The 57671-nt window shown below is 56.6% G+C and carries 43 protein-coding genes (2 of these 43 running past the window's edge); 16 read left to right on the plus strand and 27 right to left on the minus strand.

Annotation, left to right across the window (positions count from 1 at the left end):
* The 7 genes from A9179_RS12720 to A9179_RS12750 all read right to left on the minus strand — a co-directional run.
* Positions 1 to 24 carry the start of a hypothetical protein gene (locus A9179_RS12720; protein ID WP_187806348.1) on the minus strand. 249 nt of this gene lie to the left of the window's left edge, so the window shows 24 of its 273 coding nt (coding positions 1-24); its start codon is at positions 22 to 24; the stop codon falls past the left edge of the window.
* Positions 25 to 991: 967 nt separating this feature from the next.
* On the minus strand, positions 992 to 3022 hold the full coding sequence (gene recD, locus A9179_RS12725; protein ID WP_187806351.1) for an exodeoxyribonuclease V subunit alpha: 2031 nt from the start codon (positions 3020 to 3022) through the stop codon (positions 992 to 994).
* Positions 3019 to 6648 (minus strand): exodeoxyribonuclease V subunit beta, encoded by a 3630-nt coding sequence (gene recB / locus A9179_RS12730; RefSeq protein WP_187806353.1) that lies wholly within the window; start codon positions 6646 to 6648, stop codon positions 3019 to 3021. The genes recD and recB overlap by 4 nt, the downstream gene beginning before the upstream one ends.
* Positions 6645 to 10037, minus strand: coding sequence for an exodeoxyribonuclease V subunit gamma (recC, locus tag A9179_RS12735; RefSeq protein WP_187806356.1), 3393 nt, complete (start codon positions 10035 to 10037; stop codon positions 6645 to 6647). The genes recB and recC overlap by 4 nt, the downstream gene beginning before the upstream one ends.
* A gap of 78 nt (positions 10038 to 10115) precedes the next feature.
* Positions 10116 to 10877: an SIR2 family NAD-dependent protein deacylase gene (locus A9179_RS12740; protein ID WP_187808581.1), complete on the minus strand. Its 762-nt coding sequence runs from the start codon at positions 10875 to 10877 to the stop codon at positions 10116 to 10118.
* A 14-nt stretch (positions 10878 to 10891) separates the two neighbouring features.
* A complete protein-coding gene (locus A9179_RS12745; RefSeq protein WP_187806358.1) occupies positions 10892 to 11827 on the minus strand; it encodes a hypothetical protein in 936 nt (311 codons plus the stop codon).
* A gap of 90 nt (positions 11828 to 11917) precedes the next feature.
* Positions 11918 to 12790, minus strand: a complete 873-nt coding sequence (locus A9179_RS12750) for a tetratricopeptide repeat protein (protein WP_187806360.1) — start codon at positions 12788 to 12790, stop codon at positions 11918 to 11920.
* 83 nt (positions 12791 to 12873) lie between these two features.
* Between A9179_RS12750 and A9179_RS12755 the strand changes: the two genes are divergently transcribed.
* The 6 genes from A9179_RS12755 (at position 12874) to A9179_RS12780 (ending at position 17210) form a co-directional block, all read left to right on the plus strand.
* Complete coding sequence (locus A9179_RS12755) at positions 12874 to 13866, plus strand: helix-turn-helix transcriptional regulator (protein WP_262410583.1); 993 nt, start codon at positions 12874 to 12876, stop codon at positions 13864 to 13866.
* A 70-nt stretch (positions 13867 to 13936) separates the two neighbouring features.
* Complete coding sequence (locus A9179_RS12760) at positions 13937 to 14101, plus strand: hypothetical protein (protein WP_187806362.1); 165 nt, start codon at positions 13937 to 13939, stop codon at positions 14099 to 14101.
* 2 nt (positions 14102 to 14103) lie between these two features.
* The gene (locus A9179_RS12765; protein WP_187806364.1) at positions 14104 to 14937 is read left to right on the plus strand and encodes a hypothetical protein; all 834 of its coding nucleotides are present in this window, start codon (positions 14104 to 14106) and stop codon (positions 14935 to 14937) included.
* Between the two features lie 77 nt (positions 14938 to 15014).
* Positions 15015 to 15410, plus strand: a complete 396-nt coding sequence (locus A9179_RS12770; protein WP_187806367.1) for a hypothetical protein — start codon at positions 15015 to 15017, stop codon at positions 15408 to 15410.
* A gap of 2 nt (positions 15411 to 15412) precedes the next feature.
* Positions 15413 to 16075, plus strand: a complete 663-nt coding sequence (locus tag A9179_RS12775; protein WP_187806369.1) for a hypothetical protein — start codon at positions 15413 to 15415, stop codon at positions 16073 to 16075.
* A gap of 124 nt (positions 16076 to 16199) precedes the next feature.
* A complete protein-coding gene (locus A9179_RS12780; RefSeq protein ID WP_187806372.1) occupies positions 16200 to 17210 on the plus strand; it encodes a helix-turn-helix transcriptional regulator in 1011 nt (336 codons plus the stop codon).
* A 78-nt stretch (positions 17211 to 17288) separates the two neighbouring features.
* Here A9179_RS12780 and A9179_RS12785 read toward each other — a convergent pair whose 3' ends face one another.
* From A9179_RS12785 to A9179_RS12795, 3 genes are read right to left on the minus strand one after another with little or no spacing between them, the layout of a single operon-like run.
* Positions 17289 to 21029 carry a DEAD/DEAH box helicase family protein gene (locus A9179_RS12785; RefSeq protein ID WP_187806374.1) on the minus strand — a complete coding sequence of 1247 codons (3741 nt, stop codon included), beginning with the start codon at positions 21027 to 21029 and terminating at the stop codon, positions 17289 to 17291.
* Positions 21016 to 23049, minus strand: a complete 2034-nt coding sequence (locus A9179_RS12790) for a phospholipase D-like domain-containing protein (RefSeq protein WP_187806377.1) — start codon at positions 23047 to 23049, stop codon at positions 21016 to 21018. The genes A9179_RS12785 and A9179_RS12790 overlap by 14 nt, the downstream gene beginning before the upstream one ends.
* Positions 23049 to 24257: a hypothetical protein gene (locus A9179_RS12795; protein ID WP_187806379.1), complete on the minus strand. Its 1209-nt coding sequence runs from the start codon at positions 24255 to 24257 to the stop codon at positions 23049 to 23051. The genes A9179_RS12790 and A9179_RS12795 overlap by 1 nt, the downstream gene beginning before the upstream one ends.
* A 375-nt stretch (positions 24258 to 24632) precedes the next feature.
* Here A9179_RS12795 and A9179_RS12800 point away from each other — a divergent pair, with 375 nt between their 5' ends.
* A complete protein-coding gene (locus A9179_RS12800; protein WP_187806381.1) occupies positions 24633 to 26219 on the plus strand; it encodes a DNA cytosine methyltransferase in 1587 nt (528 codons plus the stop codon).
* On the opposite strand, the gene A9179_RS12805 is transcribed toward A9179_RS12800, so the two are convergent.
* From A9179_RS12805 to A9179_RS12860, 12 genes are all read right to left on the minus strand, one after another.
* Positions 26167 to 26628 carry a very short patch repair endonuclease gene (locus A9179_RS12805; protein WP_187806384.1) on the minus strand — a complete coding sequence of 154 codons (462 nt, stop codon included), beginning with the start codon at positions 26626 to 26628 and terminating at the stop codon, positions 26167 to 26169. The genes A9179_RS12800 and A9179_RS12805 overlap by 53 nt on opposite strands.
* Positions 26625 to 28409 (minus strand): AIPR family protein, encoded by a 1785-nt coding sequence (locus A9179_RS12810; protein WP_187806386.1) that lies wholly within the window; start codon positions 28407 to 28409, stop codon positions 26625 to 26627. Before A9179_RS12810 ends, A9179_RS12805 begins: the two co-directional genes overlap by 4 nt.
* Positions 28406 to 29419, minus strand: coding sequence for a PD-(D/E)XK motif protein (locus tag A9179_RS12815; protein WP_187806389.1), 1014 nt, complete (start codon positions 29417 to 29419; stop codon positions 28406 to 28408). Before A9179_RS12815 ends, A9179_RS12810 begins: the two co-directional genes overlap by 4 nt.
* Entirely contained in the window at positions 29403 to 32312 is a 2910-nt protein-coding gene (locus A9179_RS12820; protein WP_187806391.1) for a Z1 domain-containing protein, read from the minus strand. The genes A9179_RS12815 and A9179_RS12820 overlap by 17 nt, the downstream gene beginning before the upstream one ends.
* Entirely contained in the window at positions 32309 to 33766 is a 1458-nt protein-coding gene (locus A9179_RS12825) for an ATP-binding protein (protein WP_187806393.1), read from the minus strand. The genes A9179_RS12820 and A9179_RS12825 overlap by 4 nt, the downstream gene beginning before the upstream one ends.
* Positions 33767 to 33804: 38 nt before the next feature.
* Positions 33805 to 36429 (minus strand): sigma-70 family RNA polymerase sigma factor, encoded by a 2625-nt coding sequence (locus tag A9179_RS12830; protein ID WP_223123209.1) that lies wholly within the window; start codon positions 36427 to 36429, stop codon positions 33805 to 33807.
* A gap of 349 nt (positions 36430 to 36778) precedes the next feature.
* On the minus strand, positions 36779 to 37108 hold the full coding sequence (locus A9179_RS12835; protein ID WP_187806399.1) for a DUF4258 domain-containing protein: 330 nt from the start codon (positions 37106 to 37108) through the stop codon (positions 36779 to 36781).
* A 279-nt stretch (positions 37109 to 37387) separates the two neighbouring features.
* Positions 37388 to 38062 (minus strand): hypothetical protein, encoded by a 675-nt coding sequence (locus A9179_RS12840; protein ID WP_187806401.1) that lies wholly within the window; start codon positions 38060 to 38062, stop codon positions 37388 to 37390.
* A 931-nt stretch (positions 38063 to 38993) separates the two neighbouring features.
* Positions 38994 to 39443 carry a hypothetical protein gene (locus A9179_RS12845; protein WP_187806404.1) on the minus strand — a complete coding sequence of 150 codons (450 nt, stop codon included), beginning with the start codon at positions 39441 to 39443 and terminating at the stop codon, positions 38994 to 38996.
* 120 nt (positions 39444 to 39563) lie between these two features.
* Complete coding sequence (locus A9179_RS12850) at positions 39564 to 40253, minus strand: hypothetical protein (RefSeq protein WP_187806407.1); 690 nt, start codon at positions 40251 to 40253, stop codon at positions 39564 to 39566.
* Positions 40254 to 40269: 16 nt separating this feature from the next.
* Positions 40270 to 40623: a hypothetical protein gene (locus A9179_RS12855; protein ID WP_187806409.1), complete on the minus strand. Its 354-nt coding sequence runs from the start codon at positions 40621 to 40623 to the stop codon at positions 40270 to 40272.
* A 25-nt stretch (positions 40624 to 40648) separates the two neighbouring features.
* Positions 40649 to 42229, minus strand: coding sequence for a DNA recombination protein RmuC (locus A9179_RS12860; protein ID WP_316851832.1), 1581 nt, complete (start codon positions 42227 to 42229; stop codon positions 40649 to 40651).
* A gap of 126 nt (positions 42230 to 42355) precedes the next feature.
* Here A9179_RS12860 and A9179_RS12865 point away from each other — a divergent pair, with 126 nt between their 5' ends.
* The 4 genes from A9179_RS12865 (at position 42356) to A9179_RS12880 (ending at position 49887) form a co-directional block, all read left to right on the plus strand.
* The gene (locus A9179_RS12865) at positions 42356 to 43231 is read left to right on the plus strand and encodes a helix-turn-helix transcriptional regulator (protein ID WP_187806412.1); all 876 of its coding nucleotides are present in this window, start codon (positions 42356 to 42358) and stop codon (positions 43229 to 43231) included.
* 188 nt (positions 43232 to 43419) lie between these two features.
* Positions 43420 to 44457: a restriction endonuclease-related protein gene (locus tag A9179_RS12870; RefSeq protein ID WP_187806415.1), complete on the plus strand. Its 1038-nt coding sequence runs from the start codon at positions 43420 to 43422 to the stop codon at positions 44455 to 44457.
* Positions 44441 to 47512, plus strand: coding sequence for a DEAD/DEAH box helicase family protein (locus A9179_RS12875; RefSeq protein WP_187806417.1), 3072 nt, complete (start codon positions 44441 to 44443; stop codon positions 47510 to 47512). The genes A9179_RS12870 and A9179_RS12875 overlap by 17 nt, the downstream gene beginning before the upstream one ends.
* The gene (locus tag A9179_RS12880) at positions 47509 to 49887 is read left to right on the plus strand and encodes an RNaseH domain-containing protein (protein ID WP_187806419.1); all 2379 of its coding nucleotides are present in this window, start codon (positions 47509 to 47511) and stop codon (positions 49885 to 49887) included. Before A9179_RS12875 ends, A9179_RS12880 begins: the two co-directional genes overlap by 4 nt.
* Positions 49888 to 50229: 342 nt before the next feature.
* On the opposite strand, the gene A9179_RS23100 is transcribed toward A9179_RS12880, so the two are convergent.
* Positions 50230 to 50535: a hypothetical protein gene (locus A9179_RS23100; protein ID WP_187806422.1), complete on the minus strand. Its 306-nt coding sequence runs from the start codon at positions 50533 to 50535 to the stop codon at positions 50230 to 50232.
* Positions 50536 to 50666: 131 nt separating this feature from the next.
* Between A9179_RS23100 and A9179_RS12890 the strand changes: the two genes are divergently transcribed.
* From A9179_RS12890 to radC, 5 genes are all read left to right on the plus strand, one after another.
* Positions 50667 to 51635 carry a DUF932 domain-containing protein gene (locus tag A9179_RS12890; RefSeq protein WP_187806424.1) on the plus strand — a complete coding sequence of 323 codons (969 nt, stop codon included), beginning with the start codon at positions 50667 to 50669 and terminating at the stop codon, positions 51633 to 51635.
* 104 nt (positions 51636 to 51739) lie between these two features.
* Complete coding sequence (locus A9179_RS12895; protein WP_187806426.1) at positions 51740 to 52360, plus strand: hypothetical protein; 621 nt, start codon at positions 51740 to 51742, stop codon at positions 52358 to 52360.
* 82 nt (positions 52361 to 52442) lie between these two features.
* Positions 52443 to 53441 (plus strand): YqaJ viral recombinase family nuclease, encoded by a 999-nt coding sequence (locus tag A9179_RS12900; RefSeq protein WP_187806429.1) that lies wholly within the window; start codon positions 52443 to 52445, stop codon positions 53439 to 53441.
* 90 nt (positions 53442 to 53531) lie between these two features.
* Entirely contained in the window at positions 53532 to 54476 is a 945-nt protein-coding gene (locus tag A9179_RS12905) for a recombination directionality factor (protein ID WP_187806431.1), read from the plus strand.
* On the plus strand, positions 54448 to 54945 hold the full coding sequence (gene radC / locus A9179_RS12910) for a RadC family protein (protein ID WP_187806433.1): 498 nt from the start codon (positions 54448 to 54450) through the stop codon (positions 54943 to 54945). The genes A9179_RS12905 and radC overlap by 29 nt, the downstream gene beginning before the upstream one ends.
* Positions 54946 to 55268: 323 nt before the next feature.
* On the opposite strand, the gene A9179_RS12915 is transcribed toward radC, so the two are convergent.
* The 4 genes from A9179_RS12915 to A9179_RS12930 all read right to left on the minus strand — a co-directional run.
* Complete coding sequence (locus A9179_RS12915) at positions 55269 to 55616, minus strand: helix-turn-helix domain-containing protein (RefSeq protein ID WP_187806435.1); 348 nt, start codon at positions 55614 to 55616, stop codon at positions 55269 to 55271.
* Between the two features lie 744 nt (positions 55617 to 56360).
* Positions 56361 to 56588, minus strand: a complete 228-nt coding sequence (locus A9179_RS12920; RefSeq protein ID WP_187806437.1) for a helix-turn-helix transcriptional regulator — start codon at positions 56586 to 56588, stop codon at positions 56361 to 56363.
* Positions 56589 to 56623: 35 nt separating this feature from the next.
* The gene (locus A9179_RS12925) at positions 56624 to 57301 is read right to left on the minus strand and encodes an inovirus Gp2 family protein (RefSeq protein WP_187806440.1); all 678 of its coding nucleotides are present in this window, start codon (positions 57299 to 57301) and stop codon (positions 56624 to 56626) included.
* A gap of 109 nt (positions 57302 to 57410) precedes the next feature.
* On the minus strand, positions 57411 to 57671 hold the end of the coding sequence (locus tag A9179_RS12930; RefSeq protein WP_187806443.1) for an IclR family transcriptional regulator. It continues 852 nt past the right edge of the window; 261 of the gene's 1113 nt are visible here — the last part of the coding sequence; its start codon lies beyond the right edge, outside the window — the gene reads right to left on this strand; it ends in the stop codon at positions 57411 to 57413.

A 57671-nucleotide genomic window follows, 5' to 3' on the forward strand; every position in this document is an offset into this window, starting at 1 on the left:
CACCACGCCCACTAGAACGCCCATAAATCACCTCGAGCCATACAACGTCCTCGCTCCATTGGCTTGATACTGAATCTCGTGGGCCCTAGCAGGTGACCGCTTTTTGGCCAGGCCAAGTGCACCTCACAAACGCCTCCTGGATCACTCGTACGCTGGAACACATCTGAGCAGCCGCCCACGATGCCGAGTAGGTAACTGCGATTCCCATTGAATTACGGGCCACGCAATCAGCGGCAGAAATGACTTGGGATGGATGCTGGTCAAAAAAAGCGCGAGAGCCTTGGATGCATCCAAGACCGCACAGTTGAGCCCCTTGCGGACAATGCTCCAGCGGAACGGCTTTTACACTGAAGAGCCATGGAGCACGACGGAGTCTCCAGGCCGCCTTGCGGCGTACGCATACCTCTGAAAGGCCTTCATCGCCCCGTTTTCCATACAAGCTGGCAGAGGCACAGCGCTGCAACTCCCGAGGCATGAGCAGCAGTGCAAGCTGCCCAAAAAGCATGTCCCTCGCTTGGCGCATCAAAACGTCCTTGTTCAAAAGCGGATTACGGCAATCGAATGTCGCCATTAATTTGACGACCATAACTCACCTAGTGGCTCATTGCCATAGCTGACAAGCCCAAAACGGTGCACCAACATCACTTGCCCCATGAGATGCCAGCGTAGCTTGCTACTAATGCGGTAAGTTCAGGCAGGCTTCTATCGCTGGCCCTCACTGAAAAAACTGCTCCAATCGCGCCCTCAGGACCTCGGTCTTTGTAGCCGCTCGCCGCTGTAATTCGCAGTTGCACTGAGGGCACTGCGCAAACCAGTCACGCCCGAGCACCAGCGCATCGCTGAGAGGAATAGTGGTTTTCTGCCAGGAGCAGCGGGAGCAACTGAACGTAAAGGGCTGAGGAGGTATTGGCATGACAAGCACTCATAACAACTTAGGTGCAGCCAAATTGCCTGACAGGTGCGACAGCTTGTGTCGCACCCACCAACATAATTATTTCACGCCCACCAACGACTCTCTCAAGCCACTACGTCGCTCGACGCGACGCTGTACTGCCTGTTCAAATACCCCGGCATGACTCTCCACCAAACTGAACCAGTACCGTGCACGAGTTATGCCGGTGTACACCAGCTCCTTAGTCAGCACCGGGTTCAGGACATCCGGCAGGATCAGCGCGCAGTGAGCGAACTCTGAGCCCTGGGACTTGTGCACAGTCATCGCGAATACCGTCTCGACCGCACTCAGCCGACTCGGCAGGATGTAACGCAACGCACCACTGCCATCATTGCGCGGGAACACCACACGCAAAACTTGGCGTGGGAGCGCACCAGGTGAATCAGGTGGTTCCGGTAGACGAAGAGCAATACCGATATCGCCATTCATCAATCCCAGGCTGTAGTCATTGCGCGTCACCAACACAGGGCGCCCCTCGTACCACCCGTGATCCTGCTCCAGCAGACCGCGGCTCTGCAGTGCATGGGCAATACGCTCGTTCAGCACTTCGACACCCCAAGGGCCTTTGCGTACAGCACAGAGCAACTGGAACTGATCGAAGGCCTTTAATACCTTGCCAGCCCAAACGTCCCATGCTTCAGGAGCAGCGTCTAAGGTTGGCCGCTCTTCCCGCATCAACTCCAGGAAATGTGCATACCCGATCGGTCGTTCATCATCACCAGGCAAGCCATCCAGCAATAGCTGTTCAAGCGCACGATCCTGCTCCCCCGATAGGCGCAGCACATGCAGACTCTCCGAGCCCTCGGTCAATGTGGCACGAGCGACTTTCGCATCACCGTCGTTTACCGCAAGGGCCAGGCGGCCAATGCCGGAAGCACCGGCAAAGCGTCGCGAATAGCGCAGCATGACAATGTGCTGAGCCAACGCCTGATCGCCCGGGGCCAGCATCGGATGCCCCAAGCGCTCGCCGGTATTGTCTTGAAGCCAAGCGCAGGTCGCTGCGCTGTAACCACCAATCTCTGCGTCACGACACAGGTCGCCCAACACTGCACCAGCCTCCACTGAGGCCAGTTGGTCCTTGTCACCCAGCAAGATCAGACGCGCATGAGCCGGCAGAGCATCCAGCAGGTTGGCCATCATCTCCAAGTCGATCATTGAAGCCTCGTCCACCACCAGTACGTCGAGCGGTAGCGGGTTGCCACCATCGTGGCGGAAATGGCGACTGTCTGGCCGACTGCCGAGCAGACGATGCAACGTTGTCACATTGCTAGGGATCTGCTGTCTTACAGCTTCATCCACAGCCAGGGATGCCACCTGCCCACTGATCGATTCGGTAAGTCGGGCCGCAGCCTTGCCGGTTGGTGCAGCAAGGCTTAAACGCAGTGGCGCGCCGGTGGCCATAGCAGCCTCCTGCAACAGTGCCAACAGACGCACAACAGTGGTGGTCTTTCCGGTACCAGGGCCACCGGTGATCATGGTGAAGGCGCTGCGCACGGCCAATGCACAGGCCAGCTTTTGCCAATCCGCTAGACGCTCACCATCCAACACCAATGGTTCAGGAAAGAGCGTGTCCAGGCGCTGCGCCAAATCAGCCGGTATGTCAGACACAGCACGCAGACGCTCGGTGATGTGCGCAGCCACGCGGCGTTCATAGTCCCAATAACGACGCAGATAGAGACAGCTCCCCTCCAGTACCAGCGGTGCAACAGCATGCTCACGATTCTGTAGCAGCTCACTGCCCATGCAGCTCGCCAGCCAATCCTTCAGCGTCAAACCCGCCAGCACCTGGGACGGCAGCAACGTAGCTTGCTCGGCACTTTCACCCTCTGGTGGAAGGGATAAAGCGAAGTCTGGGTCAGCCAAGGTAGCGCCCAGGTCAAGGCACACATGCCCCTTGCCGAGTTGATGGCTGGCCAGTGCGGCGCCAAGAATCAGGAGTGGCGAAGCAGCCGGATCTAGCTCCGCGAAAAACTGCGCCAATGCGAAATCCAGCTCGCGTAACCAGCCACGCTCACTCCACGTTGCAAGCAGTGCAATGAGCTCGCCGCGGTCATTTAGAATCGCGCTCATGCCGCCACCTCCTCAGACTCGCCCAGGAACAAAGCATCCAGCAACTCAATCAGTTCGCGGGAAGGTTTCGCTAGGTAGGCTCCCGTCACAGGTGCACGGAGGAACAGGTAGAGCGCCCCCCCCAAGTGACGGTCGTAGTCGTAGTCAGGCAAACGCAAGCGCAGCTGCCGATGCATAGCCAGTATGTAGAGCACGTACTGCAGGTCATAGCGATGACTGGCCACGGCGGAAGTCATCGCCTCAAGGGTATAAGAGGCCTCATCGACTCCCAGCCAATTAGACTTGTAGTCAACCACGTAGTAACGCCCCTCGTGCTCAAACACCAAGTCAATAAACCCCTTGAACATGCCATTCAGCGTGTCCGCACTTAGTGGTTGCCGGGGCACACCAGGTAGCTCGAAACGCTGCACCAGGTCATCAACGCGAAGGACATCCACCTGGCTAGCTTCGAACCAGAATTCGAGCTCAGGCTGATACTGCTTCAGCTCCGCCAGACTCACCGACCGCCCATCCCCGAGGCGTAGTGGTTGTACCAGCAGCGTTTGCATCCACTGGTGTAATGGATCAATCCAAAGTTGCAGACCACGCCGTTGGCAGCGGCGCGCCAACAGCTCGCGCAGCTGCTGAGGAGAGCTAGCTAGGTGGCCGAAACCTTCAACGGCTGCTAACTCAAGCAAACCGTGGAGGAAGGTTCCGGGGTTCGGCCCACGCGGAAAACGGTGCAGTCCTTGTGCAGAGACAGGTATCGGCGTCTGCACCGGAGCAGTTTTTTCGTCATCAGTTGAGTTCTGCATAGCAGGGCTATCCGGCGCGGCATCGTCATAACGACCTGGCTGCTGCACCTCACCCTCCTCCAGACGTAACGCACTGTAGGAGGCGATCCACCAATGTTCTGCGGCATGTCGCTGAGGGACTCGCCAACGTGCCTCGATCTCGGCACCGTCCAACGCCAGATACTGCTGCTCTGTAGCGTCAGGCACCTGCAGCATCACACTGTGCGACTTGTCCTCGAAGGGAGAGAGCCAACGCTGCAAATCCGTACTCTGCACCAACGCTTCACCGCCGCCCAGCAAATAACCTAGGGCCGATTGATGCAACCGTGACTCTTTGGCCTTGCCGATTTTCAGATCAGAGACGCCGAGCCAGCAGGCGTGACGGGCTCGGGTCAGGGCCACATAAAGCAGCCGAAGATCTTCACCCAAACGTTCCTTATCAGCGCGAGCCACAGTGTCGGTGTCAGCTTTGAACACAAGCTGGCGGCGCTCACCGTCATGCACCTGCAGCGGTTTCTTACCGTCCACTGCACGGAAGGCACAAATGAAAGGCAGGAATACCAGCGGATACTCTAGCCCTTTGGATTTATGAATGGTCACCACACGCACCAGAGCCTCGTCACTCTCCAGGCGCAACACTTGCTCCTCTGCTTTTCCCTCTCCGGAGAGCAATTCACTTAGGTGGCGAATCAGCGCCATCTCCCCGTCCAGTTCAGCAGCAGCCTGTTGCAGCAGCTCAGACAAGTGCAGCAGGTTAGTCAGAACCCGTTCGCCGTCGCTTCGCTCCAGTAACCGTTGGGGTAGCTCGAAGTCTTGCAGTAGCTGACGCAGCATGGGCAGCACGCCTTGACGCTGCCAGTGCTGGCGGTAATCGCGGAACTGCATGACATAGCGCTCCCAACTGCGCTCATCAAGATTGAGCCGCTCCAGCTCGGTAAGCTCTAACCCTAAGGTGGCGGTGGCCAATGCGGCGCGCAACGTACGCTCCTGGTCCGGTTCGGCACAAGCACGCAGCCACAGCAGCAGATCACGAGCGTCCTGACCAGCGAATACCGAGTCCTTATCCGACAGATAGACACTGCGTACTCCACGTGAAGCCAGTGCACCGCGAATGGACTGGGCCTCTTTGAAGTCCCGCACTAGGACGGCAATATCGCTAGGCTGCAATGGCGCAAGCTGGCCATCTTTGCTGAACCCAGCCCTTTGCCGCTGACCAAGGTCGAGTAGCCGCACTATCTCACTGGCAGAACTTTCGGCCAGGGCACTACGGTAGGCCCCCTTGGCCACTGGCTCGTCAGTGGGAAGCTGCCAGACAGTTAGTGCAGGCTGGGCCTCTCCCTCCACCGTCCAAACTTCCTCGCGCCCCTTAGCGCCTACCTTGATGAAGGGTAAATCGTCGCGAAAGAGGAACGCACCCTCCCCACCTTCGCGTCTCTCAGCGCGCAGAAATACCTCGTTCACAGCATCAACCATGTCCTGACTTGAGCGGAAGTTGGTATCTAGGTTGTAGTGCCGGCCAAGAGTGGCGCGACGCGCACTCAGGTAGGTGTGAATATCCGCGCCGCGGAAGGAATAGATGGCCTGTTTGGGGTCACCGATCATAAACAAACCACAGTCGTCGCGATTGGCTTCAACCTGATAAAGGGTATCGAAGATGCGGTACTGAAGCGGATCGGTGTCCTGAAACTCGTCGATCAGCGCTACTGGAAATTGACGGCGAATAACTTCGGCCAGACGTAGCCCGTTCTCACTTTGTAGTGCGGCATCAAGACGAGTGAGCATGTCGTCAAAGCCCATTTCCGCACGCTGACGCTTCTCGCGCTCAAAGCGCTGACGCACCCAGGCAGCGGCATGACGCAGTGCTGCCTCAGCGGGGTCGGGCAGGCTATCAAGCTGCTGTTTGAGATTGACCATTGCATCCAGCGCTGGATGTTTGGGAGGGTCACCCTTCCAAGCTTCGGCCAAGCCGTCAGGAGTCAGACGAGTAAAACCTGTAGCCAGCTCCAGGGAGGCCTCCGTGCTGGTTGCCCACTCACGCAGCTTGTCGAACCAGGGGTTGTAGTACCGTGCCTGAATTTTCCTGCCGTCAACTTGCTTACCGGCGACCGCCTTGTCGAGCAGCCCTTGCAGCTCATTAGCCCAGGCAACCCAGGGAGACTTGAGCATCGCCAACGCACTCTCACGGTCCAGCAGGGCGCTCTCCAGCAACTCGCTTAACCGCTGCGTTGAAACAACAGCAGCCTCATTCAGCAACGGGCGCAATTGGTCACCCAGGCTGGCAGGAGCTCCCCAGTTGCCCACAGCCCAGTCCAGTGCTACCCCCTTCAACGGATAGCAATGCTGCCGCCAATAGTCCCGTATGACTTCGGCCAGCAGTTCACTGTGGTCGGTTTCCAAGGTCTGGTTGAACAAGCTGCCGCTGTCGAAAGCGTGTTCGCGCAGCATGCGCTGACACCAGCCGTGGATAGTGGACACCGCGGCCTCATCCATCCACTGCGCAGCCAACTCCAGCCGCCGGGCGCAGACCGCCCATTCACCCTCGGGGATTTCATCACGAAGCTGAGCCAGCAAATCATCCGGCTGGCCATCACCGCGAAAAACTGCCGCCGCTTCCACTAAACGAGCACGGATGCGGTCACGTAGCTCGCGGGTGGCTGCATCCGTGAAGGTCACGACCAAAATTTGTGGCGGTAATAGCGACTCGCGGAAGGCGGCCTCACCCCCGTGGCGCAAGATCAAGCGCAGGTAGAGCGCGGAAATCGTGTAGGTTTTGCCGGTACCCGCACTGGCCTCAATCAGGCGACTGCCATGTAGCGGGAAACTGAGGGCCAGGGGACGCTGGGACTGACTCATGCCAGATCCTCCTTGATGGTGGCCGGGTTGCTCTCAAGCAGCGGCTGATAGAGACGCTCACTCCATTTGGGGAACTGGCCATCGGCAGTCAGTCTGGTGTAATCGGGGAATTGCCGCGCCAGACTGGCACTACTTGCCGCCTCACCGGTGAAGTTGTAACCGCCCTCATAGGCGGTTCGAGCCTTGTCATCGCTCTGCTCCTGCAACCAGGCCATAGAGGTCTTGAGCGCCACAGGTAGGGGCGCCTGCATGCCGGCGCTCCAGCCCTGCAACCAGTTCACAAGAATCCGCGACGCGTGCTCAGACGGTAACGGGGCAAAAGTCAGTGCCTGATCTTCGCCCACCAGCAACGTGGTGATTGGCACACCACAAGCAGCTGCCACTACATGCAACACAAAAGGCCGCAACAGGCGGTGCCACTTCCAGATTCCTTTCTTAGCCAGCGCGCCAGGCGACAGCTCCAGGCGTGCCAGACTGCCATCAGCTTTTTGCCGCAGGCCACCAAGCCACCCCTCCAGTTGCACGTCGGCAGCGCAAAAACTCAACTGGCGTGGCGACTCCACGGGCACGGACCACAGCTGGCAAAGACTCTCGTAGCGTTGAAGCTGGGCAGGCAAAGGCTCCAGCAACGTAGCGCGGTAGTGCTCACCGAAGCCTGCCAGCGGTAACACGCCACTGCGCTGCAAGCGGTCAGCAGCACCAAACAGTGCGGTTTGCGCATCTCCATCCCGAGCCAGGGCGGACTTGAGCAGGTTGTCCTGCAACTGGTAGCGCTCCAACCCATCAAGGGTGAATGGCTCGCTGTCCAGCCTGGCTTGCACTTCCTCGTCCAAGTGCACCTTGAGGCGGAGAGTGAAAAAACACTTAACTGGATCGCGCAGAAAACTTTGCAATAGCTCAGGGCTCAGCAGCAGTCCCTCCTCCCAGGCTGGCAGACTTTCACCAGAACCGCCGGCAGAGGGCTGACCATGCAGTGCAGCCCACTCATGGGCATAACTGAAAAGCTCAGTCCCGGCGTCGAAGTAGCGGCGACTGAAAGGTTGAAGCGGGTGCTCGGTAGTCAGAGCGTGCAGCAGCTTTCCGCCACCAGCCAGAGTCCAGGCGTTAGCGAGGTGGTCGCGCAACTGGCCAACTAGTACTGATGGTGGCCTCTCGCTGTTGTCACGAATACTGCGCCCCACCCAGCTGATGTAGAGCCGGTCTCGCGCAGCCAGTAGCGCCTCCAGCAACAGGTAGCGGTCATCCTCTCGACGAGAGCGATCGCCAGGTCGATAGTCACCGGCCATCAAGTCGAAGTCTAACGGGGCCTGGCTCCGCGGATAATCGCCATCGTTCATTCCCAGTAGGCAGACATGGCGAAATGGAATGGCGCGCATCGGCATCAACGTGCAGAAGTTCACCGAGCCAGCAAGAAAGCGCTGACTGAGACGCCCCTGATCAAGTTCACCAAGCCATGCCTCGCGTACCACAGGCAGGGTCAAAGGCACGTCCAGTCCAGCGGACTCACAGAGCGCCAGCCAACTATCGAGGCCGTCCTGCAACTGGCTGAGCAACACCTCATCACGCTCGCCCTGAGGCAAAAAGAAAGCCTCTAGCAACCCACGCAATCGCTCCCCCCAGAGCATCGGCGTGACGGGAGCACGCAGTTGTTCAAGCTGATATTCAAGGGAGTCCAGAAGGCGCGTAAGCGGACCGATCAACGCCGCATCCAGGCCGCCAATCTCATCGTAAGGCTCGATATCGACATAGGCACCAGAGCGCCCCACTGCGTAGCCCAACAGCATGCGCCGCAGACCAAAACGCCACGTGTTCTGCTCCAAGCCCTGACCAACACCGAGGGCCTCACGTTGATCAGCGTCCAGCCCCCAGCGAACACCAGCCCCCTCTAGCCAACGCCTCAATGTTGGTAGTTCGTCTTCCCGGATACCAAAGCGCGCACGCAGTGCTGGGACATCCAGCAGGTCCAGCACCTCGCTGACACTGAAGCGGCTATCTGGCAGTTGCAGCAGATGCTCCAGGGCGATAACCAGCGGATCCTTACCACGCAACCCTTGATCGGCAAGGGTGAAGGGAATGTAGCGGAGATCATCTCTACCAAACTGCCCGAACACCGCCTGGATGTGAGGCGCGTAGGTATTTACATCCGGCACCATGACGATCACGTCACGCGGACGCAGGGTTGGGTCTGCGCTGAAGCAGGCCAAGAGCTGATCGTGCAGTACCTCCACTTCACGCTGAGCACTGTGAACGACATGAAAGCGCAGCGAGTTATCGCGCTCCAGGTCAACCGGTGGCCAGGTTTCACGAGTCTCCACCAGAGGGCGCAGATCGAGGATGTCGTTTTGCAACTGGCTCAGCAGGCTGCCCTCAGGCGCCGGGTTGAATAGGTCGATGCGTTTGAACTGCTCGCGGTAGTGTTGCGGCTCGTCGTACTGATCCAGCAGGTTGATGTAATCGCGCCCCTGCTTGCCCCAAGCAGCCAGCAACGGCTGGGCATGCTGATGCAAATCAGCCTCGCCCAAAGCCGCCAGGCCAGGTTTACGTTGCTGGCGACGGTACTCATGACGCAGCAGATCTTTGTCTTCAACGATGTCCCCCCAGTGGTGCTGACAGGGATTGTGCACATAGAGCATGACTTGGCTGAAACGCGCTATGGCAGCAAGCGCTTCTAGTACCTGGGCTGGCAACGACGAGATACCAAACACCGTAATACGGCGCGGCAAGCCGGGCGGCGGGGAGCTCAACTCATTCAGTCGCGCTACAAAACGCGGGTGAACCCCGGCGCGACTTTGCGCCAACTGTTCATCCCCAACCTCAGCCAACAGGGCACGCCAAAGTGCCGGCTGCCAGCGCGACTCGTCGCTCAACTCCTGATAGCCACCACGCGACGTGCGTAGACGATCATGCCCCCCTGCCCAGTCCGCCAACCAGTCAGCACGATAAACTTGGTACTGATCAAATAGATCAGCCAGCCGCTCTGCCAGTTGATAACGCTTGCGCAGATCGTTGTCATCGGCCAGGAAGCGGCGCAACGGTGCGAAGGCTTCGCCCGCCAGCAAGCCAGGCAGCAGGCGCATCAGGCGCCAGGTGAGTGGCGCCTTGTCCAAGGGCGACTGCTGCGGAATCGCGTCATTACCCAATACAGTGCGGTACGCCTGCCAAAGAAAGCGTGCTGGCAGACCCACGTCCAATGCCGCAGCAATGCCACAGCCCTCCCGCTCGGCCAACGCCATCTTCAGCCACTGAGCGATACCGTTGCTCTGTACCAGCAGTACCTCGTTCTCAAGCGGGTTTAGTGGATGACTACGCATCCACTCCACCGCAAGAGCTCTCAGCTCCTCGAGACGATTGCCATGGATAACGATTAGACCTGGGGAAAGCTCCTGCATGGGTAAAACTCCTGCGCATGCACCGTGAGGTGCAACAGTGCATGGTAGTTGCGACATTTCGTGTCGCAACCACCAGCCTCATGAACTAGGAAAAGCTTGCTGCAATAGGGACGGGAGTAATTCGCCGGCCCGGCCGATCAGGGAGAACTCATTTGGAGCACTCACCTCAACGGGTTGGAGGTTTACATGGATAACAGCAGCCCCTCTCTCCAAAGCCACTTCCGGGATACGGGCCGCCGGCATCACAACACCTGATGTACCAATGGAAAGCAGGCAGTCGCAATGGCGGGCAGCAGCCAAAGCCGAGCGCATTGAGCGCTCAGGTAGAGGCTCTCCAAACCAGACAACACCTGGCCTTACTCTGCCGTTGCATCGCTCGCAACGTGGTGGCTCACAGCGCTCAGTACCAGGTTGAACCGTCAGCTCAGTGACTACACCTGCGTAAGACCGGCCACAGGCAAAGCAACGAGGCTCATGAAGACTGCCATGCAGATGAATAATCTCAGTGCTGCCAGCCCGCTCATGCAGATCGTCGACATTCTGGGTAATCACTGTCAGCTTCGGCACCCGCTTGGCCAACTCGGCAATCGCAATGTGGGCTGGATTGGGGCGCGCACTTAGCACCTGCAATCGCCGCCACTCATACCACCCCCAAACCAAAGCAGGGTCACGTCGAAATGCAGCTGGCGTAGCCAGCTCCCCAGGTTCAAAACGCTCCCACAAACCTGTCTGCGCTTCGCGAAAAGTTTGGATACCACTTTCCGCAGAAACACCCGCCCCCGTAAAAATCAACAAATGACGGGAGCACTGAACCATTTTGATAATCTGATCTGGAATCAGTCCGCCCACTTTATCTATCCCACCACAGCAGGTATCGGTGACGACGGCACATCACGCTCGATATTGAAGCCGATCATGAAGAGAGCCTTTTCGACGTCGCCAATAGAGGTGATATCCCCGCGAAGAGCGCTCATCTGCTTAAGAATTTCGCCACTCTTACGAACCAGAGTCCCCCAAACCTCGTCCTGATGAGTTGTTTTTGTGCTGGGCAGATACAACGAGGAAAACTGATAACCCCTGCACGATGGATCACGCTTAACCTCACTACGGCCCGCTCCCCAGCGAAATGCCAGATCATTTGGCACACTCCCGATGCCAGTCATTTCGAGCCAGTATCGAGCCAAGAGGCCTAGCGCAGCGCCTACCCGCCCGTCATAGATAATGATGTTGTCGGGGTCCGCAGCGGCATAGACTTTCGTCATCGCCGCATTCATCAGAAGCCTTTTTCCATCGAACGGCGCAAGGCTGAGTGCAGATCCTGGCTGCAGAAGATGGACCGCCTCCTTGATTGACTGACAGAGCGTCCGTTGTGCGTACTGAAACTCCAACCAAACTCGCGACTTGTCAGTTGGCTTCTGCGCAACCCCGCCCCAGGTGAAAATGTCCAAACATGCCTGACGGGCCGCGTCTTCATCGCTCGTAGACAGTGCCTGCCGTAGACGTCCTGCGATGCATGCAAAAGAGTCCGGCGGTAGGCTGTCAGGCCAGGAGTAGTGATGCGCAGCCTCCGCCAAAGACCGGCACCACCAGTGCTGAATTGGTGACGCAACGCGTGCTCGCCAAGGCTTCCAATGCCTGGAGCGAGTAATGCGGTAGCAATGAAGCATCCTGCCTTTCCCCACTTCCAGGACACATCCATCTTGATCCACAGGCTGTTCTTTTTTGTCCCACAACCCCGCCAAATAGTGGGCGAAGCCAAGTTGATTTGCTGATAGACCTGTGGACTTCATTCCTTCCCCCAACCATTTCCATTCCAGAAAATACAGGACCAGAACTCTGGCCTCGATATAGCCGTATAACCAGCATGCGCTGGCATCCTACTATCGATTACTGGCCAATTGGCATTGCCCATCCAGCGCTAGCATCTCCTCCGCCAACCTACTCCCTTGGCTGATCGCCATATCTCGCCAGAAACAGTACAGCCGGCCATCCCGGTCAGGTGGGGAGTCGAAGGTAGAGCGGTAAAAATCAGCCAACCGCTCACTCGCAAGCACCTCGCCACTCATGGCAGCCCACTGCAGCCAATAGAGGCCTATGGCTTGGTTGTATTCAGAGGACGACTCGTCCAAAGCCAACCGGCCGTGAAGAAAACACGCCATCGTGTCTTGCTCATCCGCGCCTCGCTTATACCAAGCGATGGCTTTCGCATGATCAATGCACACACCTTCATCCCCGCGCTCATACAAGCCACCTAGAGCCTGCGCAGCACAGGGAATACCAGACTCAAAAGCCTGCTCGTAATAATCGATGGCCAAGAGCGGGTTAGCTCTCACACCTTTGCCATAGAAGGCCTGATCCGCAAGATTGAAAAGCGCCTCTGAAGAACCCAACACCGCTGCAATTTTGAAGAGGCGCCTGGCCAGGAGCGGTTCAGGCTTTAACCGGGAGCCGTTGAGCCAAAGCCAACCCAAGTCGTTTAGCGCATCAGCATCACCCTGCAGTGCCTCTGCTCGCAGCTGCTCATACTGTCGACGAAGCCGGATCGGATCGCTCAACCGCAGAAGCGGATTGGCAGCCTTGATTTCGTGGTAGGTGAACAAACGACTCTGTTCGGCTAGCTCAGCTGTCCGTAACGCTGGCATACCGATACCGGCATATAGGCGTTGCACCTCTCCAGGCTCGGTGATTTCAACCTTGTCACTTGGTGCAAGAAGGCTATCCATCAGATTGAACACATCGGCAGATTTGCTCATGCTGCTGTCTCGTGACTGACCATGTCAGCTCATTTTCAACAGCTTTACGACAGTTCATGTCGCATACGAACAGGGACGACCTCATGGAGCAGCTTTATCGCCAGGACTTGATACTTGGCCTCCTCCCCAACAAGGAAAACGCTCTCAACAGCTCCGCCATTCACGAGCGCGTGACCAACCAAGGCATTGATGTCGACAAGCGCACCATCCTGCGAGACTTGAGTGACCTCGAACTGAACTATCCCCATGTGCACAGCCGCCCTAAGGGCAAAGCCAAGCTATGGTGGGCAGAGAAATCGCTTTCACGCTTAAGCATGTTGCCGACCGACGCGATGAATCTCGTCATGATCATGGATCACGCCGCTCGCTTCGGAATGGAGGCGCAGGTACAAAAGCTCACCCCATTGCGGGAGTACGCAACATCCCTACTGAAGGGAAAACGACCAGCCCAGGATTGCTCAGGCAAGATCATCAGCAACACTCGCTTCGTGACCCTGTCACCAAGCACTGTGAACCCTGAAACACTGGAAGTGATACAACAAGCACTCTTGGACGATGCGACCGTTGAAGCCCAGTATTTGAAGCGCGGAGCCAGTGAGCCTCGGCTGCTACATCTCAAACCATTGGGTCTGTCCTATCAGGACTCCAATATCTATCTGTCCTGCATCTTCAAGGGATTGCCACAAGGCAATATTGCCGCCCTTCCCCTGCATCGCTTTCTTTCAGCCCGCACGACCTTTGAAGATCTCCCGGCCCCCAAGGACTACGACATTAACTCTGTCGCTGCCCAGAGAAGCTTGGTGAGCCTGAAAACGGACTTACCTGCCCAGCTGAAGCTCCGTGTGAGCCACACGCTCTACGAGCGCTTACTGGAGAACGCACTCACCGCTGATCAACAGCTGGAAGCCTCTGCTGATGGCTGGTGGTTGATGACTGGCAGCCTGCACCTCAGCCAAGGGCTGGATCTGTGGTTGCTGAGTCAGGGTGAGCATCTGGAAGTACTTGAGCCTACGGAGTTACGTGAGCAAATCGCAACAACGGCAAGACGCATGGCAATGCTCTACGAGAACGAATAGCCCTTGCGACACAGAGTGTCGCAAGCACCCTTCATCCTGTCTCCTGCCATTTGAACAAGGAGATCTGACGATGAAAACCTACTCTGCCTTCCTGCAACGTGTTGTCCCCAATGCCGGGCCTCGCGCCAACTTCACGCTCACCGTCCTGGCCGTCAGTTCGGAAATGGCCCGGGTCACAGCTGAAGCCCAGTACCCTGGATACAGGTGTATTAATGCACCGGTTCAGGTGCGCTGATCATGACCAGCTCCCGCCGTCTATTTCATCGAAAAAAGGGCTGGCGACCGCGCGACTATCTCTACCATCTGCTGGGGCTAGGGGAAGACGTCGAAAGCGCACGCAAAAGCATGGAGCACCAATTCACTGACTGCCAAGAGATAAGGACGAGCAATTTCGAAGTAGCTCTGATTGCGGCAACGGAAGCCGAGGCCAAACAGCTGGTGAGCTGCATTCTTCAACACTGCAGCACTGCTCTCCCAATAGATGGACGACGCTGCGGGCAGCTCAACTTTACTGCTCTTGGCCAGGACCAGACTTGGCCTGACAAGCGCTTTGATGAACTCCATTGGCTGTCTACCTCATCAGATAGCGAAGTGCCTTGGGAACAGCTGTCTGGCTTGGCAGACATTGTTCATGTCCATCATTTCTCGAAAGCCGCACCGCTTACCGCTCCACAAGCCTGCAACTATCAGTGGCGAAGCCAACAAGAGCTGACAGACTTCTGGGCAAGCCTGTACTTGGCTCGTGAAATCCGTGGTATTCCCGGACTAAAATGGGACAGCTTTGCCCCATGGCCCCCTGGCTCGACCGTTGGCCAAACAGCTGCAGGCTGGGGTTCTACCCCCACTGCCGCTGTCGCTTCTTTACTAGCCAGCACGCCACTGGCGACGCTCGACTCTGCGCCGGATGCCTTGCTCGTGATCGAAGCCAATTACGGCTTCACGTGGGGCGACTATGCCTACGTAATGGAACAAGTTGCCAAGGCCATAGGGCGGGAGGTTAGCTCTACTGGCTGGATGGCCACCAACTACTCAGGCTACGGCCTGAAGCTTCTAGTATTCAGCCCATCGTAAAGCGCCCCCAATAGGCGCGACACGTTCTGTCGCACCTATGCGACATGCTTCCTTCACCGCAGTGAAGGGAGTACCCCATGGATCGCCTCATTAAAGAAAACCTAGAAGCCATATTGCAGGACATTGCAGGCAGTAAAAGGCTGGGCAGGCGACTGATCAATTTGGCGGGCTTTCTTGGCACAACAGAGCCACCACCGCATATCCAGGAGCAACTCAGCCGCCTGTCACGATTGGTGGTGCTGCAAGACGCATTCGATGCCCTACTGGAGCCTGTAACCCTCCTGTCTCGAGCCGGGCTCTCCCGCATGCTCGATGCTCAAGCACTTCAAGCAATGACCGCCAGCCTGGAGGCGGCGCGGCAAAATATCGCTGAGCTGGGAGACGTGAACTATCCAGAACTCATCTCATGGCTGGTGAGTGAGGCTCAAGCGCGCAAGATCGTGCGCATGAAATCGCCGGAGAAAGAGTCCTGACCATGTCTGACCTGAGCGGCTTTATTCCTCCACTACCACTTCGTATACGCGTGATGGATTTCCACGCACGCTGCGAGTCCATGCATACCCGACTGGAGTGGGAGGAGCGCCGCACCTTGCTCGGGGCGAGCGACATTTCCTTCGTTATTAACGCCCCATTGGAATACTTGGCAGATGAGGATGGTGCAGACAGTGTGATCTTCATTGATCAGACACTCCGCTCACGAGACCTGGGGCGAAGGGGCTACCAGGTCGCCCCCACCCTGCACATTGCCTCGACAGGATTCACTCTGTGGGCGGAGCAGATTGTTCGCTACATACGCCACGCCGCCTTCGGCGGAGATTGGCCCGGACGTGACTATGCCGACTTCCGAAGTTTTTTGAGCTGCAGCACCAGCCGACAGCTTCGCTGCGAGCTGGTCGATATTGATTACTCAAACCCATTGCCACTGCAGCAACTGCCAAGCCAAGGCTTCCGTACGCTCTATCTGCTGCTGATCAACAACGAGTGGCCAAACTTGGGCGAAACAAGCGAGCTCACAGAAGCTATTGAGGAGTTCAGCCCAAATCTAGAGGTCATGGTTCTCAGTACCGTGATACTGCCCGACGAGCCAGCCAAGGCCCTGTTATTCGGAGAGATTGAACGATTTCCTGGCCGGGTATAGATGCTGAGCGTGCCTGCATCGAATAGAGTCGATGCCCATGCCGATTACTCGAGTAGCATGACGCTTGCCTGGGCAGTCAGCTTTCCTCCATTCTCACTCAATCACTACTATCGGGAATGCTTGGGTGCCTAGTAATACCTCTCGCCGCACACTGGCTCGTCAGTGGGAGCTCCTCCGCCTGCTTCCAAACAAGGCCCCCGGGCTGACCGCAACGGAACTGCACACGCGTTTACAAGATGCTGGGCATGACTCCAGTAAACGTACTATCGAACGCGACCTGCTAGAGCTCTCTCAGCTCTTCCCTCTTCAATGCAACGACAAGGGGATGCCCTATGGGTGGCATTGGATGCCAGGTTGTGCGAGCGAGCTGCCTGGCCTTTCCCTGGGCGAAGCTCTGACACTTAGGTTGGTTGAAGATAGCCTGCATGCGCTGATTCCCAACCACATGTTGAAGGCCCTCGAACCCCGTTTTCGACAAGCCCATCAGAAGCTGCACTCCCTGAGCGACGAGGTACCGGCAGCACGATGGATTCGTAAAGTGGCCAGCGTGCATCCAGATCTCTCGCTCTTACCGCCGACAGTCGATGAAGGCATCCTCGAGACGATTCAAGAAGCATTGCTTTATGAGAAGCAACTGAGCTGTGTGTATTACGCCGCGCACAAGGATCAGGTACATCACTTCACCCTTAATCCACTGGCTCTGGTGCAACGCGGACAAGTGACCTATCTGCTAGCCACCGTGGAGCCATTCGAGGACGTCCGCCAGTTTGCCCTGCATAGATTCAGCTCTGCACAGGTGCTGGATATCGTGGCTACTGAGCCGGCCGAATTCAATCTGAGGAGCTACCTAGAAAGTGGCGCCATGCAATTTGGCACTGCGTCTCAGACCAGGATCGTTGCTTGGATCAACGATGGGCTTGCTAGGCTGCTCAGGGAGACGCCTCTATCAGACGATATGACCCTAACAGATGAAGCCGATGGGTCAGTGTTAGTGGCTACAGTTACGGATAGCTGGGAGCTACGCTGGTGGATCTTGTCGCACGCGGGATCAATACAAATCCGAGAGCCCAAAAAACTTGCCGCTGAGATAACACATCGTCTTAGTCTGGCGCTTGCTATGCAAGGTCAATACTAAGCTGACCTTCCTCGCGAAGACCTAGCTACAACTGAGCCAAGTACTGGTGACTGATCTCTGGCGAGCTATGGACATGGCTCACTCATGATCGTCACCACCACGAATGATGTGCTCCAACCGGTCAGCCTCGGCAGCAACCAGTAAAGCTATGCAACCCAGCTCCTCTCGGTTCAGCCACTGCAGCGGATGGCAGGCTCGCACAGCGAGCTCACCCTGTTTGTTGACGTGAAAGTCCACCAAGTCGAAACCAGCGTTACGTCTGAGGGTATAACGCACCAGTGCCGAATCGAGCAGATTATCGCCTCCTCTTGCAAGCTCTTCGGTTGCGGCGGCATCCAGTACCCGCGAACTGAGTTGCACATGGCCCTGACGAGCCTTTACCCGCACACGCTGGCTGCGCCCCAAGTGCTCAAACTTGTAGCACAACATCTGGCTGCTGCTGCGTAGAACTTGTATGCCATCCGGGCAAGGCAGATTGTCCAGCATGCTTTCCAGCAGACTTAGCGATTCGGCCAAAGGCTTGCCTACCGACTCCCCCCTAGTTCGGCCAAGCAAGCTGAGCAACTCTTCATGCTGCAGGATGTGCTGACTGCCAGCATAGATTTCACTATTAGCGCGTAGCATCCAGCCTTGGTCGCGACTGTAGTGCAACTGCAATCGGCGCAACGGATCGGCCTGCAGTTCCTGCATGCGCTCGATTCGCTTGCTGGCCCACCCCCTGCCACTGTCGACCAGCCAGCCGGGGGCATTTTCATGTTCACAGCTGGCAGATAGCAGCAGCTCCGGCAAACCGGCGATCGTACGCAACTCCAGCTCGACATTACCTGTTCGCCAGTGCAGAGGACGCTCCTCCGGTGGGGCACCCAGCAAGGCCGTCAGTTTCTGACGTATGTGCTGGAGCCGCCGCTGCAGGGCCGTCTGATGGTTCTCGATCTGTGCAAGCTGGCTTCTGCCTTTTAGATCATCAGGCTGTACTGGGAACAAGCTACTTAGACGCTCGCGCAGTGGCGGCTGCACCGGGGAGGTATCGGTTAGCTGCTGTGTAATTTGCAGCTCCCGCTCGCTCGCCCCAGCAGTCTGGATGCGGCCAAGGGAGAGCATGAAGTCGTTCAAGCTGCGTGCAGACTCCCGTACCTGCAGGAACTCCAGGCTCTGACGAATATGCGGATAGCGCACCTTGATAAAGTGGCGGGCGCTATCGCGCTGGTTAGCCAGCATGCGTCGGTGCGACAGCGAGGCCACACGATCGACCCTTCCTACCTTCTGCTCTAGAGCAATCGGACTACGCGGAATGCCGTAATGCATAACGCTGTCACAAAAGGTATGCAGATCCTCGCCTTCCTGAAAAACATCTGTGGAAACCAGGATACGAGGATAACCGGGCATACGAAAACGCCGGGCCAGTGGGCTTCGCTCAGTACGATTCTCACCACTAGCACCAGCAATTGGCTGCAGTGGACTGATCTGATTACTGAGGTAGCGGGTCAGCTCGGTACTGGACTTTTGCCAGGCCGCCGGGAAGTTGAGCTTGACCAGTAGATCCAGGTTGCAAGCGATGTCATGCAAAATTTGCCAGGAGCAGAATTGCCCCTGCTGCTCGGCTTGCCGGGCAAGCAGATCGCTGAACGCAACCCTTAGCGCCTCGTCGGCATTGCCCTCATCGCGCCGCACGCCACGCAGGCTGTATAGATCGACAAATGGATGATCCAGACGACAAACCAGCGCAATGAGTTCCATATGGATTAGTTGACGTTTGAGCTCGTGCTGGGCTTGCTTTACGTCGCCACTCAGAAGCTCAAAAGTCTGCACACTCCACTCCGGCGCCAGCGTCTGCAGCTTGGGTTGCTGGCGCAGGTCATCCCAGAGAGTGAGCCGATCGAGGTCATTCTGCAGACTGCTTAGGTCATTCAGTTCAATGCCTGGAGGATCAGTGATGGACCAGTCTGGGTAGGCATAGCGCAGGATGCGACTTGCCACCAAAGACGCAGCGGTCCCTGTGCATACACTTGCCACGGTCTGCAGCCAAGCATACTGAGCCACCCGGAAGCGACGCTGGGCCGACGGCTTATCATTCGAATTGACGACCCAGCACGACCAGTCGACCACCAGGTTACGCGGCATACCGGGCAAACGACTCCAGCCAGCTTCAAATAAACAACTGGTACGACCCAGCATATTGCGGAACGAGCTGGGCAGCGTACCCAGCGCCGGTGGCTGCTGCTCGTTCAGCTCGGCATTGCGACCACGGTAGAACCAAGTAAAGAAGTTGTCGGAACGAGCCGAAGGCTCTCCATTTTCATCAGCCTCTTCCGAGGTCACTTCGCCTGAGCGTTCGCAGTACTGCGTGCGATAACGCTCGAACCAGGCCATAACCGCCATATCTTGTGCCACTTGGTGGGCTAACCAGTCATCGTAGGCCTCGTCCAGCTTTCCCTTCAGCTCGCTCACGCTACTTACCCGGCGCACGAACACGAGCTGCTTACTTCCCTCTACGAAGGCGAGGCGCGACAGCTGAGTACTGACCCAATTCATCTTCGGATGCGGTGGAAGACGGTTATCAAAAGTATCCTTCCAGGAACGAACCAGTTGCTCGACCACGTTCCGATCACGGGCATCGGGCTGGTTGCTGTCGCTGATGGCCACTTCTTGTAGATCACCATCGAATTGAACCTGGCCAGGCAGGTAGCTCTCGAAAGAGGCCAACATACCCAGCTCGAAACGGCCTGCGAAGTTCTGCTGCAGGTGCTGACTGACCCGCTTCTGAACCAGCGCACTGAACAATTGTTCAGAGATCCCCATCTTCACTTCAGCTTCGTCGCCGGTGCGCAGCTCGTCGCGGTACATGTTGCGGGTATGCGGCACGTTGTCCAGCTGAAGTTCATTCAGCCTGCGCACCATCAGCCGATGCAGCGCTTGCTGCATCTCAGTGCTGTGCAGTTCGGCTCTTTCCGGCAAAGCTGCCGCTTGCTCCATACCGAAAAGCGCCAGCTGGTTGCGCAAATGAGATAGGTCACGGTCGTAGGGCGTGGCGGACAGCAGCAACAGGCGCCTGATCCGGGAAGCCTCGCCCGCCTGCCCCAGCAGCGCAGTAGCGAGCATGCGGTTGCGTGCACTGCTGCCACGGGACTTGCGCAGGTTGTGCGCCTCATCGACCAGCACCAGATCGAAATGCGGCAGTACGCGGTAGATGGCTGCTGCCCAGCAATGCTTGACCGATTCCTTCAGGGCCTCCACGCCGCTGTCATCCCGGCAGCGCTTGAGTTGCTGGCGCACGCCGAGGATCTGCTCCTCGTTGCGAGCCTGCGGCAGCAGGGCCACCAGACGATCAAGGCTGGCTTCCAATTCAGCGACAGTGGCGCCAAGACCGAAGCTGAAAGCCGAAGTGCAAATGAAGTAATCACGCGCGGTACTGCTGGCTAGCGCATGCACAAGATCTGCTAGATTGTCGCATGTAATCTGAGGTGCGGCCGGTCCGGCCAGGCTGCCGATGCCCCGAACGATGATGTCGTCGTTAAGGTAGTTATGCTCAATGAAACTGTGGAAATCCTTCATCCACTTGTCGCGCACGTTGACCGATGGCAGCAGGTACAGCACGCGCAGATCCGGATTGAAGCGACGCATGAGCGCGACCACTCCCAGCGCGACATAGGTCTTGCCCATTCCAACCTCGTCGGCCAGATAGGCAACCCGATGCTGTGCCAGCTTATTGTGCAGAGCCAGCGTGCCCTCTAGTTGCTGCTCGCCCAGCCCGCGCAGCTCGTCCCGTCCAGCAGAGAAATCGATCAGCCTTTTGGCCGTTTGCAAATCAATGGCTTGCATCGCCGTCCTCCACGCATGGGCTGGCTTGAGCACCTAGCCCCGCGAGGAACTGGCGGCGGTACCAGTCGATGAAACGTCTGGCGTCCATGCCCTCGTCCTGTAAGCAGGGGGTGAGCTCGTTGCGCTCAAGCGTGGCCAAGCTGCGTTGCACCTCTGACAACAACCCAGGAGCGGCCTGTTCAGCATGACGCAGCAGCAATTCCTCAATTCCCAGCAGGGTCAGATAGCGCACAATCAGACCGGGAATAGTCGCCCCCTGCTGCGGTTGCACCGCAGCCAGCAGACCTGCCAGCGAGTCGGGCTGGGCCCCGCGCAGGAAGTAGTCCAAGGTGCGTTTATCGCCGCCCTGCGAAGCCCTCTCCAATCGCTGGCCGAGCGCCCAAAATGCGCCATTGACCTCGGAAAACTCGGAAAAGAAGCTGGCCACGCCCTGGAGATCACCGGTCTGAATGAGATATTGGTCCGGATTCTCAAAGTTCTGACGCAGCGCAGCTTCCAGCATTGCACTCATGCTGGACATGCGCGCCTCATGCCCCATGGCATGTAGCAAACGCAACAGGCCCGCCAGATCCATGCCCGGCATGTCGAGTGGGCGGCCATACAGATTACGCTGGCTGACCAGTAGCACACCGCTGGCGACAGGCTGTTCGCCTGGAGGTTGTATGGAGGGCTGCCAGCGGGCATGTACCAAGCTGGAGCGGGCAAACAGCTGTCGACCCTCTGTAAAGCTGACCTTCAGCGGTGTCGCTGCCTGCAGCTCGTGCTCGCCCATACAGTCAGAGTTGGCATCGAGCAAGGAAAGACACCCAGTCTCAGGCGACAGCAGTAACAGACAAGCCTCCTGCCAGTCGAAGATCAGGTGTAGCAGCGGCATGACTGCAGCGTCAGGATCCAGCAGACTATCCGCCTCGACAGGGCAGTCGAAAACCTGCGGTACACTGCCACTTTCCAACGGTTGCAGCAGAGCTGGACACGGGCCATGCAGCAGGAAACCCGCCTCGACATTGCGACTAAACGCCTGTTGACTAAGGTTGACCGAGCCGATGAAGTACCAGCCATCTCGCCCCGTACAGTGGTAGATCTTGGCGTGCAGCCGACGATATCCATCAGCGCCCATCAACTGCCGACGTATCTCCGGCAGCCACTCAGCCCACTCCACCCGTTCGTCCAGCGCACCATAGACATCCTTGCGGATGAGCGCCCGGCCGGCCTCATCCTTGGGCAGAAATAGCTGAACTTTCTTGAATGCTTCGAGCAAGCTCGCTACCACCCGATTGTCACCATCCTCGGCAAAGAACGGGCTAACGATTTCCAGTGTTCCCCGTGCTTCGGCCTGCGCCAGAAACTGCGGGAACGACTGAATATGCTGGCCATTGGCGGAGAAAGAAAAATAGAAACTACAGTTTGAATCGGCCTCGGTTTCCGGCAACGCCTCAAGCGCGTCCAGCAAGCGCTGCAGTGCCTGTACTGGCATGGCTGGCCGGACATTACGGTAGAACCTCAGCGCCTGGTGCAGCGGGCGACGAATATTGGCCGGGGCATACTGTGCATCCAGCTCAACCCAGTGGCCTACTTCGAGGTTCTCCCACCAGCCGGCTCGGGTCAGGTTAAAGGAGCCGGCACACAGCAGGATGCTGTAGTCGGGCGGTGCATCCGACTTTCCATCCTCAGCAGGGTTTTCCAGCAGTAGCACGCTTAGCTTGGCATGCTGACAGGCTGGCAGCAGACTAACGGGCAGGTAGTCCACTTCCAGCCGGGGCGCGGCCTGCGACTCGAAGATGTCACGGTCGTAGGCCACGGCCCAGTAAGTGGCCGGTTGTTCGGGCTCCTGCATCTTCAGCTGCAGCTGGCCGTAGCGCAGTTCGTCGCTAGGGGACCAGACATCATTGCCCAGCATCAGGGGCAAAACTTCAAGCTCGAAAAACTCTGGCTCGAAACTGAAGGTGGAGAAAAAGCCAGCGCACACTCTCCGGCCAGCCAATTGCTGCACGAAGGCTTCACTAATGGTCAGCTGCTCCATCAGACGGCCTCCGCCGCGATGGCCAGAAAGGAACCGATGAAGTAAGTGTTGTGCCAGCCGAGGCTGGCCTCATCTAACTGTTCAGGCAGCAAGGCGCAGCCATTACGCACTCGCACCTTCAGGCGCCGCCCCTCCCACTCCAGCCAAGGTGCACCTTTGCGGCCTGCCATGATGCTGCGGTTGTGCTCGAGCAGGGTATTGATGACCTGCAGACTGTCACCGGCAATCGCATACTTGTGTAGCTTCTGCAGGAAGTCGCGGTGCGGCAATGCGCTCAATTGCATCCAGTGATCGCGCAGCCCGAGGTTCTCCAGCCGCGGGGGCAGCACCTCTACCAGCTTGCTGGCTTCGCAGTTCTGCTGGCCCTGCAGCCAGCCGAAAATGGTCGCGGCCAGCACTAGCAACGGCTCGATGCTCTGGATCGCCAGCACGACTCGCCTGAGTTCGTCACTGATACCGGCACGCTGCTGCAACCAGCCACAGAAGCCCGAAACCTCCCACTCGGACGCTTCCGCCAGATAGATGTGTGCCAGCAAGAACAGCTCACGCTGCAACGGGCTGGCAAGTCGGCCATCCAGCAGCAGGTTGACCAAGCGCTGGCGCAGCGACTGCTGGCCGAGCAGCGCGGCAAAAGCGGGAGCATGGCTCTCGATCTCAACTCGGCTGACTTTTCTGCGCTGACAGATTCTGACCAGTGCCGTCCATTCTGTCTTGCCCAGGCCAGCGACCAGGCTATCAATGAACTCCTGACCCGCAGCAGTGGGCTTGCGCTGACCTGGCTCCAACAGATCCGCCAACTGTAAAGCCGTGCTATAGAGTCCCCAGAGGCCGTAACTGAGCTGGTTGCTGAGAATCTCGGATTGACTGCCCCGGCCGAGGGGTAGCACCTTCAGTTCCGACTTGCCGAGGTTATTGCGCGCACGGGTGATGCCCAGCAGGCTGTCCCGGCCGGACTGGCAGCGCAGATACGCTGCAAGCTGTTCGAAGCGCAGGAAATGCTCCTGCATCTCCCACGAGTTATCCGAGCACTCACTAGCATAGCGACAGCACAACAAGGCCACGATGAAGTTGTCGAGATTGCTGGTGACAGTAGTCAGGTTACCGACCAGCTTGCGGCCGATGGAGCTCCAGATGGCCTCAGCCCCGAGTGGATCTCGCGTACCCTTCGGACGCGATCGCTCATCGAACAGCGACAGTACAGTCAGCATTGAACTTCAAAATCCTTTTTTGGCGACGGGGCAATGGTAAGGCGGCAACTGGTAGTTGGCTGGCTGTAACTCAAGCGGCACGGAGTGTATCGCCATGCTGCGACGAAATGCGACGTTCTACATGCAACCCGGCACGGACTTGGATCGGCAGCGGAACACTACCCATCCGAGCTCAAAACGTTGCAAACCTAGGGCTGTTGAGTGGGCGGCAGGGAAAGCTACCCTCGCTTACCATGTCACCCTCATTTCTTGCCCACCACATGGTGAACCGGTACCATTTACCACACGTCATGCGCATCTTTTCGAAGACTGCGCCCCTCTTGAGCGCGCTGTGGCGCTCTTTTTATTTCCGCCTTGGGCGCATCGGCTAATTCAATGAATTACAAGGAATCTATCCCGGTCATCGACCTCTTTGCGGGGCCGGGTGGACTCGGAGAGGGATTCTCCTCCATCGGTGGGAATGAAACGGGAACACGCAAGTTCAAGCTTCGTGTCTCGATCGAGAAAGACCCCATTGCTCACGCGACCCTTTCTCTTCGCGCATTGTTCCGTGCATTCCCCAAAGGCAAGGTGCCCGAGGCCTACTACCAATACATCCGGGGCGAGTTAACCCGTGAAGAGCTTTTCAATCATCCGGATGTCCCGGCGGAGGCTGTGGAGGCCTCGAAAGAGGCGAAGCTCGCAGAGCTTGGTAAAGTCTCCCCTGATGAAGTCGACCACTGGATTAGAGAAGCCCTGAATGGTGCCAATGAATGGGTTCTCATTGGCGGCCCACCGTGTCAGGCATACTCTGTAGCCGGCCGCGCCCGTCGGACTCGCGAGAGCCAGGAAGAATTTGAGAGCGACGAGAAGCACTTTCTCTACAAGGAATATCTACGGATTATTCGTGAATTCCAGCCTACGATCTTCGTCATGGAGAACGTAAAAGGCATCTTGTCCTCCAAGCACAGTGGATCACACATCTTCCAACAAATACTCGAGGACCTCTCGACTCCTGCTGACGATCTTACGTATCGCATCCGCTCCTTTGTCGTACCTGATGATGTGGAAAAACTGGAGCCACACGACTTCATCATCCAAGCAGAACGCTACGGCCTTCCGCAGGCACGGCACAGAGTTATCCTGTTCGGTATTCGCGCTGATGTCGCCTCGACTTGTCCCGCGCTGTTGGAGCGCCCGCAAAACCTAGTACTGGAACCCAGCAAAACAGCCTTTACCGTTGGGCAGGCCTTATCAGGGCTTCCCCCACTACGTAGCAAGATCTCAAGGGGGAAGGATTCCCTTGAAGCCTGGCTTGCAGCCTTGGGTGAGGCCAACTCTATCCTTTTGCGCCCTTACGTAGCCGGCCGAGGTGACCTATTAGATACCATGCGGGATGCAGCTGCCGACGCACAGCGACTGGATTCTAATGGCAGTGGATTCATACCTTGGAGCGAAACTCCAAAGATGAGTGCCAAACAGCGCGAGTGGTTCCTCGACCCTAGACTGAAAGGAGTTCTGCAGCATGAGGCAAGGAGCCATATGCGCTCTGACCTTCACAGGTATATTTTTGCAGCAAGCTTCGCAAAGCTCTATGGAACCTCACCCAAAATACACCAATTCCCCGAGCAGCTCCTGCCAGCGCATGAGAACGTCTCATCCGATTCAGTCCCCTTTAGCGACCGTTTCAGGGTTCAAATGGCGGATGGCCCATCAACGACTGTTGTCGCTCACATAGCCAAAGATGGTCATTACTACATACACCCCGACCCGAGTCAGTGCCGGAGCTTGACTGTTCGCGAAGCTGCACGACTGCAGACCTTCCCTGACAATTACTTCTTCGAAGGCAACAGAACACAGCAGTACACGCAGATCGGAAACGCTGTGCCACCACTTCTCGCTCGGAAAATTGCAGCTATCGTTGCCGCGGTCATAGACTCTTATCGGGCAGGGAAAACTCGCCAAATATCGCCGGGCATTTGATCCAAGAGGACAGACTTTCAGGCAATGCTGCCAGTGCCTGAGTGTCTCGGGTCATACACTCCCAGACAACGACAACTCGCCAGCCAGCCTCAGCCAACGCGATCTGCGTTCTGCGATCCCTCTCTACATTAGCCTCAAGCTTTCTTCGCCAGAACTCAGGGCGAGTAGAAGGGATCTTTGCATTGGCACAGCCTTGATGCATGTGCCAAAAGCAACCGTGCACGAACAGTGCGACCCTCCATTTGGGAAAAACCACGTCGGGGACTCCGGGCAAGTCCTTCCTGTGCAACCTGAAACGAAAACCGGCCTTGAAAAGGACACGACGTACAAGCATCTCGGGCTTGGTGTCCTTTCCTCGTATTCCCGACATCATCCGGCTTCGAGTCAGTGTGTTTACTACATCTGTCACAGCCCTCCCCGGCGCGCCTCAGGGACATCGACCGAAGGCGCAGAGAATGGCCGAGAGAACATGGCCTCTCGGCACTCTGGCCGCTTCGCCCATTCGGAGATCATCCTGCCATTTGCGGTGTCATGGAGACGGTCATGGACTTCCCGAGCCCAAATTTCGATCTGCTCAACAAGCTGAGGAGATACGCCTTGTCTACTCCAGATCCGCTCAAGATCAAATGACTCGCCGTAAGTCTTGGAAACCACCGCGACAGTGTAAGCAGCAACGTTGGCGAGAAAGGCCGGCACCAATGGTCGTGCCGCCTTGTGAACTGCTTTGAAGAGTAATGCCTTCGAGACAACAGCCTTAAAATAGGCCACATCCGGAGTGAAAACCTTTCCTTCAGCTTCCCCCTCAGTCATATCGGACATAAACCGATCAAAGCACTTCTGTGCACCAAGGCTGACAACGTCAGCCTGACCATCCCACGCCTTGGAGTACTTCGCCAACTCGGTTTTCGTGATCTTCCTAGAGGTTGGGACTGAGTCCTTCAGCGCGCGCAGCTTGGCAGGGGTAACACCCTCACGCGCAAGAAGAGTGTTGTAACTGCCTGCAGCTCTTTCGTAGAACCATCGCCCTGTACCATCAGGGCAGTAGACAGAAAGAGACAGCCGCTCAATATCAACATGAAACGGCTTGTTGGCCGATAGGTCTGATTGGCGAACAGCATTTTGACTATTGGCATAACGCGAGATATCGGAGACAAGGGCTTCCTCTTTTGTAGGATCCTCCTCCTTCATAACGATGATTTTGGCTGGGACGCGAACCTTGCTCAAATCCGTGTCAGCATATTTCTTCTTGGCGAAGAAAATGGAGGCTGTAGTTTGACCGCCATTCACGATTTGCATACCGCGCAACCAAGCGATACCTGGTGATCCATCCGCGGCACGATCAAGCCGCATCTCATCAGCGACTAATACAATCCCGTTGTTGTAAGCCATGAATCTTTCCGGCGCATTCCGAAGGGTATTCTGAAGCCCCGCATTCACACCCTTCGCTTTTACGCTTAGGAATGAGCGGACATTGGCCTCAAGTAGACGAGGTCCGAACCTCTCGTAGACAAACCGAAGTGCTTCACCCGGGATAGCAGTAAGTGCATAGTCATAGTCTCCTGTTTCACCAGGTACGAAAACGCATGGTAGTGGAGAGCCAGACACCTCATTGAAATCAACAACAAGCTCATCACGTGGCTTACCTTCGGAGCGATGGCGGAACAGCCGCTCAATGTCCATGACCTCAAGCTTCACGGACTTCCCACCAACATCTCGAGCCTTGAAACTCTTCGACTTGGCTATGCCGTCCGTAAGTACGTAGACGCGAACCTGCTCAAGCCCGTCATAAATTTCCCGAATCGTCAGCGCAAGGGAATGGACGTCACTTGAGGGGTCGAGCTTATCGGCGATACGTCCCGCCGCACAGAGTTCCAAAAAGCGGACACACTGGGCCGCCGCTGTCTTGACGTCTTGATCGGGGATCGAATTCAGGCTTTCGAAACCCTCGTAGAGACTGACGAACAGGTCGAGCTGGTCAGCATCTTCAGACATGGCATAGCCACTCAAGCGCAGATTCGCATTGCCAACCTTTCCCTGAAAGTGACAGACAACTGGCTCAAAAGTCATTCCTGCATCAACAAGATGCTGCATCACCACTTCGGAAAAAACGAGTTCGGCAAAGGGGGAGCCGTCACTCATCTGAGCAGCTATCTCGCCCTTGGTCTCAGCGAAAAAATCATCAAGGGTCATCCGTTTACTCCTAGTAGCCTCAGAGCCACATCGAGATCCGAGAGGAAGTCTCCGGCGTGCTCCAGATTGATTTCGTATAGAGCTCGACTGATACCGATGGGAACGGTTCCAGGAGTCAGCCGAGGAAAACCTTCGGACACAGAGAGAACTCTCCTCTCCTTCAGTTCGAACCTACGGGTGTAATGGCTCAAGTGACCCTCGTAGTATCCAGAAACCATGAGCCTTTCTCTGAGGAAAATGGCCGCTCCTGGTTCTCCGTCAAGGCGTCGCTCGATATCCGCGACCATCTCTGGAAGGGTGGCCCCCCCCTCCTCACGCGAGAACCGCATAGCCGCGAGGAAGAGTGGCGACGCCACGGAGTCGTCCAGCTGCTCAAGGGAGCCTATTTTCACCGGGAAGCCAGACGAGGACATCGTCGCCTTGACCTCAATTGCTCCGTCTCCCAACAGGAAGTCTTGGGGGGCGTCGTCGGGCCCCACCCAGCCCTTGAGCACTTCTTCAGCAGGAACTCCTGAATCTAGGAGAGCGATCACGAAGGCAAGCTCGCCCGCCAGGCCTAGCTCTGCCTCGGGGCTGAGAGAGCTCGCGCCACGCGACATGAATTTCTGCCAAGCAACTACTCGTCCGATTAAAACCCGTAACAACTTGGCCTCGGCAACACCAGCAGCGGCGGCCTCGTCCATAGCTCCGGCCACATCGCAAGCCATAGCAGCGAAAAGTTCAACGCTTCCGGCTGTTTGGCGAGTCAGCGCCAGCCTGAGCTCCCTCTCATTTGTTGAATCTACTTTCTCGACCGAAAAACCCTGTCCCTCGGGTAGCTTCTCGGTTCGAGCCAACCTGGCAGTAGGAAAGCAGAACAATATCGCCTCGGCGTTGGCCGGCGAGCGTCGCCCCGCCTGCACTTCGACGGGGCCCGCAGGAGATAGGGAAATTGCCTGCCAACCTGGAATGGAGTCACTGCAGGATAGTGACGACCAAGCCAGCAGGAACTCTTCACTCGGACGGGCCATATTCTTGCATCCAATACAGGAGGTTGACTTCGTACTCCACGCTGATCGGGTTGTCGCTGGAGGGGAAAGCAATGGCGAAGGCCATGATGGGCTTGTTCCACCCGGGAACGATGAGCCGCTCAGGCGTTTTGTCCTTGTAGAAGTAGGGCGTGAGCGGATAAAGCAGAAGCAATCCGCAGTCCACGTCACCTCCGAGCTTTCCACGAGCTTCGCGGATGCCCTTGCCGCTGGGGAAGTTCGGCAGCGAGACCCGACCACGCGCCGGGTCGGGTTTCCAAGACGCGCGGGTGAGAGCCAATGCCTCGCGCCAGGTGCCATCGCCAAGGTCGATACCTTCATCCTTGGGGTCAGTGAGTACACCGATAGCAAAATTCTTGGGATCGATCTTCTCGAGATCAACGGAGTCCTCAGTCTTGCGAATCGAATAGCTCTTCGAAGGGGCGCCGCCGGGGAAGATGTGCGGATCCCCTTCGCCATTGCCGCCGCCGAGCAGCGCAACGCTCCACTTCTTCAATTGACCGGTATCGACCATCTTGGTGATGAACTCTGCCAGCACTGCAGCCTTGGCGCTGGTGGCATTCGGATGGGTCACATACGCACCAAGGAACGCAAGCACCTTGGATACATCAACATCTTTCCATAGGCGGGCACTTGGCCAGGAGTCCGGATCGCCATCGCGGCCATACTTCGGTGAGTCCTCCCATGGCCCCGCAAGCGACTCGATCAGGGCGTCCGTCGCGTCGAGATTCTGCTGCTGAATCTTGGCATCGCGGTGAAACAGGATTGTCTGCGGGCGGGTACCGCTGTAAGTCAGCGAAAGCGTCTGCGCATTGCGCATCTTCAAGGGGGAGGTGACGGTGAGCACCTCATGCGACATCACTTTGAGCCCATACTGCTCCGGCGTCAGCTTGGCCTCAGCCATGAAGTCGAACTCTTCCCGCAACTCCTCTGATGCGTCGGCAATGTGGCCGAACCATTTCACTAGGTCGGGAGACGTGTAGAGGCGGCACAGGTCAAGGTATCCGGGGCGGTAGCCGAACCAGCGGCCCATTTGCATGAGCGTGTCATACATCTTCGTCGTGCGCACAAAGTAGCTAACACACAACCCTTCCAACGTCAGGCCCCGGGCAAGCTTGTCACCACCAACCGCGATCACCTTGAGTGCCGCACCGGGTGTCGCATAGTCGAGCGCGTCCTTGGCCGTTCCATTGATCGAACGGATCTGAATGTCATGCAGCACTTCGGGCAAGACGGCGAGGATGTCGTCCCAGCTCGGCATGGTTGGCGGACACTCCTCGACCGGAGAAAGCATCGCGACTTGGTCACGGACTGGGAGAAAGTCTTCGTCCCAGAGCCTGCGCAAGTGATCTAGCAGCTCCTCGGCGCCGATGCCGCGGCTGATCTTCTGGCGCATGCGACGTACGGCTTCCTCGATCTGCTCTCCCACATGGTTCTGCACATCTACGTAGCGAGTGACGTGAACCAACATTGAGCTGTGCTGATCCCCTTGACCGCGTAGCTCTCGCACCGAGCAGGCCAAGACGAAAGCGTATATTGCCTCGCGCAGAGAAGGCGGAATGCTCTCTTGTCCGTTGAAAGTAGGGACATGCGCTTTATTGTGCTTCGGCGGCATCCACCCCGAGTCCGCCTCAGGATCGTAGTGATCCGCAATATCCCGGGATAGGGGAAGAGCTCCCTTGCGCCCCTCCTTGGTCATCTTGCCGAACATGCGGGCGGGGCCCACATAATTGGAAGGGGCGGCCAGGTTGATAATGAAAGATCTGGGGAAGAGATCCGGGCCTTCCTTGGCCGTCGCGCCCTTGTGATGGATGAAGATATTGGCGAAAGGTGTTGCCGTGTAGCCAACGTAAGCCTTGCGCGTGAAGGCGTGCAAGACTTGGCGAATGAGACTGTTGATGGTCTTGGGCTGATGCTCTTCGTCCGGCGTGCCGTCATCATTGAACATCTGCTCGCCCGTATCGACGGACGCGTTGTCCGCCTCATCGTCGATCATCAGCAATGGAAGCTTCGTCACCAGCTTACGACCATCACTCGCGCTGGTACTGTCAGCCACACGCGTTTGAATCCAGTTCAGCAGGGCCGTAAGGACCGTCTTCTGCTTCTTGACGACGAAAAGCCATGGCCGCTCCTCGGGCGAAATACCGTGAAAGTGTTTGGCAATGGCCTTGCTAAAATCACCGTTCTCCGCGCGTGTTGTTGCAGAATTGGTCTTCAAGTCTTCGCCGAACTCGGCCACGCCAATGGGCATGCCCGGGTCGCGATCGATAGTCGTCTCGTATCCCAGGAAGCTTTCTTCCAGCCGCATCTGGGTCTGCGAGCGCAAATTGTTGTGCATACCCGCAAGCACGATGATGATCTTGTAGCCTGCGTCGGCTGCCTTGCAGATAAGCCCGGAGTAATTGCTGGTCTTACCGGATTGCACATGCCCGACGACAAGTCCCCGGCGATCCCAGTCATCTCCCCGCTGAGGGTCTTCCAGCAGGCCGAGGATGTCGTCGGTGGCCTCATCGAGCCCTTCGACTACCGTGTCGGATAACTTGGACTCCAAGAAGTCCCCGTAGCGCCGCCAGTAGTGCCAATCGCGCTTGCGAGCCGCAGTGAGCCAGTCGATGTGGCCCACGTTGTCTCTGAGTGTGGTCGATTTGCCGATCCAGTGGCTGAAGCGCTGGATTAGAGTGGCAACGGCTTTACCCTGATCTACAGCATGCGCTGAATCGCTTGCGAACATTGCCGTCGCGAGCTGAACCTTCTCGGCAATGAAGGTCGGAGTAATCTTGGATTTGTCCTTCTCGGCCTTCACCAACCGCTGTGCGGTAGCAATAACATTTTCCAGCAGTTCAGCTTGCGCTGCTGCCTCTTCCGCTGAGGTCATTGGCTCTCCCCTAATTTGGCGACCAGCGTTGGGTAATTTTGAAATGGCTCCGTCCTGAGCATCGACTTGCGAGCCTCTTCGATACTCAAGCCTTTACGCTCGATCAAGTCATTGAACAGTACGCTTGCAACCTCGATCACGGCCGCATTGGGCTCACCCTCAAAGCCGGTTCGCGGTGTTTCTTTATTCTCGGCTGTATCGAGCCATATCCGCTGGACAGGCACCGTTTCCTCGACGACCCGCAGCATTGCCCGGACAAGGTCAGCTTTGCCGCCAACCGACTCGATTACCGCAGCCACTGCCGGATGCCCCTCGTCAATGCGGTAGCGCACACCACCTTTAAGTCGCTCGACACGCCATGCTTGTTGCTCAACCTTGAGACCTCCTGGGCCTGGCATTGGCGTGCCACGAAATGCAAAGACCCTTCTAGCTCTTTCTCTCGTATCCTCAGCCAGCTTCGTAAGCCATGGGCGCACAGCCACCGGAGGCCGTGCAGTCGACTTCTTGACATCGATCTTCCAAGTGGCATCGGCAGTGTTAGGGATATCTAATCTGATTCTGGCAAGCCTTTGAGGCTCCTCTCGGTTCCATGCGCGCCCCTGCCCCAGCCCGAGCCATCCACCTGCCAGAAGCAAACGTCGGTTGCGATATACATAAAATCCCTGCTGGGATGTCCACCCCTCTGGCCCTCCTGCCTTACAGTACTCCTCGTCGGAGATGCGATCCTTGTGCGGCAGAACATGACATTGAGCCTCAACGAGGCCTGAAGGTGTAAGGATTTGAGCGACTGGCGAATGCCACGGCTTCGCAGGGTGGCCTGCCATAAAGGGATCCCAAGGGCTCACCAGCTTGTCGTTGATGAGCAGCCGGAAAACCGGATTCGGCCCCTCCAGCAAGCGATGGAAGACCATTGCTAGGCGTAGCTCGACATCGTCTATCAAGTCTGCAAAGTGGTCGAGGTCATAACCAGGTGTAACGATTCGATCCAACCGCTCCCAAAGAACCATTGTTCCAGAGCAGAGTGCTTCGGCCGGTTCAACGAAAGTTTCGGAACCATGAGTCGGCCCCTCAAACATCCTCCAGCCGTCGTCCGGTGAAGCCGCAATGGCATCGAGATCCCAACGCAGACAGGATACTGGGCCACTCACCTTTCGAGACGCGACAGTGAGACAGCGGCACTGAGAAAAGGATGCAGTTTTTAACCCCATCCCAAAACGGCCGAGATCACCAGGCTCACGCTCATCAAGAGGGCTCTTGGCTCCCAGCGTCATTGCAATCTCTAACTCGGTGTCATCCATTCCTCGACCATTGTCCAAGATGGAGATCCGACTTCTCTCACCATCCCAGTCGAATTTCACATGAACCACTGATGCGCCAGCGGAAACACTGTTATCAATCACATCAGCCAAAGCAGCTGCTGTCGAGTAACCAAGGCCACGCAGGGCTTCCAGCATTGCCCCTGCTCGTGGCGGAGCAAATCGGGTTCTCACGTTCATTTGACGTAGGTATTTCCTAGATGAAGGGTAAATCCGGCATTCACCAGCTTCCGGGCAATACTGCGCATCGCCGCATCTGACCGGGCCGAAAACGACACGCGGATCTGCCCTCCATGGGGGCGAGCGTCCTCTACCATAAGCCCCAACATTCGAGCCTCTTCGAGAAGCTCGGAATGCAGTTCATATTGGCGCCCGGATACTGCCTCATGGCTTCTCGCTGAAACAGACTGCTCGACGGGTTGGAAAACATCCCTCAGCGGATCAGTGTGCTGTTGAACACACCCCATCCCCCGAGCATGCTTATTTTCGGGAGATTCTGAAATTTTCTCTGGGAAGGAAGGCGGCGCGGAGGGACGCGACCACTCAAATTGATCCCCCATGTACAGGGCAAAATTTTCTTTTTTTGCAGGGATGGATAATTTCCCCAAGGCCTTTGATTCAATTTGTCGAACTCGTTCGCGAGTAACATTGAATCGAAGCCCCACCTCTTCCAACGTCAAGAGCTCCTCGCCCCCAAGACCAAAGCGAAGCTTGATTACCTCGGCAGAGCGCTCATCAAGGCCGCCAACAACGCTGAGAATGAGCTCCCGAAGAGAGTCTTTCTCAGCTGCAAGAGCAGGATCTGAAGCCTCTAACTCCACCAGGGTGTCGATACGAGGAAACCCAGTATCTTCGCTGACCTCATCTAACGAGACGACCTCATCAAATGTCGCCAAGAGAAACCTGACCTTATCGATGGGTATCCCCATTCGTTGAGAGGTCTCGATTGCGGTTTCCGAACTACCCGTCCTGTTTTCATATCGAGCCCTCTGGCGCAACATAGGCAGGGCATCTTTGTGAATGTGAACCGGCACACGAATGGTCCTGGCTTGGTTGTCTATTGCGCGAGATATATGCTGACGAATCCACCACATTGCGTAGGTGGAAAATCTGAACCCCTTCCGCCAGTCATAGCGCTCAACGGCTTTGATCAAGCCAATGTTTCCCTCCTGCACCAGATCGTCGAAGGGAAGCTCAGACCACATATATTTTCTAGCAATGGAGTACACCAGGCGCAGATTAGCGAGAGTCATCCGCTCCCTTGCATCGGCCTGACGCCGGACTGCAGATATAAAGGATTGAGCCGCGGAGTCAGCCTCCGCATTGCGCGCAAGCTCTAACAGGAACCCTCTGGAAAGACCGGCGGCTAAAAGTGCCAAGCGAATTTTGGTTGGATCACTACCCGCAGATCTTGCTTCGGAGATAGCAGAAACAAATGCGGCTGCGTCTGAGTCGAGTGTGTATTCCTCATCTTCGACTTCCTCGTCAGAGGATGCATTCCCAACATTTGCTTCGTCACCCTCAACGCCTCCTTGTTCGGAACTAAATATCTTGTGATCAGCCTCTCCGCGAGCCACCCTGTCTGCAGCCTCGAAGACAACAGAAAGCCCCAAGGGCCAGCAAGAGAGGGCGTCCAACGCCAGAGCGCCGGCCTCCTCCATCTCCCGACCTAAAGAAACCTCCTCTTCAGCTGACAGCAGGCCCGCCTTGAGACCTTTGACGTAGTATCTCAGCGGCTCATTGCTACCTGAGGCGAGATCTTCAGTGAAATCTAAGGCCTCCGCCAGTAGCAGCTCCTCTTCAACCGTCGGCTCACTGGGCACCACCCGACAAGCCAACTCCTCCCATTCATCGACCACTACGCCGAGATCGCCTAAAACGAGAGTCAGCAGACGTTCAGTCTCTTTATTGCGGAAGGTGTCAGCCCCACGGCATACATCGGCGAGAGCTGCCTCGGATACGGTTCCTTCACGGAGCCCTCGGAAGAGCAAGCCACGAATGCTCTCCCTATCATCACTTGCTAGCGGAAGAGCCCTTTCTGGAAGGAACAGCTCTACGTCGCTCCATTCCTCATCGTTGTCGATCGCCTTATGTCGACCGATCACTTCCTGAAGTGCACTGGAGCCTTCAATGACTCTCTTGTCACCTACCGGAGCAATTGCTTCCGACTCCGCCACCCAATCGCTTTCGAAGTCCGAGTCGAGAGGCTCGTCGTCAATATCGATAAAGCTTGAGTGCGCCTCCTTTTCCACGACCATTACAGGCCCAACGGAGAGATATTCCACCTCGGGGATAGAGAGCCCAAGAGTGGGGAGGATGTCGGAAGCACCTACTTCATTGCCAGGAGGCGTAACCACGGCCGCTTCATCCACCGATTCGCAGCTAGCTAGCTCGCCCGAAAGGGAAACCTGAAAAACCTCTGCTATCGCTGCTAGGTGCGAGGTCGGCGCTATTGACAGCGACAGCCCTTCGTCGGAAAGCCTGTTCTCATTCACTGGGCCGAAAGTGTCTAGAGCCTCTCGCAGCAGAGCAATGCACTCGGGACATCCCCCCTTCTCCGCGTAGACTAGAGCACCCCGGCCTTCAGGGTCGAACAGCCCCGGATCTGCTCCAGCAGCCAAAAGCAGCCGTACAACACCCTTCTTCCTTCGTGCGGAAGCAAGCATCAGAGGAGTAGCTCCTCCACTGTCCCGCGCATCGAGGTCATCCCCCCGGGCAATATGGAGCTTGACAGCAACCTCTACGCCGGCAATCGCCGCCATGCGAAGCAAAGGGTTAAGTGCCACCACCGGGCTATCCACGCGCCCGGCCATATGTCTGGACTAGGCGTCCGGCGGCAATTACCAGCGAGATGAATTTGCTGCAGGTCTCTTGTTCTGAGAGCGACTTCTTGTCCATGTTACAAATCCTATCCGGCATGAAATGTCATGCCTGCCCTACCGGGCAAAAATGGCTCAGGCCTGGCAACAGCTGGGCAAGGATTGGCGTCCCGGGTCGCTCGGAAACACTGATGAGGGGCCATCCTTGAAGATACTGCGGCCTGCCATGATGCGACTGCGATCACAATATCCACCTGGGCTACATGGGTAAAGGTCGAGAACTGTTGGATCGTGACTTTTTTGCACATCTGTTCAGCTTTTGATCGCTGACTCAGGCCGCACGCGCTTCCCCGTGCCGCCAGTCGCAACGACGATGGTGGTGAGCACCGGGCTTGCTGGCACAGAACACCGCCTCGCGGTGCCCAACGGTGATCACCTCACCATTGCGCACAACCACATAGCAATTACGCGCCTTCTCCGCCAACTGCCGCTCTGCAGCGCCAAGGCGCAACAGCAGGCGCTGAAAGTGCCCACGGTCGAAGTAGTACACACGGGCACCTCGGTTCCATGTATGGCTGCCATAGCCAATAAGCCATTCGATCTGCTGGATGCGGATGCCGCGCTGACTGCAACGTTGCACGGCGTGTGCGGTGAGTTCCATTGCCTTGCTCCTGTACCTGCTGCCTGTTCGCGACACGCCTGGGCGGTCATCCCTGACCGGCGTAGCCTTCTCATGCCCACATCCGTTAGGCATAGCTGCAGGATATGTCGCTAAACTGGACATACCAATAATGGGCGTTTGTACAGGTCAATTTTTCAAGCGGGTTAGCAGAGCAAAATCAATCAAAAGCCAGCGTTGTTCGACTTTCATCGACTCATACGCCAACTATCGATGCACGCTCAGCCGGCTCAACTGTTCGGCAATGGGGCTGTTTGCTGCTCATTTCTTGGATACAGAAAGAATGACGGTATCTTTGATCTGACACTTGCCTAGCTCACCGCTCATGCCCCAATGATTGGATGACATGCGCCCTTGATTGACCGACGAGCCATGACCATCAAATACCTCCAGTACGGCATTCCAGAGACTCACTTTGGGGAGTTCATGACCAGGATCGAGACATAACAGATGGGTCAGTTGGGGTTTGCCCTCCAGCAGCACGCCTTGGCACCCCACTACTAACATCCAGTGGCCACCGCCACCAGGCCACTCAACACCAATAATCGGCATGTCTCCAGACTCTATGGCATCCGCAACATTGTTGAAGACCTGTCTTTTGGCACCCTCGACATACCTGGCCTGCAAGCCAACGCCCTTGAAGTGGTCAGTCAACCATTGCAGGTCATCTCCATTAGTTCCCTCACTACTCAGCACCCCAAAATCGTATAACGCGTCTCGAAACCGCCCCTCACGCGTGCGACCATCCCACAGATCCATGCTCCTGGCCGACTTGCGCGTCATAAGCCCTAGGGCAATAAGCGCTGAAACCATGCAATACGGGCCACAGGCCCCATCCAAATCCCCCTGGCGCAGATGGATCAGCTCTCCACTTTCAGAGGATACCGGCCCTTCAGCTGATGCCTTGAACAACGGGCTCACCAACATGGTTTGCATACTCACAACCTCCTTCTATCAGTCTGCAAAGAGCAGGCATGCTTGAAACGGTTACTCGAGCAAGGGGCTTCCTCTACGGTCAGGGCTCTAGTCCTTGCACGATTACTTCGCGGAGAAGCTTGTCTCGCTCTGCCTGCGTGCAATTGGCTAGCTCATGGAAAAAATGCAGGGAGTATGAATAGGCCCGTCGTCTCTTGACCCACACATGGGATGAGGCAAGGGATAGCTCATAAAAAAGCGCCGTTCATAGCGCCAAGCCATTCGCCCAACACGCATGCAAAACAGATCGTCCTGACCGAGCAGCAACTGCTCAACACGCCCTCTGCTATCGCCCCCATCAGTCACTTCGGCAGTTGCGAAGCGCCACTGCAGGATTTTCTCAATCTGCTGTAGGCGCGCCTCTCGATGTGTTCGAAACTCCATATTTACCCTGTCCAAGCACTGGCCAGCTGCGCGACCAAGAGCTCTCAGTAAGAGGCCGAAACGCCCTAGCGCTCAACACATCGTCGAGATTGTTTCTGGGAGCAAACTGTCATGAAGGCAATCAGGGCAACGTGCGCGCGCTGGAAATGGCTCTGCCGGGGCTTCTAGTCGTATCCCTACACCATCTGGATGCAGATACTCACAGCTCAGCAAATACCCCTCAGGACTCAACTCAACAGTAACGGTGCGATGAGGAGTGCCCCCTCTCATCAACGATCGCTTATAGCCACAATGGCTACAAACATAAAAGAGAACCATGCGTGAAATCGGCCTATCTCGGGACGGAGATGTAGCGTGAATTTCGTATGTTCCCTCGGTTTTCACGCCTGTCACCTTCTAGATCGACTTCAGACATAGAGGCCATCGGCACGCTGGAAGCTTTGAATAAGCTCCCTCGGAAACCTCTTCAGCCCCTAGGTAAATTACAACTCTCTTCGGGAAACAGCTTTCAAGCTTTCCGACCAAGCGCTCCCTGTAAGCCCTCGACAGACTCAAGGTCTTCGGCCACGCGCTCTAGTAGCTTGTGAATTTGGGTTAGACGGCCCTCAAGCAGCTCGGCATATCCCAGTAGAATGTGCCTGGAAAGATCAGACAAGCTGCCAACCACCTCTGTATCCCCGTATACATCATCAAGAAAACTGGGGGCATCCAAGTGGTTTACCACCTGTCTGAACTCTGCAAGATCAGACTCGGCATCACTCCATGCCTCCTCTTCGGAGCAACCCTCTTCTATTGCTCCGGCATACACTTGGAACACCTCTGCAATCTGAGAAGCCTGCTCGATCCACTCACCGATGCCTTCAAACGAGCGCCTATCAAAAGTCATCTGCCGACTTTGTGTCAGCAGCTTTTCTAGTTCTTCGCTCTGCTGCATGCGGCTTGGCGCAGGGTTGGTCATTGGACACCTCACTGGAAGGACGCCGGCGTATGGTCACCAGCAGATGCGACAAAATAAGACGTACACGACACGAATCAAAGCCCGTGTGGGCATGGATAAAGCGCCATCCTTGCATTCTCATCATCCTTGGCCGGCGAGCAGATGCGCCGAAATATTGCGGAGAGCATCCTCCCGATGTATTGCAGCTGTGACATGGCGTGGATGACTCGTGCGATAACACAAGGTATCGCCCAGATAGAATTCCCACAGCGCCTTTTTTTCCAGTACTCGACTACGGTCTATCAGCCCATCCAAGGATCGTTTCAGATCCGCGTCATAACGCCAGCCCGTGACAAATATGATCGACTGAGGCCGTATGACCCTTAACTGCTCACGCAGCAACTGCATGGACAGCTCCTGCACTGCAGCAAAAGACTTGGAGTCCTTCTTGGGCGAGCCTTTTTGATAGGCCACCGCGAATAAATTACCCCAGCCGATTTCCTCACGCGGGCAGCCAAGCTTTTCCGCGGCATATTGGTGAAAGCGCCCAAAGCAGGATCGACCAGGTGACTTGATCTGGTACTCCTCATGTCTCTGCATGGCGTGTTCAATGTAGCCCCTCAGATCCCCATCATGGATCCGGTTGAAAGAACCATTCCAAGCTCGGGTCTCCATGCCAATGATCATGAGCTTCATCGGCTTTTCTGCTGCCGATGGCAAGAACACTCCGGTCAACCCACCGCTACAGCCATCAAACTTGGCCAGCATCTCTTGGCTAAGTACGGCTTGGTAGGCATCCCCAAGACGCTGTCTTATATGCAACGACTGCATTAGCACTACTCCCTGGCTACCAACCTCGACGGGCCCGAACCATAACGTCACCGCCGCCATTAAGCAGCCAGACGACAGATGGTCTGGACTGCTCCAACCGCAAAACACCGTCGCGGCAATTCTGCTCCTGACATCGCGTTCGATAGATGATCAAGTCATCCAGAAGAGCGAGTGCAGAGGTTTTAAAACCCGACGCCTCCAGGGTTTCAAGATCAGCGTCCGAAAAGAAGAAGGAGGCTGCGTCGAGTCGATTTTCAGCAGTCACGCTATGGAACACGATTTCCCCGTCCACAGCTGTCTCCTTCAAAAATTGCTCGCACAGTTGCGCCAACCGAAAACTCTCGAATGCAAAGTCGTACGACTCCTGCATGTACACCTCCTCAGCTCTAATGCGCTTACTGCGGCAATTCGCTGGGCTCATGCTCAACCAAGGCCAGTTCAAGATCCGCTCGGTCCACCCAGGTTTCGTCCAGCTCACCTTTAACTGCCACACCCAACTGACGGAAGTCACTGACCTGTTTGACGAGATTGGCCTTGCCGCTGACCAGTTGATCACGCGCCTTGCGGTAGGCGTCCTGGGCCTTGTCTAGGTTGTTGCCGATGGCATCCATGCTGCCAAGGAAGGTGCGCAGTTTGTCGTACACCTTGCCGGCACGCTCGGCCAGCTCGGCGGTGTGTTTGTTTTGGTCTTCGAAACGCCAGAGCTGGCGGACGATGTTGAGGCTGGTGAGCAAGGTGGTCGGAGTGGCGACCAGCACGTTCTGCTCGATAGCTTTTTGGAACAGGGTTTCGTCCGCCTTGAGCGCCTCGACGAAGGCCGACTCGATGGGGACAAACATAAACACCATCTCTGGAGCATTCAGACCCGGTAGATCGAAGTAATGGCGGTCAGACAGCTCCTTGATTCGATTACCTACAGCGCTGACGTGCTCGGCCAGGGCCAGACGACGCTCGGCTTCGTCTTCGGCATTGATGTAACGGGTATAGGCGTTAAGCGAGACCTTCGCATCGATAATCAGGTGCTTGCCTTGCGGTAGGTAGACGATCACATCCGGGCGCTGGCGACTATCCTCGCCATTGATGCTGACCTCGCGCTTGAAGTCTCGCCCGTTGACCAGACCAGAGCGCTCCAGGACGTTTTCCAGCACCAGCTCGCCCCAGTTGCCCTGAGCTTTCTTCTGCCCTTTGAGCGCGGTGGCTAGGTCGTGCGCTTCCTGGGTGATCTGCTGGTTGAGCTCTTTGAGGTGCAACAGCTCCTGGGTCAGCGCGGCCTGCTGCTGAACGTCCTTGTGGTGAATGTCTTCGACCTTGGTTCGGAAGCCCTCGATCTGTTCACGAAAGGGTTTGAGCAACGCATCCAGAGACTGCTGGCTGTGTTGCGAGAAGGCTTGGCCTTTGGCCTCGAAGATTTGCCCAGCAAGCTGCTCGAACTCCAGCTTGAGCTGATCGCGGCTTTCCTTGAGCAGTTGTTGTTGCTCGGCAAAGTGCTGCTGCTTCTGCTCCAGGCTGCTACTGAGGGTGGCGTGCTCCTTGGACAGATTGGCGAACTTATCCTGCATCACCTCATGGCTGTTCTGCAGGCGCTCATGAGACTGCTTGAGCTCAGCATGTTGCTGTAGCAATTGGCTGTGCTGAGCACGCGCCGCGCTGGCCTGGCTTTGCGCATCGGCCAACTGGGTGAGCAGTTGTTTCTGCTCATCGCGCAGGCCAGCGAGCTCCTCTTGGGCAAAGTCCAGCTGTCGCTGTAGCTGTTCGGCATGAGCTTTTTCTGCTCGTGCGGCAGCCGTCTGCTCACGCAGCTCAGCTTCTTGCTGCTGATTCTGCAGCTGCAACTGCCCCAGCTGTAGCTGGTAATGCTGCAGAGTGGCCACGGCTTCTCGACGGCGCATGATTTGCCAGAACAATGCCAGTGCCATCACGCATACCGACAGCAGAGCGATGCCCGCTACTCCCCAAGACATTCCAATACCGTTCACGATGCTTCTCCTTTTCGTGGCGGTCACTGCGCCAACTTGAATGACGCCATCAGAATATGTAGATTAATACGACACATCCACAGTGTTTACCCGTACAGGTAAAGTTTTCGAGCAGATGGAGAGGCTATGAAACGCAAGCAAGCAATTGAGTCTGTGCGCTGGGATCTGGCCCTGCGCTACCGCCTGATCGAAACCATCGCCTGGTGGGAGGGCCGTTTGACCACAGGCCATCTGATGCAGAGCTTTGGCATCAGCCGGCAGCAGGCGTCGAAGGACATCAACTCCTACATCACTGACTACGCGCCGAAGAATCTGGAATACGACAAACATTTGAAGGGGTATGTGCCAAGCCGCCACTTCAAGCCACTGTTCATTGACGACAGCGCCAGCGCTTACCTGCATCTGCTCAATCAAAACTACGAGCGGGCGCCTCATATCGATGGGCTAGCCCTAGCCTATGCCCACACCGAAGTACTGGGCGTACCGGATCGATCTGTTCGCCCAGAGGTGTTGCGTCCCCTGCTCAAAGCCTGCCGAGAGGGGCTGCGACTGGAATGCGAGTATGTGTCTTTCAGCACCCCGGACGTTGAGACCAGGTTGATTGCTCCACACACACTGATCTACACAGGTATGCGTTGGCATGTACGTGCTTACTGCGAGAAGAACCGGGACTACCGGGACTTTGTGCTAAGCCGCTTCCGTGGCGAGCCCGGACTAATGGACGATTTGTCAGAACACACCCGGGACTTGGATAGCGGATGGAATACCGAGCTCGCAGTCGTGATTGTGCCCGACTCGCGCCTGAAGCCCGAGCAACGCACCATCATCGAGGCCGACTACGGCATGCAGGGCGGCCAACTGCTGATCGAAACCCGCGGTGCTCTGGTGCAGTACGTGTTGCAGCGCTACCAGATCGACCCAACCAAATTGCACGCAAAGCCAGAAGCACAGCAGATTGTGGTCGCCAACCTCGATGAGCTGAAGCCTTGGCTGTACCACTGACCAACGGAGCCTGAATGGCCACTCAGACCTCACTGTACACCCTGCATGTCCAGCTGGAGCCGCTTCATGTCGATCCATCGATTTGGAGGCGGATGCAAAGTGCTGCCTGGCATGTAACATCGTGCCTAGAGTGTCTTTATGATGACAGACACCAAGCCTGAGAGATCACATAATTCAAGGGGCTCGCAATGGACGCTACCCGCTCAGAACACCTGCTAAGGCTGCTGACCCAAGCAGCCATGCTTTGCAGTCATGATCGCAAAGCGGCTTACCCAATCATTCGCGAAGCACAGGCTTGGCTCTGGCGATTGATGCCAGATAGACCAATACCCAGTGCTCTGGAGCTGGAAGGTAAGCTCGCAATCCCACTTGAGCAATGGCTACCTCAAAGCGTCTGCGCAGACTATAAGGGTGCACTACTGGAGGCGGATATCCCCTCACAACTCTGCAACGAGATGCTGCTCGAGCTGGATATACGTCAGCAGTCAGAAGCGATCCAAGCCAGAGTGAAGGATGTTCGAGACCGCTGCCGGATCAGAGTTAAAGGAGACGACCTTTATCGAGCATTCCGCCGCTTTCTGATTCAGCACCCAGTCATCTCCGCTAATCAGGCAGCGGAAATCCTTATCCCACTGAACCTGCAGCTTGCTGACTTCTACGAGAAAATACCGGCTCATTTGTGCGAAAGCGGAAAAATCTATTGCTGCCCGGAGTGCGGGTGGCCGATGAATCCTTTGCGTCAAGAGGTTCAATGTGACTCGTTCTGGTGTCGAGAAAAACAGAGTGTCTACTATCGACATAACTCGCAACTAATTAACCGCTCCACCAGCCAGACACTGGAAGGAGAACCAGTGTCTGAACGGTACAGACTTCGCGCCCCTCTGTGGAAATTCACCCTCCTTCCAGGCTTGCTTGAGTTAAGCCTGGCTCAGCGCATTGCGGAGATCGGTCTGGAAGTCACTTTGTGGCCCGACGTCGACCGTGCAGACCTGCGAATCAACTTGCCCCACGGGACGCTCGATGTCGACGCCAAGGTCTGGGCATCACCACACTACCTGGCTAAGCAACTGGCTGAATCAGAAAATGACGCACCGCGATGGATCGTGATTCCTGATTACCAAAAGGCACATGTGACGATGCTCGCTGATAGGACACCCGCCCACATTCAGGTCTTCACGCAAAGCGATTGCATCAAGGAGCTGAAGCAATATGCGCCCGCTTTCTGAGATCTCTACGACGCTTTTTCTCGGACTCACCCTCAAGCATCTCAAAGTTGACGCCGAGCTGGCCGACGCTGCGGCGATTATTGCGGGTCGAACGCAAAAGTGGACAACCTGGCGCGAGCTGTCTAAAGCAGATCAGCTCGTCATTGCGCAAAGCCTTCGGCTACGCCCTAAAGCCATGGCTCAACCTTCTTTGTTCCTTGAGCAGGCAAGCGATCTGCTCAATGGCGATTTCTATCCATTTGAGTTCGTCAGCGAGCCGAGCATTAAAGGCGTCTCACTAACTGACCGATACCGCCTGAGAGACGGCATGGATTTAGATCAGGTTATTCGAGAGAACTTCGAGGAACTCAAGTACTGGCGGGTAAACGCCACCTCCGTCACGCTGCCCGACAGCGGTGACATCGAGCTGACCTATACCAGCGCCGACAGGGTTCGCACGTTCACTATAGGGGAGGCCGATCGCCATTTACTCCCGCCTGCTGATCAACGCATTCGCCTGCACCCAGCCGAAGAGGTGCAAACAATCAGCTGGAGCTTCAACACCCTGAAAGATCTAGCCGTGCAACTCGACGACTCGGGGGTGCTGCACCGCAAGCATCTGACCTCACTGTCCAACCTCTGGCAGAAGGCCGGCGAGAAATCAGGCAACGCGGGTGAGTTCTACCGAGTCAACGCTCCGACGGGTAGTGGCAAGTCAGTGTTAATGGTCATGATGGCCATTGATGCTGCTCGCCGCGGGCAGCGTGTTGTGATTGGCGTTCCGAGTCTTGTAGAGGTCGACAACTTCGTCAAAACCCTCCAAGCCTCCGCCGCTGTGGCGGCACCTAGCCTGAAGATTGCCCGCCTGCACTCCATCGCTCGCATACAGGAACGTGGTCTCAGTCACTTCCAGCAGCACAGCGGGGACCATCCTTATGACTACCCTTGCCTCTTAAATACCTTTGCGTCTGACCTACAAAGCATGCCGGCAGATCAAGAGCCATGCTTTCAACTGAGCTTAGTGATGCCTAGCTCAGGTAAAGAGCAAGAATCCAAACGCCTGAGTCATTGCCCGTTCTTATTCAAATGCGGGAAGACTCGAATGTTTGAGGAGGCGCTCGAAGCAGACATCACAGTGGTGAACCATCATGCTTTGCTGTCCAGTACAACTCGAATCCCTCTCGAAGACTCAGAGCAGTACCCAGGCCCACGTAGCTACATCGAGATCTTGTTACGTAGCGCGCCCATCTTTTTGATAGACGAAATTGACGGCCTGCTCAAGACAGCAATCGACAACAGCACATTTGAGCTCGAGCTAGGAAACCTTGCAGAGCACAGTGCCCTCATCAAATTCCATATGAGCCTGGCAGGGCGATCGAGAGTTCCCGGTGTCAGTCGCAGCGACCTCATCCGCATCAAGTGGCCTCTCAATTACTGCGCAAACGGTGTCGATCAGTTGATGGATCTCCAAGCACGCAAGTACTTCGAATGGCCCAAGGGCGAGACTACTTGGGCGACAGCGTACGACCGCTTCGTGATGGGCATCCTGAACATCAGCTTTGATGAGCTTCAACGTCTTTACGATGCAGAAGACCTAAATGTCCCTGTACATCTCAAGGGCCTTCGCGCCAATCTCGTCCACTGGAGCCGCGGCACGCCATCGCGTCGCCCAGAAAGTCTCGCAGTGGAGCTTGGCCTCATCATCAATGAATTGTTTGAGCAAGGTCACTTGGTGCCGATTGCAGATGCCAAAGCTCGTGAGCGCCTCAAAGCCGCTCTCATTTTGCGGGGTGTGCTGGAGTTCATTGAACAAGCCCTTCGTGATCTGCAAAGCGCCCTGCCCTCCTTCGCCAGCGCTGAATTGCCCTATGCCTACGAAGTTCAACAGAGGTTACGTGGCAGCGAGCCATCCTCTCTAACACCCTTCGGTCCACTGCACCGCACCGTTTTTGGTTTCAAACGCAAACAGGCCACGGAGTCAGAAGCAACACTGAACGTCGTGGCAATGCGGGGCGATCCACATAGCACGTTACTCGCACTCCCCGAGATTATGGCTCTGGGGTATGCGGGAGTAGAGCGATTCTTCCTAGGATTTTCCGCCACAGCCTACTTCCCTGGAGCCAGCGCCTATGATTTGAAAGCCAAGGACTTCATCGACGTACCCGATGCCAACGGTCAGGTGACGTTCCAAAATATCCCCACTACCACAGCGGTCTCTGGCTCGCACTATTTCGAGCGTTCAAATCGCGTCAAAGAGCTGGCAACAGAGATATGGCCCTGGGTGACTCAGCGTCTAGAGCGCTTGGCTCAAGATCCACACACCGCACAGCGGGCCAGGCTGCTGCTGGTAGCCAATAGTGACGCGGATGCCGAGCGGCTCGCTTTGACGCTCGCTGATCTGTCGAAAGAACCGATCGTGGGGTGGGTCAGAGGAAGGAGCAGCCAGTACAAACCTTCGCTCCTGTCAGAGGAGCACAAGCTTATTTACGATGACTTGGCGGAGTTCACACGCGGGGCGCACAAAGACAAGAGGATTCTTGTCAGTGCCCTGCAACCTATGGCCCGCGGGCACAACATCGTGAACGATGATGGGCTTTCCGCTATCGGGGCCGTCGTCATCTGCGTGCGACCTCTCCCTGCGTCGGATGCCCCAGAAAACAACCTGGCCCATGTCTGCTACGAGACCCTGAACAGCATTGCCCCCAGTGAAAGCCCCTCTTCGCTTCTCAAGCAGGAGATGCGGCTGTCTAACAGCATTCTTCATAGCATTCGAACCGCCTACCCCGCCTTTAGCGAACAGCCAGAAAACGTTCGCAACTACACCGTGATGAATATCTTGGTAACGCTCACCCAATTAATCGGGCGAGGCCGAAGAGGCGGAACACCCATCACATGCTATTTCGCTGATGCAGCCTTCACCAAGGCGCAATTGAGTTGGGCCAAACTGCTGCAAGACAGCATGGACAGGCTTAAAAGAGATGGAGACTGGGAGCAGTTTTCGCTTCACCATTCCGGCATTGCTAGCGCCGTAGAGCACTACATTGATCAATCACGGCAAAAGGAAGTCGGCCGATGAAAAATCTCGAATTGCGTAGCAATCTGTTCTCCTTTGATCCGACTCAGCTTGATCTTGCGTACAGGGTGCAGATCGGACCTGGCTATATAAACGCTTGGTCAGTTCTGCAAAACGAGGGGAACAAGCAACATCAGGGCCTCCCAACGAACGCGCTTGAGGAAATGCTGGCGGTTCTATCCGGAGGTCCGGTAAAGGTGGATTCGCCGCTCAAGCACAATGGGCTGCTCGCCATTCTGATACTCAATCCGCTGAGCGTGGAGACTATCAACGATGCTCTCGCTCTCTGGTCACTTGAGGTGCTACGACGCTGGGATGCGCCAAGCGAGGGGATCAAGGAAAATTTGAGAGTAGTCGATATCGTTCCGCTACCAGCACATGACTTAGTTGTGCCAGGCAACGTTTCTCCCCTGGCCTACAGCACAATTCCATGGCGGGTCGCACGAGCGATGTCGCAGCTGCCCATGGAAACGCGCAAGCCTGCCAAGCCCGGGTATCCCGAAAACGCTAGCCGGCCCATAAAGCTATACCAAAGCTCCAATAACGCCCTCGTGGCATGGGATCACCCTGTAGTTGCCAAGAACGACTTCAAATCCGCTAGTGCCCTCCACGTGATTGAGCCGTCGCTGGCTCTTTTACGAGGGTGCGATGAGCCCTTTATTCGGCTGCACGTAAAGCTCAGCCAAGTCATGCCGAACTGGCGCGGCAAGAAGAAGTCAGCATGGGTGAAATCAGGTGACCTGATCGTGCACGCGTTGGTGGCAACCAAGAAAGAGCCGGATGGATGGCGGAACGACTATGCGTTCCCCACGAACCAACTCTTGGCCTACCTCGGCCACTCCCCCCTTCCGGAGCTAAGTGAGGGAGAGATCCCCGTTGATAGTGCATTCAGGCCGATCCATTCCGTTCCACCAGCAAATCCACTGATTGCGTCAGGGCCTGGCCCCGTATTTCTGGACCAAGCAAGCTTTCATCTTCGCGCCGCAGTCAAAAGTTGCCAGCCACTCACAGCCCGGAAAGCCGTGTCGACTCTGAAAAAGGCGCAGGCTAATCCGATCACCAGCAGCGTAACCGTGCGCATCGGTGTAATCGCAAGCCAGTCGCAGACCATGCTCCGCCTCGAGCAAGCTCGCAAGACTCTGCTGACAATGCCGTTCTTCAAAGTGATCGCACCTCCAAACCTTGAACTCTCTCGGATCAATGCCGAGCAAGCCGACCGCATGTTGACTGGTGACACTGACCAGTCAGAACTCAACCATTGGCTGCTCACCTCTGTGATTCCAGCTCTCAAACTGTCTGGCCTTAACGTTGCGATCGTAGAAACCTGCTTGGAGGCGGCAGCCAAAGACGGAGAGCGAGACCCGAAGCATTTCATTCGACGCGTTATGGCAGAGAATGGAATTGCCACGCAGTTCATCATGCAGTTGCCCATGCCAGGTGACAGCAAACCCGCATCTCGAAATACAGAGGAAAAGCGAGACTTCAAGGCACTAAATTCGGTGACCGAAGCCATCCGGCTGAACGGCTATTTCCCTGCCTTATTTGCTCGGACTCGAGCAACGCCAGCAGGCACAACTATCTACTCAGTCTGGCTAGATCAGGTTGTGGAGAAAGGTGGTAGCCGTTACTTGCCGGTGATCACCAGAGCCCTTGCCGGAAGCGCTGAAGCCGAGATTTTCTGGTTCGATCCAAAGCGAGGTAATAAAGGACGTTGGTTCAGTTTCACGGAGGGTGTCGCGGCGGTTCACGCTACCAAAGCGCTCCATACACAGGACGCGGTAAAATCGCTGATCGCGGAATCGCTACTTGCGCCAACAGTGAAGGCTGAAGGGCCTCTAATTGCCTGCGTGGACTACAAGCTGAGGCAGCTGTATCCAGGCCTGCAAGACAGCCGGCGCACAGGACTGCCGCCATTCCCCGCCCATGCTGCAATCGTCCGCATACGCGAGCAAGACCACGTTGCACAAATGACTGGCGTAGAATCGACTCATCCCGATGCGCCCCACTACATTGCTCAGAAGCTTGGGCTATTCCAGTCAACGAGAAGTCCAGCCGTCTTTTACTTCGTATCCCCCTCAAAGGTATACGGAAGCACAAGCTCGCAGCGATACAGCACTCGCTATGATGCTGACCCCATCGGGCTTAAAGAACCATGGCAACAGCTGGGCATAACTGAGATAACGCTGATCGAACATGGCTCTTTTGAATCATCGATCGGAGTTGCGGAACAAATCGCACAGTTCTGCCGTAATGCGCCGCTGTGGGATGGACATATAAGACTACCAAGCCCGATGCACTTGGGAGCCCAGATTGCAGGGGATCATCCAATCCTAGAGATGCGCCGCAAGAGCGATGCCAATCGCATGGCAGAAAGCTGAATATCTCTTCGGCTTGTACCTGACCTGCTTATTGCGGAGCACAATTCAAGCCCTAGACATAATACGCCGCGACGGTGTCGCGGCGCGTCGTCAAACCATCATGACCTCATTGATACTTAGCAGTCTGGTGGAGATGCTGGAATGCAAAGTCCCCCTGTACTTCATCTCACGGACCGGCATGAAGGTACCAAATGAGACTGTTGATTCTTTCCGCAGTGACAGGCACCACTACTGACTGCAGCGACCAGATATAACGAAATTTCAGACCTGAATCATTTAAGGGAAGACGGGTAGGTATCACCCGCTTCAGCCCCTTCCCTAGATTCAGGAGTATGAACGATGTCAATCTATTGCCCAGCGTGTCGCTCCGGGCACATCACAACCCGCAATATCGCCCGTAAGCTGGGTGGAACCGTCGGTGCTGTTGGCGGTGCAGCAACAGGCGCTGCCAGTGCTGTTAGCGGAGCACAGAGTGGCGCAGCCATAGGTGCCGTAGCTGGACCATTTGGCGCTGCACTGGGTGGACTGGCTGGCGCGATTCTTGGCGGCCTGGCAGGCAGTGCCGTTGGCAGTCTCGCCGGAGCCCGCATGGGTGAAGAAATCGATGCCCGCGTACTCGACAACTTCGAGTGCCAAGCCTGCGGTCATGTGTTTTCGGCGGCCGATAGTTAGAGTTCTTTGCCCCTCACGCCTCATCTCACTCACGTTTTCCAGGCGCTATTACTCGGTACTAAAACCGGGACTCGATGCGCCCGCCAGAAACTTGGCAAGGAGTTTCTATGGCTCATCTCATCGAAACCATGGCTTATGCCGGAGCCACTCCGTGGCACGGCCTCGGCAATCAACTTACCCAGCAACAGCCCATTGAAGTTTGGCAACGCGAAGCCGGTATGGACTGGCAGATCCTTGAAAGCCCCGTGCACTTTAAATCGGATGCCATCGGCCATCTGGGCACCATCCATTCGTTCCCCGAGCAAAAGGTACTGTTCCGTTCGGATACCAAGGTGCCGCTGTCCGTGGTCTCCAGCCGCTATCACACCGTCCAACCGCGCGAGGTGCTGGAGTTTTATCGTGACCTCACCGAGGTCTCCGGCTACGAGTTGGAAACTGCTGGTGTACTCAAGGGCGGGCGCAAATTCTGGGCATTGGCCCGTACCGGCCAAGGTGCGGCGCTCAAGGGTAACGACCAGGTCAACGGCTACCTACTACTGGCCACCTCCTGCGACGGAACCCTGGCTACCACCGCAACGCCGACCACAGTGCGCGTGGTCTGCAATAACACACTGACCATCGCCTTGGACGGCACCAGCCGAGCGATCAAGGTGCCGCACAACACCCGGTTCGATCCAACGGCAGTGAAGAAGCAACTCGGTATTGCCGTCTCGCAATGGGATGACTTCATGTACCGCATGCGCGCGCTCTCTGAACGCAAGGTGCAGTGGCACGAAGCGTTGGGCTTCTTTATGAACGTGATGTGTGAGACCAGCCCTACCGGACAACTTCCCGAGCAGTTGCCCAACGAGCGCGCCCTGCGCAAGGTCCAAGAGCTGTATGACGGACGTGGCCGAGGCAGTCAGCTGGACTCGGCACGCGGTACCGCCTGGGGACTGCTCAACGCTGTGACCGAGTACGTCGACCACGAGCGCCGTGCACGCAGCAACGAGTACCGCATGGACTCGGCCTGGTTCGGTCAGGGTGCACAGATCAAGCAGCGCGCGTTGGATGCTGCGTTGAGGTTGGCGGCTTAACTGCTGCCCTGAAGCCTACCCAGCCCAAACGGGCTGGGCGGCTGTTCGACCTCGGACAGGAGTTCGTCAATAATCACACACCACCATCTAGAAGGATCTTCACGTTGAAACAGATAGCTATCGTTGCGTTACTCGCACTCGCCATCAGCGGATGCGACAAGCCCAAGGAAGAGACCGCACAGACAAATCAACCTCCGGCAATGTGCGCCAAGGATACGGATTGCAAAGGTGACCGCATCTGCGAAAGCGGACAGTGCATGTCCCCTACATCACAGCCCGCCGCGGCTACAAAACCTGAGTTACTTGCACCAGCATCCCCCAGCATTGCCTACGAGGCGCTACTGATTTCGGACGATGCAGCGGGCCCCTTCAGCATCGCCTACATGGATCTCGGCACTGCACTCAACTACCAATCCAGAGCTGGGGTGGTCAACCTCATGGAGTCGGTTGTGCAGGATCCCGAACTCACTGGCTACGTCAAAATCGAAAAGGCCTATGCCTTTGGTCCAGACAAATTCGTCCTGGTTGTCTCAACCGGAGAAAGCGGCAACTCCTGCCCGGCAACGACATACGTCTTTAGCTACGACACCAAGAGTGAAATTGTCGATGGCAAGGCCAGCATTGATGGCTGCTCGGAAACCGTCGAAGCCTTTGCTGAAGGCAACAAGCTAAGCATCAAGAAAGAAGGGGCAACCACCGTCGTTTACAACGGCAAAGTTATCTAAAAGCACCCGCCTCTTACCCCCTAAAACCACGCCCGGTCAGCTTCGCGCTGACCGGGCTTTTTTATGTCTGTGAGGTATGCACATGAAAGCCACTTCATTGAACGGCAACACCCGCAAGTCCCGCCCTGCTCTGCGTCTGGTGAGCACCAAGGAGCTACCTCGCGAGGACTGGCTGGCGATTCGCAAGCAAGGCATCGGCAGCTCCGATGCTGCCGCGGCAGTCGGCCTGAACCCGTACAAGTCGCAGTTGGAGCTGTGGCTGGAAAAGACCGGGCGCGATGCTGGCATGCCCAAGGCCGACCCTCAGGATGAGGAGAGCCCGATGTACTGGGGCAACGTCCTGGAGCCCATCGTGGCCTGGCACTACAGCAAGCGCACGAAGCACAAGGTACGGCGGATCAATGCCGTATTGCAGCACTCCGAGTTGCCCTGGATGCTGGCCAACATCGACCGCGAAGTGATCGGCGCTGACGATGTGCAGATCCTCGAATGCAAGACCGCCGGCATAAATGGCGCACGCCTCTGGAAAGAGGGTGTACCGGAGTATGTACAGCTCCAAGTGATGCACCAACTCGCCGTTACTGGCAAGCAAGCTGCTGATGTGGCGGTGCTGCTGGGTGGCCAGACGCTGGAGATCCATCGCATCGAGCGGGACGAGCAGATGATCGCTCGCCTGATCGAGTTGGAGCGCCAGTTCTGGCATTACGTGGAAAGCGACACGCCACCGCCAGCCGATGGTACGGCCTCCGCTGAAGCCGCCCTGCGCTGCCTCTACCCAGAGGACAGCGGGCAGACCGTCGACCTCAGCCAGCATGCTGGCCTGACCGCGGCCTATATCGAGTTGAAAGCCGTTCGGCAGTCGATTGCTGATAAGGAAAAGCGCGAGGCCGAACTCAAGCAGATGCTGCAGCAGGCCATGGGCGACGCCAGCCGGGCGGAGTTCTCCAATGGCTATGTCAGTTGGCGCAAGGCCAAGGACAGCGTAGGGCTCGATGTCGCCCAACTGCTCAAGGACAAGCCATACCTGCAGGCCAAGTACCCGCTGTTGAAAACCGGAGCACGGCGCTTTCTCGTCGGTTGACTCCCTTCACCCTCTCACGCCCTTCCCCCTTGGCCAGTCCATGCAGTTCGCACTGCGTGGCTGGCCTTTTTTATTTCCAGGAGAACCACCATGCTCAAAGGTCTGGCTATCACCCCGCCGGTACTCGGGCGGATTTCCATCGGCAAGGTCATCGAGAAGAACGGCAAGCGTCTGCCGGAAAAGGATGATCAGTTCACCATCACCTCTCAGGTGCAGGGCAAGGATGGCTGGCTCCTGCACCCACTGAATGATGAGCTGCGCCAAAGCGATGGCGACAAGCTGCGCAGCATCCCCATACGCCTGTTGTTCAACGAGCCAGAGCTGAACTTCCGCGCCGACTACACCCTGTTCGATCGGCAGTCCGGGCGACCGCTGTGCGTTGGTAATGGCGAGACCTGCAAGCGCGTCACGCAGGACGGCATGCAGTCTCTGCCCTGCCCTTCACCAGATGCCTGCTCCTTGGCCAAGGGCGGAGCGTGCAAGCCCTATGGCCGACTCAACGTGGTGATTGGGGACGAGGATCCGCTGGGCAGCTTCGTCTTCCGTACCACCGGCTTCAACAGCATCCGCACCCTCGCCGCTCGGCTGCATTACTTCCAGGCCATCTCGGGCAATCGCCTGGCCTGCCTGCCGCTGGAACTGCGCCTGCGTGGCAAGTCCACTCGCCAGAGCCACGGCACACCGATCTTTTACGCTGACCTGACAGTCCGCCACAGCATGGACATGACCCAAACGCTGCAGGCGACCCAAGAACTCGATGCACAACGACAAGCTGCGGGCTTCGACCAGGCTGCGCTGGATGACGCCGCGCGTCGAGGCTTTGCCAATGGCGCCTTCGAAGACAGTGAGGAAGACGCGGGCGCCATCGTCGAGGAGTTCTACCCCAGCGACAGCAGCAGCCCTGCCGACACCTGCCAAGCCACACCGAAAACCAGCTTGAGCGAGAAGTTGGAATCACAGGCTCAACGGCTCTGCGCCACATCTAATCAGGACCAAGGACACCATCATGAAACTGCACAAACTGAAGGCCAGTGAGCCAACCGGCACCTACCTGGTTGAATCGCCTGTCACCGAAGCTGACATCCTGCTGATGGCTCGACAACTCGCCAATCAACGCCTTCGTCGGGGACGGGCACTGACCTCTCCACGGGAAGTTTTTATCCATCTGCAAGCACTGCTCGCCGATTACGAGCACGAGGTCTTTGCTCTGCTTTTGCTCGACAGCAAGAACCGGGTGATCACGTTTCACGAACTGTTCCGAGGCACCCTGGACGGCGCAAGCGTTTACCCGAGAGAGGTGGTCAAGATGGCCCTGGCGCACAACGCGGCGGCGATCATCCTGGTCCACAACCACCCTTCAGGTGATCCCGAGCCAAGCCATGCGGACCGCAACCTGACACACAAACTGCAGGAGGCGCTGAACCTGGTTGGCATACGAACGCTCGACCATGTCGTGGTCGGCAAAGAAGGCTGCGTATCGCTAGCCGAGTCTGGTTACTTGTGAGGGGGCCACCATGGAATGCTTGATATGCAACTCCTCGGCAGTTCTGACCCGAGACGCTGCAAGTGCCATTGCACGCATGCTCGGAATCGCGGAGAGCTTCATCAAGGGCGCTCAGCGAGTCGCCGTCAGCGACAGCTCAGCAGGTACTCCGCCACTGGCGCAAGCGCTGAATATGATCACTGGCGGAACATCAGCGGTCTCGTCCGACTGGGAGGGTATCAACACCTGGATTCAGGACATGCAGAGGTATCAGTTCATGGGGCACACGTGTCTTTGCTTGCGCTGCGGAGCACTGTTCGATGCGCCCCAATCCAGCCCTTAGCTCAACTGCGCGCCAACCTTTCAACCAAACGCTCTACGACCTCCATCACCAGTTGCCTGTCGTCTCCGCCCAGGGAAGAAAGCAAAGCGTGGAGACGCCGCGCCTGGTCCTCTGGACGATCACTTGCTTCTGTCAGGAGTTCAGCGGTTCCGCAGCCGAAGACACCGGCCAGCTCAACCAGTCGCTCGATGTTGGGCATCACCACCCCACGCTCTATTCGCGACACCGCTTCGCTGCCTATCCCCAGTCGTTCGGCAACCTGCTCCTGGCTGAGTCCAGATTGCAGGCGCTGCCGTGCAATCGCCCGCCCCACTACATCAGCCAGTCTTTTCGATTCGGTCTTTGACATCACACCCTCCAGTCACCCCAGATGGTCGTGTCACAACCTGTTGACATGAAGGACTCAAAGAACCGAGACTCAACCTTAAAGGTTGCCATTCACCTCAAATTGCTCGATCAATGAGAAACACCCGCCCCCAACTACCCGCAGATGGGGCCCCAATACCGAAGGTCTCTCACCGCACAGAAAGGTCTAGGCGTTGGCCTCATTTGCCAAGGCGAAATGCTCAATCAATGCAGATGAACAAAACATCGGCATCACTTAAAAACGGAGTGCAGTAAATGCTGATAGCCATAGTTTGGATCACCTTGGCCGTGGTACTTGGTCTAGCCGCCAAAGGGAGCGGAAGATCATTCTGGGTATGGTTCATTCTTGGAATGATCATCGACCCCATACTGGCCTGGATTGTTTATGTGATCGTCGTAAAGAGCCAATAACGCTCGAAAGCCTCATGGCGCATTCAACGTGCGTCACGAGATGCGAGTGCCACGGCCTGCGAAATCCCTCAACCTCCTGAGGGATTTTTTTTGCGTCAAACCACATATTTTCGAGGCTATGCCGGAGGGATCCCTTCAAGAGCGACGTCCATGTCGCCAGCTGCCGATAGCCAAACTGCCGACACCGAACGAATCCCCCCTGATCTGAGCAGACTGAAGCAACGTACTAACGGCTGCAGTTGGCTTTACGCCCATGATGGCTATGTAGAAACGCCATGACCAACCATCAACGGGTCATGTCGTACATGGGTGGAACCTAGCACGCCAGACTCAGGCGACCAGACTTCACTGCTGCGCCCTGAGCCACATTGCGTTCTTCGACTCTGGCCATGATCCAATCCTGCACCTCATCGTCCACCCAACCAACACTCCGCTCCCCCAAGGAGACGGGTTTGGGGAAGGATTCCTCCGCGATGTACTTGTAGACCGTTGATCGAGCCAGCCCCGTTACCCGCATTACTTCTTTCAGTCGAATCAGTCTCATGATCGAAACTCCATTAGCTTGTCCCATGAGATGGCTCAGTCCTGTGAAGCTTGAATGCGGCTGACCTGACTCATGCCGAAGCTCCTCCCGCCATCACCGTATCGTTTAGTCTGCTGCTTAGCGAAATAGCTGAGCCGGTAGAAAACGCCATAGAGCTGGAGGTTTGATAGCGGCCCACGGCGCATCAACGCAGAAACCGGACGCTCCGGGAAGTGAACCGCGGCCTGCGCTTGCCTCCAGCTGATCCCCAACGCAACACCCCAAGCCTTGTAGATACGCCCAGATAGCATCTCGTCGTAATCCCGATCCGGATCACTCAAGCGACCGTAATTCCCCAGCGAGAAATAGGCGTCATGATTGAGCAGTATGGCCACATGGAAATGTGGCTGATCACCTTGGTTCAATTCACGCACCCAGACGTACCGCACCATAGGGTCATAGCCTCGCCTACCAGCAGATTTCTTAACCTGCTGGGCATGCTTGAGCTGAGCCTTCAGAGACCCGATGAAACGTGTGATCGCGTTTTCAGGAATGCAGCAACCCCGTGAACTGCGTAGGTCGATACGAATGACAGTCCACCTGGGATGCTCTTCTAGGCATCCCATAAGCAAGTCATGGATACGCTGCAGGTAGTAAAGGTGTGATTGATCAAGCTCCACCAGGATGGGCAGACCTAGCCATTCGATGGAGTTACTCGGAGGTACCTTGAACATGGAGGGTGTCCTTGTGATAAGTCTCACAAGAACAGTCTTACCTGTGGAGTATTACTCCTGATAACTACTTATAAATATTACCTAGCCAACCAGCATTGACACAGACAGATCACTTACCACTCCCGACAATCTCTGGCATGGGCATACCGAAATGAGCATGCCAGCCCTCAACTTTTACTCTGAAGTTATTTCCACAATCCGCATTAAAGAAAACAGCATCCACTTGAAGCCCACCCCCTGCATCCCCCGTGTGACGAACACTCATGTAAGAAGGTGATGTGTCAAACTGCATATCAACCTGTGGAGGCCTTGGGAAGGCTGCAGCGACTTTATCAAGCAGAACACCAGCCCACACTGCTACGAACCCATA

Origin of the sequence: Pseudomonas alcaligenes (assembly GCF_014490745.1) — a bacterium.
Classification (GTDB): domain Bacteria; phylum Pseudomonadota; class Gammaproteobacteria; order Pseudomonadales; family Pseudomonadaceae; genus Aquipseudomonas; species Aquipseudomonas alcaligenes_C.

Coding starts and splice junctions, on each gene's coding strand:
- A9179_RS12855 (WP_187806409.1), bottom strand. CDS start 40,623: ATGCAGGAGTCGTACGACTTTGCATTCGAGAGTTTTCGGTTGGCGCAA.
- A9179_RS12920 (WP_187806437.1), bottom strand. CDS start 56,588: ATGAGACTGATTCGACTGAAAGAAGTAATGCGGGTAACGGGGCTGGCT.
- recB (WP_187806353.1), bottom strand. CDS start 6,648: ATGAGTCAGTCCCAGCGTCCCCTGGCCCTCAGTTTCCCGCTACATGGC.
- A9179_RS12825 (WP_187806393.1), bottom strand. CDS start 33,766: ATGCTGGAAGCCCTGCGTGGCCTTGGTTACTCGACAGCAGCTGCTTTG.
- A9179_RS12745 (WP_187806358.1), bottom strand. CDS start 11,827: ATGAAGTCCACAGGTCTATCAGCAAATCAACTTGGCTTCGCCCACTAT.
- A9179_RS12835 (WP_187806399.1), bottom strand. CDS start 37,108: ATGGAACTCACCGCACACGCCGTGCAACGTTGCAGTCAGCGCGGCATC.
- recD (WP_187806351.1), bottom strand. CDS start 3,022: ATGAGCGCGATTCTAAATGACCGCGGCGAGCTCATTGCACTGCTTGCA.
- A9179_RS12890 (WP_187806424.1), top strand. CDS start 50,667: ATGGCTCATCTCATCGAAACCATGGCTTATGCCGGAGCCACTCCGTGG.
- recC (WP_187806356.1), bottom strand. CDS start 10,037: ATGCAGGAGCTTTCCCCAGGTCTAATCGTTATCCATGGCAATCGTCTC.
- A9179_RS12770 (WP_187806367.1), top strand. CDS start 15,015: ATGGATCGCCTCATTAAAGAAAACCTAGAAGCCATATTGCAGGACATT.
- A9179_RS12870 (WP_187806415.1), top strand. CDS start 43,420: ATGGACGCTACCCGCTCAGAACACCTGCTAAGGCTGCTGACCCAAGCA.
- A9179_RS12765 (WP_187806364.1), top strand. CDS start 14,104: ATGACCAGCTCCCGCCGTCTATTTCATCGAAAAAAGGGCTGGCGACCG.
- A9179_RS12875 (WP_187806417.1), top strand. CDS start 44,441: ATGCGCCCGCTTTCTGAGATCTCTACGACGCTTTTTCTCGGACTCACC.
- A9179_RS12815 (WP_187806389.1), bottom strand. CDS start 29,419: ATGGCCCGTCCGAGTGAAGAGTTCCTGCTGGCTTGGTCGTCACTATCC.
- A9179_RS12760 (WP_187806362.1), top strand. CDS start 13,937: ATGAAAACCTACTCTGCCTTCCTGCAACGTGTTGTCCCCAATGCCGGG.
- A9179_RS12775 (WP_187806369.1), top strand. CDS start 15,413: ATGTCTGACCTGAGCGGCTTTATTCCTCCACTACCACTTCGTATACGC.
- A9179_RS12845 (WP_187806404.1), bottom strand. CDS start 39,443: ATGACCAACCCTGCGCCAAGCCGCATGCAGCAGAGCGAAGAACTAGAA.
- A9179_RS12925 (WP_187806440.1), bottom strand. CDS start 57,301: ATGTTCAAGGTACCTCCGAGTAACTCCATCGAATGGCTAGGTCTGCCC.
- A9179_RS12880 (WP_187806419.1), top strand. CDS start 47,509: ATGAAAAATCTCGAATTGCGTAGCAATCTGTTCTCCTTTGATCCGACT.
- A9179_RS12750 (WP_187806360.1), bottom strand. CDS start 12,790: ATGAGCAAATCTGCCGATGTGTTCAATCTGATGGATAGCCTTCTTGCA.
- A9179_RS12865 (WP_187806412.1), top strand. CDS start 42,356: ATGAAACGCAAGCAAGCAATTGAGTCTGTGCGCTGGGATCTGGCCCTG.
- A9179_RS12785 (WP_187806374.1), bottom strand. CDS start 21,029: ATGCAAGCCATTGATTTGCAAACGGCCAAAAGGCTGATCGATTTCTCT.
- A9179_RS12810 (WP_187806386.1), bottom strand. CDS start 28,409: ATGACCCTTGATGATTTTTTCGCTGAGACCAAGGGCGAGATAGCTGCT.
- A9179_RS12840 (WP_187806401.1), bottom strand. CDS start 38,062: ATGCAAACCATGTTGGTGAGCCCGTTGTTCAAGGCATCAGCTGAAGGG.
- A9179_RS12755 (WP_262410583.1), top strand. CDS start 12,874: ATGGAGCAGCTTTATCGCCAGGACTTGATACTTGGCCTCCTCCCCAAC.
- A9179_RS12850 (WP_187806407.1), bottom strand. CDS start 40,253: ATGCAGTCGTTGCATATAAGACAGCGTCTTGGGGATGCCTACCAAGCC.
- radC (WP_187806433.1), top strand. CDS start 54,448: ATGAAACTGCACAAACTGAAGGCCAGTGAGCCAACCGGCACCTACCTG.
- A9179_RS23100 (WP_187806422.1), bottom strand. CDS start 50,535: ATGACCGCAGGCTTGGCACTCGAAGTTGTCGAGTACGCGGGCATCGAT.
- A9179_RS12915 (WP_187806435.1), bottom strand. CDS start 55,616: ATGTCAAAGACCGAATCGAAAAGACTGGCTGATGTAGTGGGGCGGGCG.
- A9179_RS12795 (WP_187806379.1), bottom strand. CDS start 24,257: ATGCTGACTGTACTGTCGCTGTTCGATGAGCGATCGCGTCCGAAGGGT.
- A9179_RS12905 (WP_187806431.1), top strand. CDS start 53,532: ATGCTCAAAGGTCTGGCTATCACCCCGCCGGTACTCGGGCGGATTTCC.
- A9179_RS12790 (WP_187806377.1), bottom strand. CDS start 23,049: ATGGAGCAGCTGACCATTAGTGAAGCCTTCGTGCAGCAATTGGCTGGC.
- A9179_RS12820 (WP_187806391.1), bottom strand. CDS start 32,312: ATGACCTCAGCGGAAGAGGCAGCAGCGCAAGCTGAACTGCTGGAAAAT.
- A9179_RS12800 (WP_187806381.1), top strand. CDS start 24,633: ATGAATTACAAGGAATCTATCCCGGTCATCGACCTCTTTGCGGGGCCG.
- A9179_RS12900 (WP_187806429.1), top strand. CDS start 52,443: ATGAAAGCCACTTCATTGAACGGCAACACCCGCAAGTCCCGCCCTGCT.